The organism is Collinsella sp. AF15-51 (genome assembly GCF_003462845.1).
Classification (GTDB): Bacteria; Actinomycetota; Coriobacteriia; order Coriobacteriales; family Coriobacteriaceae; genus Collinsella.
Genome location: NZ_QRYG01000003.1, coordinates 57,672 through 115,342, shown reverse-complemented (window position 1 = coordinate 115,342; position 57,671 = coordinate 57,672). Strand labels below are relative to the sequence as shown.

Sequence of the window (57,671 nt, the reverse complement as noted above, 5' to 3'; positions counted from 1 at the left end):
GTTTGTGCGAATATAGAGCTGTCAGAAAGCAAGGCGTTCTATGACACAGGAGGCACATAATGGCAGATTCCAAGCAGGCTCCGATCGACGCCGCGGCAGCCGCCAAAGCAGCGTTCGCTTCGGTCCAGGACAAGCCGTTCCCCGACGATATTTTTACGGCTCCCGAGCTCCATTGGGCCGTCATCGGTTGCGGCGTTATCGCCAACCAGATGGCTCAGTCCCTTGCTCTTGCCGGTCGCAAGCTTGCGGGCGTCGCCAACCGTACGCTGTCCAAGGCTCAGGCTTTTGCCGAGCAGTATGGCATCGAGAAGGTCTACGACACGGTTGAGGACCTCTACGCCGATCCTGGCATCGACGCCGTCTACATCACTACCCCGCACAACACTCATATCACCTATCTGCGCGCTGCCCTGGCAGCCGGCAAGCACGTGCTCTGCGAGAAGGCCATTACCCTCAATTCCGCTGAACTCGATGAGGCCCGTGCCATTGCCGCCGAGCACAACGTGGTCCTTATGGACGCTACCACGGTGCTCCACATGCCCTTGTATCAAGAGCTGCGTCGCCGCATGGATGCCGGCGAGTTCGGCCGCATGAACCTCGCTCAGCTCAACTTTGGTAGCTACAAGGAGTACGGCGACCTGACCAACCGTTTCTACAATCGCAACCTTGCCGGCGGTGCCATGCTCGATATTGGTGTGTATGCCCTGTCCGTCATGCGCCTGTTTATGGCGAGCCAGCCCGCCGAGGTCGTGTCTCTAGGCAACACCTGCGAGACTGGAGTCGATGTTGCGGGCGGCATCGTCTGCCGCAATGCCGAGCAGCAGCTGGGCGTCGTGAGCCTTACGCTTCACTCCAAGCAGCCCAAGCGCTCGGTCATCAGCTTTGACAAGTGCTACATCGAGGTCAACGAATATCCGCGTGCCGATCACGCGACCATCGTGTGGACTGCGGACGGCCACCGCGAGGAGGTCCACGCAGGCACCGAGGCTTACGCCCTGTGTTATGAGATGGCCGATCTTGAGAAGGCCGTTGCCGGCGACGACTCCAAGCGCGAGCTTCTGGATTATACTTCTGATGTTATGGAGCTTATGACCAAGCTTCGCGCCGATTGGGGAGTCGTGTACCCCGAGGAGGAGTAAGCGATGCTTGCGGAAGATAGGCTCAACGCAATCGTGTCGATGGTGCAGCAGACGGGCTCGGTTACCGTACCGGAGCTTGCTGAGGCCCTGGGCGTGACGGCGTCTACCATTCGGCGCGACCTGCAGACGCTCAATCGCGCACACCGTATCGCCAAGGTGCACGGTGGGGCGACGAGCCTTGAGCGCGCGCACGTGACGCGCGACCTAACGCTTAATGAGCGCAGCGATCTCCATAACGACGACAAGGAACGTATCTGCGCCCGTGCGGCGGCGCTGGTGGAGCCCGAGAGCTTTGTGTACATCGACTCGGGCTCGACGACGCTCAGGCTCATCGAGCATCTTCCACACCTTGAAGGTGTCACCTATGTGACTGATTCCGTGCTCCATGTTCAGCATCTCGCTTTGCGCGGCATGCGTACCGTGGTGCTGGGCGGCGAGCTCAAACCCGAGACCGAGGCGCTCGTTGGCCCCGATGCCTTGGCAACCTTAGACCGTTACAACTTCAACTGCGGCTTTTGGGGCTCTAACGGCATTGCCGCCGAGCAGGGCTTCACGGCGCCCGATATCGAGGAGGCGCAAGTAAAGCGTATCTCGATGCGCCATACGGCCAAGCGCTTCGTAATCTCGGACGCCAGTAAATTTGGCATGGTGGCGCCCGTCAAGTTCGCGGACTTCCGCGATGCAACGATTATTACCGCAGGCGAGGTCCCCGCCAAGTACCGGGCAATGGACAACGTCATCACGGTCTAGCGACGGGGCAAGGCCAAAACCACCGCGAAGGGGCAGGAACCTTTGTGGTGGTTTTGACGTTTGTCCGGATAAAACCTGCCAAAATAAACCTGTCCCTTTTTGGCAGGTTTTAGGGCTCCCAGGGGCAGGGGGCTTCGATGTGGATGTGCTCGCCGGTTACGGGATGCGTAAAGGACACGCTGTGGGCGTGGAGCATGAGGCCACAAGGACGCGGCGTCCCGTACAGGTCGTCGCCCACCAGGGGATGGCGCTCGCTCGCCAGGTGCACGCGAATCTGGTGTTTGCGGCCGGTGAGCAGCTCGACATCGATATACGAGCGCGTGGGCAGGCCGCGGCGGCTCTTAAGACGCTTGAGCACCTTCACGCGCGTTTGAGACGGCTTGCCGCTGGCGCCGACGCGCATCTTTCGGCTGTCGTGACGGTCGCGGGCGATGGGCTTGTCGATGAGCTTTTCGTTCCAGTCGATCTTGCCCTCGGCGAGCGCCAGGTAGTGCTTTTCGAACGCGTGGTCGATGATCATCTGGTCAAAGGCGGGCTGCGTCTGCTTGTCGAGTGAGAACAGCACCACGCCGGTGGTGTCACGGTCCAGGCGATTGAGCGGCTGCATGTCGGTCGCGGCAAAGCCGTCGCCCATCGCCAGCAGCAGGTCGCTGGCGTAGTCGGTAAGTGTGCGCTCGCCGGTGCCGTCACCGTGGACGATCATGCCGGCGGGCTTGTCGATGGCCATGAGCCAGGCGTCGCAGTAGAGGACTTGAGGTTCTTCGTTCACGTGTAAGCCTTTCGGTTAGCTAATTCCCACAAACATGCAGCCCGAGGTGGCGCCGCGCAGGCGGGCGGCCGGCTTGCGGCCGGCTTGAGCCGCCTCGACAGCGCGACGGACGCGAGCGACGGCACGGCCAATCTCATCGGCCTCGAGCAAGGTTCCGTCGACCATAAGACGGCGCACGCCGGCATCGAGCAGCTGCGGAACTTGCGGCGTGAGGTCGATGGGGTAGGCGTCGTACAGGCGTGAGCGGCCGTGGATGTCGGTACGCACCGGCATGACCTTGGCGTCGATATTCTTGAGCGAGAGCTTGCGGGCACGCAGGCGGCAGTTGGCACAATCGTGGATGCAGCCGTTGGCAACCTGCAGAATGCAATGCTCGCTTGTCATGACGCGCGGGCGGCCAAAGACGGTGATGCCCAGAGCCGCGGGCGCGGCGGTGCCGAGCGAGATAATCTCGTCGAGCGTGATCTCGGGCGAGAGCCAAAACGCACCGGCTCCGCGCTCGGCAAGCGCCTCCATGCAGGGCGTGTTGTGCACCGGCAGGCAAGAGCGAATCTCGGCCGTGGCGCCAACCTGGGCGGCCAGGGCAAGCTCAGAGATGTTGCCAATAGCGACCGTGGCGCCGGCAACAACCCATGGGTCAACGCGGACGTGGTCAACGGCGCGGCAGACCTCATCGAGCACGGGTACGATGCCCTGCTCAAACGTATCGGCGGGGGAGAGCTTGGCCGCATCGAGCGCGTCGGTGGTCATGTAGATGCGCGTTGCACCCTCCGCCCGCGCTGCCTCGGCGGCCTCGAGCGAGGTGACGGTGGCGCAGATCTGCGGCTCGTCGCGGTAGTGCTCGGGCGCGGGGCGGGAATCACTGGTGACAATCGCCGGCAGCTCGAGCGTTTTCGCGCGCTCCGCGTACGGCGCCAGAATGGCCTCTTCCAGCGCCTTGCAAGCGGCGGCGCGCACCTTATGTACGGCGGAGAAACCCATGCCACAGCCCTCATCGAGCGCCACCTCAAAGCTCGCAGCCTCAAAGGGAGAGGAACCCATGCGGCCGACGTGCTCAACCAGATCGGACGCCTCGACCGCACGGGTCTTGGCGGCTTCGACGGTAAAGCCCGTGGCCGTGGCCGTAAGCGAAGGGTCGTCGCAGCAGGTGAGCGTAACGGTAAACGGCTCGCCCAGACGCGCCACGACGGACACATCAACAGCTCGGCGGCGCAGCACATCGCGCTTGAGCGCGGCGCCGGCGGCGTCGATGGCACGCTGACTACGAATCACGCGGACGCGGCAGCCCTCGGGCATGCTGCGGGGTACGCGACATTCGATGACTTCACCGGCTGCGGCATCATCGGCGGCAATGGTGGTCAGGAACTGGTCAAACTCGTTATCGTGGCGAAGCTCCAGCAGGTCGCCCTTGCCCACGGGCTCAAACAGCTCAATGCGGGCGATGGCGGCGCGGCGACGGCGGTCGTCGGGCTTGAGGCCGCGCACATCGCGGTTGGCCGGGCGGCTGCCCAGCACCGTGCCCACGATCTGGCCGCGGTTGTTGGAACGCTCATAGCTCATCATCTCGTCGCCCGAGGTGCCGTCCTGATAGGCGTGCGTAAAGTCGCGGTTAAAGCAGCGCTTGAGCTGGCGCTGGCGGGCGGCTTTCTCGTCCTTGGCAACGGTGGTTCCGGCCAGCATGTCATCAATCTGATGACGATACACGTCGACGATGGAATACACGTAATCGGGCGCCTTCATGCGGCCCTCGAGCTTGAGCGACGCAGCGCCGGCGTCATACAGGCGGCGAACAAGTTGTGAGGTGTTGGTGTCACGTGGGCACAGCGCGCGCTCGCGACCGGCAGGGGAGAGCGAGCGACCGTTCTCGTCGATCAGCTCGTAGGGCAAGCGGCAGGGCTGGGCGCACATGCCACGGTTGGCCGATCGTCCCGCCATGGCAAAGCTCGAAAGCAGACACAGGCCAGAGTAGCAAAAGCAGATGGCGCCATGGCTAAAGACCTCAAGGTCCACATCGGGCGCGGCATCGTGGATGGCGGCAATCTCGTCGATGGAAAGCTCGCGCGAGAGGGTCACGCGGTCGGCGCCCTGCTCGCGGCACCAAAGGGTTCCGCGGTCGTCGTGGATGTTCGCCTGGGTCGAGATATGCGTCTCGATGCCGGGCATGGTGCGCTTGACCTCAAAGAACAGGCCCCAGTCCTGGATGATGAAGGCGTCGGCGCCCAGCGTGGAGCAGCGATGGATGAGCTGCAACGCATCGCTCATCTCGGATTCCTTGATGACGATGTTGACCGTGACGTAGACGCGCGAGCCGGCCAGGTGCGCGGCGCGGCAGGCCTGCTCAAAGGCCTCGTCGGTAAAGTTGGTGGCCTTGCGGCGTGCGTTGAAGCTGCCCATGCCGCAGTAGATGGCGTCTGCCCCGGCGGCGAGTGCGGCGGCAAAGGGCTCGGGCCCTCCGGCGGGCGCCAAAAGCTCGGGTCTGCGGTTGGTGGTTCGACTGGCGGTTGCGGTCATATCCTGCCTTTCAAAATGCTCAGATACTCAAAAGTATAGTGGTGCCGTCGCGGCAGGCGATGCCCGCGTTCCAAGCGGGATAAAGTCTTCAGCAGCTTGGACTGGCTGCTCCACATGAGAACCGTTCAGCGGTCCGGGGAAACCGTTGGGCGATAAAATATTCTCGCAACGTGATAATAATCTTGCATCGCGCGGAAACCTTGAGTACTATCCCAATCAAGCGCGGTGTTCAGACCGAACTGTGCCTCCCGGTGTGAACGCCGCGCTCCCGTTCCCTTTTACTTGTAAGGAGAAAAACATGAGCAAGACCGTCGTGTCTTCCGATAACGCACCCGCAGCCATCGGCCCGTATTCCCCTGGTATCCAGACCGGCAACATGGTGTTCCTGTCCGGCCAGCTGGGCATCGATCCCGCAACTGGCAAGATGCCCGAGGGCGTCGAGGCCCAGGCCAAGCAGTCCCTTGCTAACGTCGAGGCCCTGCTGACCGCTGCCGGCGCCACCTTTGCCGATGTCGTCAAGACCACAGTCTACCTGGCTGACATTGCCGACTTCGCCGCCGTGAACGAGATCTACGCCTCCAAGTTCGAGGCCCCGTTCCCCGCGCGCAGCGCTTTCCAGGTTGCCGCTCTTCCGGCTGGCGGTCTGGTCGAGATCGAGGTCGTCGCCGCTCTCTAAGGCGTTGACCACAACTAAACATGACATGCAAAAAGACCCTGCAGCGCGTGCGAGCTGCAGGGTCTTTTGTCAGGTGACGAATCGCTTGTGGAGCCGCGCTCCATTTTGCTCGTTAGCCCTCCTTGCGGACTTTTTGCAGGTAGCGGTACACGCTGGGCTCCGAGATGCCCAGCGCGGTGGCGGCGCAGGCCACGGCGCCCTTGAGCATGAACACCCCGTTGCCGTTGAGGTGGCGAATGACGTCCACGCGGTCGCTCTGACCAAGCGACGCTACATCCAGCCCGCGCGCGCTCAGCAACTCGGCAATGCTGCGGTCGATGAGCTCCTGGGTGGACTCCGAAAGGCTTTCGACCTCGATAGGGGCGGGCTCCGTGCGCGTCGGCGCTGCGTCGAAGCACGCCATGAGCTGCTGCGCCATGGCGTTGATGGAGCGTACGGTCGAGAGGTCGGTGTTGACGCAGAGCATACCGACGATCTCGTCATTTTCGCGGATAAAGAACGTCGCGGACTCCAACGTCTTGCCACCGGCACCGCGCCCCTCGTAGCCCGTAATAAACGGCAGGTCGCGATACTTGGGGTCGTGCATGATCTTGAGCGCCAGATCGGTGGCGGGACCGCCGACCTTGCGGCCGCTCACGATGCCGTTGCGAATATCGACGATGGCGTGGTCGGGATCCGAGAAATCGTGCAGGACGATCTCGCTGTTCTTACCGAGTATCTGCTCCAGGAAATCGACCATCGGCAAAAAGCGACGTACGGTCTCGTTCACGGGCAACTCCTTTGGGTGAAATCGGAAGGTTCATAACAATTTTTTCTCATGGTAACACGCTACTCTTCATCTCGTATATCCGCAGGTACATTGCGTAATACAGACGAACGGTAGGAATTTGGCGGTAAACGGTTGACCAAAAGAAAAGTTAGATGTTATTTTGACCAGACACTTTCCTGACCTGCGGAAATGCATTATCTCAGCTGAAGAATAGTCTGATAACAAAAAATTATTATTGAGAATGAGAATCATCTTTAATACGATATGCAACGAAGGCACAACCTCAACCCCGCACTGCGTCACAATAGAGCGTTAGATGCGAAACAACTATTTCGAGGATTGGTGGTCAAATGACCCAGGAGACGGTTACGAACGGCACTGAAGCCCTGTTCACTCGTGAAGGCATGCCTCCCGTTAAGGAAATGATCCCGTGTGCCCTTCAGCACGTACTGGCTTCGTTTGCCGGTATCATCACCCCGGCTGTCATCATGGCCGGCGTCTACGGCTTTAATAGCCAGCAGAGCACCGACATCATTCAGGTTGCGCTCATTCTTTCGGCAATCGACACGGCCCTTCAGGCCTTCGCTCCCTTCCGCCGCATCGGCGGCGGCCTGCCCATCGTCATGGGCGTCTCGTTCGCGTTCCTGCCGGCCCTGCAGGCCATGGGTGCCTCGGGCTTTAGCTTTGGTGCGCTGCTGGGCGGCGAGATTGTCGGTGGTGCCGTCGCGGTCCTCTTTGGTCTGGCCTACAGCAAGATTAAGTGGCTGTTCCCGCCCGTCGTGACCGGTACGGTCATCTTCTCCATCGGCGTTTCGCTGTATCCCACGGCCGTCAAGTACATGGCCGGCGGCATGGGCACGCCGCTGTGGGGCACCCCGCAGGCCTGGTGCGTCGCTCTTATCACCTTCGCAGTGGTCTTTGCGCTCGCCAACTTTGGCAAGGGCACGCTCAAGCTGGGCTCCGTGTTCTTTGGCATGATCGTTGGCATGATCGTCTCCATCCCCTTCGGCATGATCGACTTCTCCAGCGTCGCCACCGCTCAGGTCTTCGCCCTTCCCAAGCTCATGCCCTACGCGCTCGAGTTTGATCCCGAGGTCTGCATTACCCTCGCCGTCGTGTTCCCCATGGTTGCCATCCAGGTTATCGGTGACGTCTCCGCCGCCTGCCTGGGCTCCATCGACCGTATGCCCACCGAGCGCGAGCTCTCCGGCGCCATCGTGTCCCAGGGCCTCACTTCTATGGTCGGCGGCCTGCTGGGCGGTCTTCCCACCAGCGCCCTTGGTCAGAACGTGGGCATCATCTGCTCCAACAAGGTCGTCAACAAGTGGGTCTTTGTGATCATCGCGGCCGTCTTTGCCATTGCCGGTCTGTTCCCGCAGCTCTCTGCCGTCCTTTCCGCTATCCCGCAGCCCGTCATCGGCGGCGCGACCGTCGGCGTCTTTGGCACCATCACCATGAATGGCGTGCGCATGTTCACCCGCGAGGGCCTCACGCAGCGCACTACCACCATCGTCGGCACCTCCGTCGTCTTTGGCCTGGGTATCTGGATGGCCAGCGGTTGCCTTGCCGGCGAGGGTATGCCCGCCTGGGTGTCCACCGTCATCGGCTCCAATGCCGTAACCCCCACCGCAATCATGGCCATTGTCCTTAATCTGATCCTTCCGCAGACGCCGGTCGTGGCTCAGCACATCGATGCCGCCAAGGACGCTGCCGTGGATCTGGTCTTGCCCGAGAGCAAGAAGTAACCAATTCGGTGCTATTCGTCGGCGGACGTATCGCCTCGTCCGCCGACGCCATGCGGCGATAGGCCGCACTTCAAAGGGCTTGCCCCTTTGGTGAAGCGTTGACGGGAGAGGGCCCGTTTCCGGTGTAGGCCGGCGCTTCGCACTTCCGCTATGTCAGAGGTGTCAAACCCCGCCTCTGATGTTGAAGGGAGCATTCATGCTTCTGGTCGCTAACGGTTCTGTCTTTACCCGCAATTCTCAGACCCCGTTCATTCCCAACGGTGCGGTCGCCATTGACGGAGATACGATCGTCGAAGTAGGCCCCGAGCGCGAGCTCAAGGCCAAGTACCCGGATGCCGAGTACGTCGACGCCCAGGGCAACCTCATCATGCCCGGACTCATCAACTGCCACACCCACATCTACTCGGGTCTGGCCCGCGGCCTTGCCATTAAGGGCTGCAACCCCACCAACTTCCTGGAGAATCTTGAGCAGCAGTGGTGGAAGATCGATGACAACCTGACGCTCGACGGCACCAAGGCCAGCGCCTATGCCACGATTCTTGACTCCATCCGCGATGGCGTCACAACGATCTTCGATCACCACGCGAGCTTCTGCGAGATCCCAGGCAGCCTCTTTACCATTAAGGATGCAGCTCAGGAGCTGGGCATGCGTTCGTGCCTGTGCTACGAGGTCTCCGACCGCCGCGGTCAGGAAAAATGCGACCAGGCCATTGCCGAGAACGCCGAGTTTGCCCAGTGGGCCGCCAAGGAGCGTCGCGATAACGACAACCACATGATCGCCGCCATGTTTGGCGGTCACGCCACCTTTACGCTTTCGGACGAGACCATGGACAAGATGGCCGAGGCCAACAACGGTCTGACCGGCTTCCACATCCATGTGTGCGAGGGCATGAATGACGTGTGGGACTCCCGCCTCAACCGCGGTGGCATCAGCCCCGTCGAGCGCCTGCTGCAGCACAACCTGCTGGGTCCCGACACCATGCTCGGCCACTGCATCCACGTGACGCCTGCCGAGATGGATATCGTCAAGGAGTCCGGTACCTGGCTCGTCAACAACCCCGAATCCAATATGGGCAACGCCGTGGGCTGCGCCCCCGTGCTCGAGTTCTTCCGCCGCGGCATCCCCGTGTGCATGGGCACCGACGCCTACACTCACGATATGCTCGAGAGCCTCAAGGTCTTCCTGATCATTCAGCGCCACAACGCCGCCATGCCCAACGTGGGCTGGTGCGAGGCCATGACCATGCTGTTCGAGAACAACGCCAAGATGGCGAGCAAGTACTTCGACCGCAAGCTCGGTGTGCTCGAGGCCGGCGCTGCCGCCGACGTCATCGTTATGGACTACAAGCCCTTTACGCCGCTGAGCGAGGAGAACATCGACGGCCACATGCTCTTTGGCATGATGGGCAAAAACTGCCGCACCACCATCATCAACGGCCGCGTCCTGTACAAGGATCGCGAGTTCGTTGGCATTGATGAGGACAAGATCAACGCGTGGACCATGGCTGAGTCCAAGAAGCTCTGGAGCACGCTCAACGATCGCGCCTACTAATTCACAAGTAGTTTCGCGCGCGTCGGATGTTTCGCCGCATCCGACGCGCGTATAGGCGGCCTCCGCGGGGTCGCCGGCGCTGTGCTAGCGCTACACCGTATTTGCGCCCGCCGCGCGGTCTCGCCGGGCGTTACAGAGAGGAACTCACTATGAGCGACATCATGAGGCCGATCCCGTTTTCGCAGCTGATGAACTGGATCATCGAGGAGCATAAGACCCAGGACGCCATCTTTGGCGTGCGCAAGATGGTCACGACCAACCAGGAGGGTGCGCTTCCCATTTTTGACGAGCGCATCGAGACTCCGTTTGGCCCGGCCGCCGGTCCCAATACGCAGCTGGCCCAGAACATCGTGGCATCCTATGTGGCTGGTTCCCGCTTCTTTGAGCTCAAGACCGTCCAGGTTATGGACGGCGAGGAGCTCTCCAAGTGTGTGAACAAGCCCTGCATCGTGGCGCAGGACGAGTGCTACAACTGCGAATGGTCGACCGAGCTCGAGGTTCCGCAGGCCTTTGCCGAGTACGTGAAGGCATGGTTCGCCTGCCACCTGATCGCTCGCGAGTACGGCCTGGGTAGCCCGGACGGCTTTGTCTTCAACATGTCCGTGGGCTATGACCTCGAGGGCATCAAGAGCCCCAAGGTCGACGCCTACATCGAGGGCATGAAGGACGCCAGCGGCTCCGACGTCTGGAACGAGTGCCGCGCATGGGCACTCGCCAACCTGGACAAGTTTGAGCATGTCGACGCTGCGTTTGTCGAGTCCATCCCGGCGCGCGTCTCCAACTCCATCACCGAGTCTACCCTGCACGGCTGCCCGCCTGCCGAGATCGAGCGCATCGCGACCTACCTCATCACCGAGAAGGGCCTTAACACCTACATCAAGTGTAACCCCACGCTGTTGGGCTATGAGTTTGCCCGCCAGCGCCTCAACGAGCTGGGCTTTGATTACATCGTCTTTGATGACACGCACTTCCGCGAGGATCTGCAGTGGGCCGATGCCGTGCCCATGTTCGAGCGCCTGATTGCCCTGTGCGCCGAGCGCGGTCTGGAGTTCGGCGTCAAGCTGACCAACACGTTCCCCGTCGACGTGACGAGGAACGAGCTGCCTTCCACCGAGATGTACATGTCCGGCCGTTCGCTGTTCTCACTGACCATCGAGGCCGCCCGCCGCATTACCGAGCAGTTTGACGGCAAGCTGCGCATCAGCTACTCCGGTGGTGCCACGGTCTACAACATCCGTGCCCTGTATGACGCCGGCATTTGGCCCGTCACCCTGGCGACCGACGTGCTCAAGCCCGGTGGCTACGAGCGCTTTAGCCAGATGGCCGGCGAGTTTACCGATCTGGACGGCAAGCCGTTCGCGGGCGTCTCTCTCGAGGCCGTGACCGCGATCCAGACCGACTCACTCACCAACCCGCTCTACAAGAAGCCGCTGCGCCCGCTGCCCGACCGCAAGGTCGCTGGCAAGAGCCCGCTTTCCGACTGCTTTACCACGCCGTGCCGTACGAGCTGCCCCATCCAGCAGGATATCCCTGCCTATCTGGCGGCTGTTGACGAGGGCCGCTACGAGGACGCGCTCAACATCATCATCGAGCGCAACGCCCTGCCGTTCATTACCGGTACCATCTGCCCGCATCCCTGCGGCCGTGCCTGCGAGCGTGCATTCTACGAGCCCGAGGGCGCCCAGATTCGCGCCAGCAAGCTCAAGGCCGCCCGCGAGGCCATGACCGCCGTGCTGCCCAAGCTGCGCGCCCAGGCCATTGCCAACGACGCCGAGCGCAATGTTGCCGTTATCGGCGGCGGCCCGGCCGGTCTGGCGACGGCGTTCTTCCTGACGCGCGCCGGCGTGCCCGTCACTATCTTCGAGGCCCGCGACTCTCTCGGCGGCGTGGTCCGTCACGTGATCCCCGAGTTCCGTATCGCGAGCGACGATATCTCCCACGATGCCGAGCTCTGTCTGGCCTTTGGCGCCAAGGTGCAGCTCAACGCCCGCGTGGAGTCCATTGACGAGCTCAAGGCCCAGGGCTTTACCGATGTAGTCGTGGCCACTGGTGCCTGGATGCCCGGCTCTGCGGGCCTGGGCGAGGGTGCCGAGCTCGACGTGCTGGAGTTCCTCGAGGCCGCCAAGAAGGGCGAGAAGCTCGAGCTGGGCGAGGACGTCGTGGTCATCGGCGCCGGCAACACCGCCATGGACGCGGCCCGCGTGGCCAAGCGCCTTGCTGGCGTGAAGAACGTGCGCCTGGTGTATCGCCGCACCAAGAAGCAGATGCCCGCCGACGAGGAAGAGCTCGATCTTGCTCTTGCCGACGGCGTTGAGTTCTGCGAGCTGCTGGCGCCCAAGGCGCTCAACGGCGCCGTGCTGACCTGCGACGTCATGGAACTTGGCGAGCCGGATGCAAGCGGCCGTCGCAGCCCCGTCGCCACGGGCGAGACCGTCGAGCTTTCCGCCACCACGGTGATCTGCGCCGTGGGCGAGGGCATCGATGCCAGCCTGTACGACGCCGCGGGCGTCGAGCACGACCGTCGCGGCCGCCTTGCCGCCACCTCCACCGGCGTCGAGGGCGTCTGGGCTGCCGGTGACTGCCGCCGCGGTCCCGCTACCGTGGTCGAGGCTATCGCCGACGCCGCCGAGGTCGCCCGTGCCATTGCCGGCGTGGACTTTAACAAGTACGCCGACTGCAACGAGCAGGCCGGCCGCGAGGACACCTGCTACGAGCGCAAGGGATCGCTGTGCCGCGACAAGCGCAACTGCACCAAGACCCGCTGCCTGGGCTGCGGCTCGGTGTGCGAGGTCTGCTGCGATGTGTGCCCCAACCGCGCCAACGTGGCAATTAAGGTGCCGGGCCTGGCCAAGCATCAGGTCGTCCACATCGACGGCATGTGCAACGAGTGCGGCAACTGCGCCGTGTTCTGCCCCTACCAGGAGGGTCGTCCCTACAAGGACAAGCTCACCCTGTTCTGGAGCGATCAGGACATGGAGAACTCCGAGAACGAGGGCTTCCTGGCAGTGGACGAGGACCACTTTAAGGTCCGCGTCGCCGGCACGGTCCGCACCGTCTCGGTCGATGCCGTCAACACCGGTCTGCCCGAGGCCGTCCGCCTGACCATCAAGGCCGTGCGCGACAGCTATCCGTATCTCCTTAAGAAATAGGCGAGTCTCTTATGGCCAAATCCATTCAACATAACGTGGCCTACGTTGCCTGCGGAAGCGGTTGCGCCTCCGCAGGCGGCGACGCCCGCTGCAGCGAAGGCTGCATTGGCTGTGGCGCCTGTGTCACGGCCTGTCCCCACGGCGCCATTGCACTGATTGATGGCATCGCCCGCGTGGACCGCTCCAAGTGCACGGGCTGTGGCCTGTGCGGCATGGCGTGCCCGCAGCGCGTGATTGCCTTTGTTCCCGGCTACCAGAACATCCTGGTGCGCTGCAACAACACCGATAAGGGCGCCATCGCCCGCAAGATTTGCGACACGAGCTGCATCGGTTGCGGCATGTGCGCCAAAAAATGCCCTGCCGGCGCTATCCGCATCGAGGACAACTGTGCCCACATCGACGGTGCGGACTGCCTGTCGTGCGGCATGTGCGCCGTCGTTTGCCCGCATGGCGCCATCCACGACCGCACCGGCATCGCCGCCGGCGTGTAGAAGGGAATCACCATGGCACAGGAATTCACTTTTACCGTTAACGGCGTCGAGCACACGACGACCCAAAACAAACCGCTGCTGCGCTACCTGCGCGACGACCTGCACATCCATTCCGCCAAGGACGGCTGCTCCGAGGGTGCTTGCGGCACCTGCACCATTCATGTGGACGGTGCGGCCGTCAAGGCCTGCGTGCTGACCACCGCCCTTGCCGCCGGCCGCAACATCGTGACTGTCGAGGGCCTGCCCGAGGACGTGCGCGAGGCCTTTGTGTACGCCTTTGGCGCCGTGGGCGCCGTGCAGTGCGGTTTTTGCATCCCCGGTATGGTCATGGCAGGCGCGGCGCTGATCGCCGAGGACCCCGAGCCCACCGAGGAGCAGATCAAGTACGCCATCCGCGGCAACGTCTGCCGCTGCACCGGCTACAAGAAGATTATTGAGGGCATTTCGCTGGCCGCTGCGGTGCTCCGCGGCGAAAAGCAGATCGACGAGGACCTGGAGCGCGGCGACGACTACGGCGTGGGCAAGCGCGCCTTCCGTATCGACGTGCGCAAGAAGGTGCTCGGCGAGGGCAAGTACCCCGATGACATCGACGAGCTCGATCAGCCGGGCCTGACCTATGCCAGCGCCGTGCGCTCCAAGTATCCGCGCGCCCGTGTGCTTTCCATCGACACCTCCAAGGCCGAGGCCCTGCCCGGTGTGGTGGGCATCCTGCGCGCCGAGGATGTGCCGGTCAACCAGGTCGGCCACCTTATCCAGGATTGGGACGTCATGATCGCCCAGGGCGATATCACCCGCTGCGTGGGCGATGCCATTGTGCTGGTGGTTGCCGAGGACGAGGCGACGCTCGAGAAGGCCAAGAAGCTCGTAAAGATCGATTACGAGCCGCTGGAGCCCGTGCGTAACATTGTCGAGGCCAGGGCTGCCGACGCCCCGCGCCTGCACGACAGTTTCTTTGCCTTTGGCAACACGGTGGAGCTCAAGGACAACGTGTGCCAGAGCCGTCACGTGACGCGCGGCGACGCCGCCAAGGCGCTGGCAGAGAGCGCGTTCACCGTGACGCAGCGCTTTACCACGCCCTTTAGCGAGCATGCCTTCTTGGAGCCCGAGTGCGCCGTCGCCTTCCCGTACAAGAACGGCGTCAAGGTGCAGTCGACCGACCAGGGTGCCTACGATACGCGCAAAGAGTGCGCCCACATGTTTGGCTGGGATAGCGAACCCGAGCGTGTGGTCGTCGAGACCATGCTCGTGGGTGGCGGCTTTGGCGGTAAGGAGGACGTTTCGGTCCAGCACCTGGCCGCGCTCGCCGCATATAAGTTCCAGCGTCCTGTGAAGTGCAAGCTCACGCGTGCCGAGTCGCTCGCTTTCCATCCCAAGCGCCATGCCATGGACGGTACCTTTACGCTGGGTTGCGACGCCGAGGGCAACTTTACCGGCCTGGATTGCGAGATCAACTTTGACACCGGCGCCTACGCGTCGCTGTGCGGCCCGGTGCTCGAGCGCGCCTGTACGCATGCCGTCGGCCCCTACAAGTACCAGAACACCGACATTCGCGGCTTTGGCTACTACACCAACAACCCGCCCGCCGGCGCGTACCGAGGCTTTGGCGTTTGCCAGTCCGAGTTTGCGCTCGAGAGCCTGATCGACCTGCTGGCAGAGAAGGTTGGCCTGGATCCGTGGGAGATTCGCTACCGAAACGCCATCGAGCCGGGCGAGGTTCTGCCCAACGGTCAGATTGCCGACTGCTCCACGGCGCTTAAGGAGACGCTGCTCGAGGTCGAGGATGCCTACTACGCGCATCCCGGACACGCCGGTATCGCCTGCGCTATGAAGAACGCCGGCGTGGGCGTGGGCCTGCCCGATGCCGGCCGCTGCAAGATTCGCATCGAGGACGGCGTGGCTGTGGTCTATGCCGCCACGTCCGACATCGGCCAGGGCTGCAACACCGTCTTTTTGCAGGATGTTGCCGAGGCATGCGGTCTGCCGCTGAGCTGCATCGCTAACGGTGAGTGCTCCACCGAGAACGCTCCCGACTCCGGCACCACGTCTGGTTCGCGTCAGACGGTCGTGACCGGCGAGGCCGTGCGCGGTGCCGCCTTCCTGCTGCGCGATGCCATGGTTGGCATCGAGGCTGGCAAGCCCGCGCCCGATGCTCCCGTGAGCGCGCATGGCGACGGCGTCAAGATCGAGTACGACGACGGTCGCGCCTACCAGCTGCGCACGCAGGAACTCGTCGCCGGCCAGGGTATGCATCCTCAGGACCCCGTGACTGCCATCAAGGCGCTCGAGGGCTGTGAGTTTGGCTACGTGTACCTGGAGCCGACCGACAAGCTGGGTGCGGATGTTCCCAACCCCAAGAGCCACATCTGCTACGGCTTTGCCACACATGTGGTCATTCTGGGCGACGACGGCCGCGTGAGCGAGGTCTATGCCGCGCACGATTCCGGCAAGGTGGTCAACCCCATCTCCATCCAGGGTCAGATCGAAGGCGGCGTGCTTATGGGTATGGGCTATGCGCTTACCGAGGACTGGCCGCTCAAGGACTGCGTGCCCCAGGCAAGGTACGGTACGCTCGGGCTGTTCCGTGCGCCCGAGATTCCGGATATCCACGCCATTTACGTGGAGAAGGACGAGCTGCTGCCCGTGGCATACGGCGGCAAGGGCATCGGCGAGATCGCAACGATCCCCACGGCGCCCGCCGTGCAGAACGCCTACCGCGCGTTTGACGGCAAACTGCGTCCGGATCTGCCCATGGTGGATACGCCGTACAGCCGCGCCCGTCACCGCGGGTAGGGTAGAGCGCGGACAGCCATTGCTGACGGGCTGTCCATGCTCAGCATCAACTGCATACGCTGCGCCTTTGGCCCCGGCTCCATCGCGAGCCGGGGTCTTTTGTTTGGAGCGCCTCCGCATGCGGAAACTGTGTCCCAGATTTCGGCTCCAGAATGAGACGTACTTTCCGGACGGGGCTTCAAACGGAAACCGTATCCCGGATTCGACGCTCAGAATGGGACACACTTTCCTGGACAGCCCTCAACCGGAAACTGCGTCCCAGAATTTCGCTTCAGAGTGGGATGCCGTTTCCGGCTGAACCCTCTGCGGAAAGTTCATCCCAGAATTGACGCTCGGAGTGGGACACGGGTTCCGGATCGGCCCTCAGCGGAAAATGTATCCCAGTTTGAGCGTCTATTCCGGGATGTAGTTTCCGCTGGGCGTTCAACCGGAAAGCGTATCCCGGTTTGGTAGGCAGGCGGGCATAAACTCAGCGGCCCCTACGGCTCCACGTCGTTAAGCCATGCCGGCAGAGCGGTCTGCCGGATGCCTGCCGTCTGCAGCTTTTTCGCGAGCAGTCCTGCCGAGCGGACTTCGCTCATGGTAAAGCGCAGCAGAGGGTGACCGTAGAGCGATAGGTGCGCCTCGCGCTGTCGTTCGGCAACGAGCGCCTCGGCGGTGGTGCGTCCGGCCAGCATGGTCTGGTCGGTATATTTGATGAGCCCGTCGAGCTCGCCCAGCGTGAGTTCCCGCGCCTGGCGCTCCCAGGCAAAGTCCGTTCGTATGGGCTTGGCCGAATCGAAGGGGTCCGTCAGCTCGTATTGAAGCCAGTCGGGCGCAAAGCCTGTCTCGATCATGACGGCTCGGGCGACCGATTCCCCGCCGCTCTCGGCGCGGGCGTCGGCATATCGAAGCGTTGTGAGGGCGGTGCGAATCGCGCGACCATTGCGCGCAGTCGCTCGTTGCTCAACGGCCTCCATCAGCTGTTCCGGCGCAAGGCCGAGCTTTGAGATCGCCGAATCGGCAATGGACATGCCGTCGGCAAAACCAGTTTGCAGCAGGCAATCTGTGGCCGTTTGGATGGGCGGTGTTACCGATACGCCGGCTCTGCGTATTGCTCCGGCCGGCTCAATCTGGTGCCGCTGAATATGTGCGCCCGGGCGAGCCGACGGCTTGGTGGCGCTGCAGACATGCACGACGTTCAGGTGTCGCCACGAGACCTCGAGCCCCAGCAGGCAAGCTGCCGAAAACGAGCAGAACGTCCAATCAGGGTGGATGATCGCAAGGGCGCGAATAATCTCGCAATGACGCTGCGCCCGGTTGAGTCCATCCCAGCGCGTTTTTCGCGCAAACAGCCCCGGCATGGGCGAGACAACCGTGCCGCCGGTGCGCCGAAGGAGCGCTTTGCGGATTGCCGTGCTCGGGGGAATCAGACAGCGCCCCTCTTGTTCGGCTTGAGTGAGCAGTTGGTCGATGAGTTGGTCATTGCAATGGGTCATGAGCTACCGCCTCCTTTTGGGTAGCAAAAACGTATCAGCCGCAACTTGCCGCTCAGCTGACCAAAAGCTGACCAAAATCTAACCATGCAGGTAGATGGCCTGTTTTCGGCGACTTTTTTACATCCGAATCGGTGGGCGGTAATCGGCGACCGTGAACGGTAGCGAGTTATGAAGACTGGGTAAGTTTCAGGTCGTGTACTTTTTAGAAAAATGGTTGTTTATCTGCTATTTTGCAGCTCTGGATTGCGCGTTTGAGGACGTGTGATGTGAGCGGTTGATCGGATTTCAACCGGAAACTGCGTCCCAGAATTCGGATCCAGAGTGGGAGGCCGTTTCCGAATCGGCCCTCAAATGGAAATTGCATCCCGGAACGAGCTCTCAGAGTGGGATGAACTTTCCCCAGCGGGACTGCAGACGGAAAATGCGTCCCGGATTCGACGCTCAGAATGGGATTCGTTTTCCGGTAGAAGTTTCAGTGGAAACCGCATCCCAGAATTTAGGCTCAGAACGGGACGCGCTTTCCTGATGGCATGCTTGGCGGAAACTACGACCCAGTATTTGGCTCCAGAACGGGATACATTTTCCGGAACGGTCCCCAAACGGAAACTGCGTCCCGGATTCGACGCTCAGAACGGGATGCCGTTTCCGGCTGAGTCTTCGAGTGAAAAGCGCGCCTCAGAATTCGGGGCCTGCGATATCGGTATAGTCCATTTACCGATGCTTGTCTCAGTTTAATTGGGCGGGTAGAATAAAGTCGACGGCAGCCCAAGTAGTGAAGAGCTGGGCAGCGCCGTTGCTTGGTCAAGAGGTCAGTGCCTTAATGGCAGCGACTTGTTAGGCTTCGAATGCTGCTTGAGTGCCTCGGAAAGTTCGATAAGCGCCGTGAAGAGCAAGACCAAAGCAACCAAGAGCTCTACGAGCTCTGATGGGCCCGGGATGACCGCTGATTCAAGTCACCGGGCCTAAATCTTTTTCATGCATTTGAATAGAGCGGGCGACTCCCTTGGTGCCGTCTGTGTGGCGAGTGCCTGGCGCATGGCATTGCGTCCCGCTTTCATGTCCGCGCGAGCGCCTATCCTTACGGCAATGTAGCCGCCTATGTAGCAAGCGGCAGGCAACGGAGAAAGGCCCTAACCGTGTCAGCTGAAAAGACGCCGGGTATCTTGGCTATCGATACGACGAACTTTGCGCGCCAGATTGTGCTGGACTTTGAGTTTGCGCCGGTGCCAAAGCAGCGCCAGCGCCGTGGACTGCGCAACGAGATTATCGAGGTCGGCGCCGTCAAGCTCGATTACCACGGCAACGTTATGGGCGAGTTCTCGCAGTTTGTGCAGACGGAATTTACCGAAGGCGTTGCGTTTCCCGTCCGCGAGCTTACGGGGATATCGGCTGTGGACACCGCGATGGCCGATCCGCTCTACGTGGTGATCAAAAGGCTCAGCGATTGGATCGGTCGCTACTCCGCCCAGGTGGTTTGTTGGAGTGGGACGGATCGTCGACAGCTTTTGACCGAGCGCCAGGCAAAGCACATCGATCTTTTTGCATTTCCTACGGACTGGGCCGACCTGCAGGCGTTTTACACCTCGATCATGGACGTGGGAAGCCACGGGCGCGTCTCGTTGGGCGACGCGGCAACGTGGTTTGGCATCGAGTTCGACGAGTCGACGGGCCACGCCCACAGCGCCCTGGCCGATGCGCGCGTAACCGCCAAGCTGCTCAAGCGGATGATGGAGGGGGACTATCACGTGAGTCCACACGCCCAGGAGATCCGCCAGCGGTGGGGGATAGGCGAGCGAGCCCAGACGCGCCTTTCCAGCAAGTGCCCCGAGCTGGGCGATCTGCTACTGAAGCTGAAAGCGGAGGGGAGGTAGGGGTGCTTATTTGGCGACAAGCAGAATGAATGGTTGCGCGAGGGATTCCGGAATCAGCATCAGAGGGCTGTGCTTGAGATGCTATTCAAGGACACGCTGACATCCGCCGAGACCAAGCAGGTCAAGAGTATGGACATCGAGATGGCATCCATTGTTGAAGAACGGCTTGCAAACATGATTCGCTGGATGGACAGGCATAGACCCGTGACGCTGCGCGCGTTATCGTGCACAATGAGGCATACGGGCTGCCAGAGGCGAGCTATCCCGACGAGGTTATGAACAACTGTATCATCGAGATTATCGAGTACTTCTACGAGAGGGATTTGGCGGCGTAGAGCAACCTGATTTTACGCGTTTGCAGGAGGAAACCGGTATGGCAGACGAACTTGTTTTTAGTGGCGGCGAGATAGTTTACGCCATGCCTCAACTGCCCAAAGTTACATCTGTGCCGCTGAACGGTAGCGCCGTGCTGGTTGGTTTTAAGGACGCTCCCGATGGGGAGGAGGTCCTCTTTGATTTTGACCCTCGGGCTGAAAAGGCTACGAAGCTCGACTATGAACTTGCAGCCGTTAGCGGGCTCCTCACGGGTGCGTTGAATATCCTTTGGCAGAAAGACTTCAACCTAGAGGGTGCCAAAGAGTGGGGCGACGAGAAGGTTGGCAAATTCGTTCTTACGATTGCCAAGTCTGCGGGTATGACAAAGGCGGATGCAACTCTAGAAGACGCTATTCGCTTTCTAGAGAAAGAGTTTTCTCTTGCCGCGGACAAGCTGACTGCCGAGTTTGGCGGCGGGCTCCAACACCATCTGCGGGATTTCTCGCACCACCCGAGCTTGGTTGGCCTTGCGTGTTCGATTCTCTCGCAATTCACGTGCAAAGGCTATGGTACCGATACGGCCGGCCGGTTTGTCGCCTTTGACCTGCCTGCCGCCGCCTTCGATCCCGACTGCCCTCTTGTAGGCAGGAACGTTCCAGAGAAGATCGCGTTTGGCACTCTGTTCTGGGCGATGCATCTCGTGAGCGACATGGCGGGGTCTAGTTCAAACCCCGGTAAGGGGACGGGCATTCCCGGCGTCGTGCTGTCCCTGCTAAAGGAGCTCTCCTCCCTGCCTGTTTTTCAAGACATGCAGATTGCTTATAAGGGCGAGGATATTCGCATTCAGCAATGGATCTCAAAGCTGTTTAACGGAACGGCGTTCAAAACCGAGGACGGCAAGCCCATTCGCTTCGACCTTCGGACGGAAGTCGGCCTGCTCGATCAAGCTTTAAGCCAGGTGCCAGCAGTCGTGGCCAACGAGGTTATCGTTCGTTGTCTCTACATGCTTTCAAGGCTCAAGGCCGAGCTGGAACGTTGCGAAGTGAGCAAGGTTTCCGGCTTGCACAAGCTCAAGGCTTCGCATTTTATGCCCTATAACAGCAGGGTTCTCACTCGCATGGTCACGGTTTCGAGCACTTCGTTCGTTTTGGTGAATCTAGCGACGGCGGCGGTCAGGGCGGGTATCGAATGCGAGGGGAACAAGGTCGTGTTCGCTCAGAAGTTCTTCTTGCGAATAAACTACGTTGGAGTTGGACGCCTTGCGTTTGCCCTCCATGCCGACTGGGGCTATATGGCGGAGGAAATGTCCGAGGCTTGGACTGAGCGCGCCAGGCGCCGCCAGGATATCTTCGATGGATTTCACTTTTATAGCCTAGATAGAGAAACGACGAGGATTGCCTTCTCGCTGAAGCTTGCCGCCATCAACTACGACTGCGGGAACGAGAAGAACGAAGCGCGCAAAGGGCAAAAGAGGAGCTGGGCCCGCGCGTGGCAGGATTCGGTCGCGGATGGCCTAGGCATTGATGCAGACGGCTACTTTTTGAGCGAGGAAGATGCGTACGGAGCCCTTGAGACAGTTTCGCGGCGGCGAGGCGGTAAAGTGCGTGCCTTGCTTGTTGCACAGGAGTTGGTTGAGTTTTGCCCCTATTCGCAGTTAGGAGATGAAGAGAAGAAGGAATACAAAGGTTTGAAGGAGAGTGGATCTTGGGTTAAACACGAATTTCCCAGGAGACAAGACGCGGTTGATTTGGACGCCGTACGTTCCCTCGAGAAACGTTGCGGGACACGCTTCCGCGAGCTTTCAGGTGCATTGCCAAAGCTTTTGGTGGGCGGTGCCATTGTCGTGGTGGCGGCCGTAGGCACAGGAGGAGTGGCCGCGGCATTGGCTCCGGATATTGCTGTCGGTATCTTTGGAGGCTCGTTTGTCGGTCTCCACGGAGCAGCGCTTGTTAATGCGAGCCTTGCTGTGGCTGGCGGCGGTGCCTTGGCCGCTGGCGGCATGGGCATGGCCGGTGGCACTGCTTTGATTACGGGCGGCGGCGCCGCGCTTGGTCTATTGGGTTCCGGCGGCGTTGCCTTGGCGGCATCGATGGGGGAGAACTACGCGCAGTTCGTGCTCGTCGAATGTTCGAGGCTCCTTGCTTTTCTTGATGTGGCAACTGACCGCTGCCCGCATGAGGGGGCCATTTTGGTGCGGAAGGCGGCCGAGGCCGTGCGGCGCAGCATCGCTGGTGTTGAGGAAGATATCGGGAAGGAGAATGGAAAGGGGGACCGCAGGGATAGCAGGTTGCTTAAGCAGTTGAAGAAGGGGCTTGGGTATTTGGTTTCATCCCTTAAGCTGATCGAGAAGATGCAGAAGCGCCTTGGTGCCGTCGGTGAGAGCGAACCGCTCAACAGCTTGCCGGCATCAAGTGATGAATAGGTTCGGGCGGTCTGGCTGCAATTCTATGCCATCAGCGCCCTCGCTCAAGCTGGCGTCATGCTTACCCATCTCTTTGTGGAATGTGATAAGTGCGTCAGCGGCTTGCTCAGTTTCTTTTTGAGTTGCCGACTAGTTCTCGTCGAGCTCTTTCAGGCGGGGGAGACGACGGTTCAGAATGTTATTCCTCCTTCTTATTGGCGTTAATTACTTGTCTATCCATCTGTGCTAGACGGTAATTAGTTTTCAGTCCTTTGCTAGAATCATAGGCACATTTGTATTGCATCATGCAATCGCGGAGGTTGCCAATGAAATACGCCGAGCTTGTCGACGGAGAGGCCAAGACAAGCGAGCTCAAGAGCTTTCTTGTGGACGGCGAGAACGTTGCCGTGACCATTCGCATACCTAAAAACATGCGTGATGCGGCGAAGGACGCCGCTGCGCTTTCTGGCATCAGCTTTACCTCGCTGGTAAAGATGAGCCTCATTGAATACCTGACCAAGAAGGAGAAATAGCAGTGGCGGATAGCGACGATCTCATCAAGGCCGTTGGCGCCAATATTCAAGAGAAGGCATCTCTCATTTGGAGTGCCGCCGATACCCTGCGTGGCCCCTACAAGCCTCATGAGTACGGCCTGGTCATCCTTCCTATGACCGTTATCAAACGCTTCCACGACTGCCTTGAGCCCACGCACGATGCCGTTCTCGCCGCAGCTGAGAAATACAAAGCCTTTTCCGTGAAGGACGGCTTTTTGCGCGATGCCTCCGGCTACCCCTTCTACAACACCTCTAAGTTCACCTTCGAGACGCTCAAGGCCGACCCGGAGAACATCGAGGACAACTTCAAGGACTACATCAACGGGTTCTCGGACAATGTGCAGGACATCCTGGCGCGCATGAAGTTCGCCGACCAGATCGAACGCCTCTCCGACCCAGACGCCCCGCTGCTCTACCAGGTCGTCTGCGACTTCTGCAAGCCGCAGGCTGACATGTCTCCCGACAAGATAAGGGCGGTGGACATGGGCTACATCTTCGAGAACCTCATTCAGCGCTTCTCCGAGTCCTACGACGAGGACGCCGGCGCCCACTTCACGAGCCGCGACATCGTGTACCTCATGACCGACCTGCTCATTCAGGCGGACCCGCACGTCTTCGACGGCGACCGCATCACCAAGACGGTCTACGACCAGACCATGGGCACCTCGCAGATGCTCGGCTGCACCGAGGAGCGCCTGCGCCAGCTCGACGCCGAGGCCCGTGTAACCTGCTACGGCCAGGAGTTCAATCCCTTCACTTTCGGCATCGCGAAGGCGAGTGCGCTAATTCGTGGCGAGGACGACGCCAACATGCGCTTCGGAGATACCCTCTCCGCCGACAAGTTCGATGGCTTCAAGTTCGACTACTGCATTTCCAATCCGCCCTTCGGTGACCCGTGGAACCCGCAGGCAGCCGCGGTGGAGAAGGAGTTCAAGACTGCCGGCGGCGGACGCTTCCCGGTCGAGAAGCTCCCGGCAAAGGGCGACGGGCAGATGCTCTTCGTGCTCAACGGCCTGTCGAAGCTCAAGGACGACGGCGTGATGGCGATCATCCAGGACGCCAGCCCGCTCTACAAGGGCAAGCCCGGCAGCGGTGAGGACAGCATCCGACGCTACATGCTGGAGAACGACTGGCTCGACGCCATCGTACAGCTGCCCTGCGACTCGTTCTACAACACCGGCATCGCCACCTACGTTTGGCTCTTCAGCAAGGCGAAGGCACCGGAGCATCGCGACCACGTGCTGCTCATCGACGCCTCCCGGTGCTTCGAGAAGCGCCGCAAGGGCATCGGTGACAAGAAGAACGACATCACCAAGTCCTGCCGCGACCTTATCGTCCAGGCGTACTCCGAGTATCGCAACGGCACTTGGACGGGCGCCGGGTCCAACGGACTGGAGGTCTCCGTTGAGGCGCGCCTGATGGAGACGGTCGAGTTCGGCTTCAACCGCGTTGCCGTGGAGAGCCCCGTCGTCGACGAGGATGGAGATCCCGTCCTTAACAAGCGCGGGAAAATGCAGGCGGACAAGGCCAAGGAGGACACCGAGGACATCCCGCTCACTCAGGACATTGACGCCTATATCGAGCGCGAGGTACGCCCGTATAACAAGTACGCCTGGGTGGACAAGAAGAAGACCAAGGTAGGCTACACCATCCCGTTCACGCGCGTGTTCTACAAGTACGCCGAGCTCGAACCGGCCGATGAGATCGCCAAGCGCATCCTCGAGCACGAGAAGACGCTCGAGAAGAGCCTCGAAGCGCTCTTCGGAGAGGTGCGTTAGCGATGCGGGAGATGAAGGACAGCGGATGCAATTACCTTGGGATGATTCCGTCATCCTGGTCGACAAGTCGCCTGAAAGGCTATTTCAAAGTATCGAGAACAACGGGCAGGCCTGACGCGACGGTCCTGTCACTGTACCGTGATTACGGAATAGTGCCAAAGGACAGTCGAAGCGATAACCATAATGTGACGTCGCTCGATACGAGCAAGTACAAATTCGTTGAGGTTGGAGACTTTGTCGTTAACAAGATGAAAGGTTGGCAAGGCTCTATGGCCTTGTCTGCCTACGAAGGCATAGTCAGTCCCGCTTACCATGTGTTTAAGTTCACCAGCCCTCTGTTGCTGCCGAAGTATGCGCACTATCTGCTGCGCTGTCGTTCTTACGCTGACGAGTGGCACAAACTGTCAACTGGCCTCAGGGTGGGCCAGTGGGATCTTCATGTTGAGGATTTTCTCAACACGCGGATTCCGATTCCTTCGCTCGACGAGCAGCGCCGCATCGCGGACTGTCTGGACGAGGAGTGCGCCGAGATCGGCCGCGCCGTCTTTGCCGCCGAGCGATCCGTTGAGGAGTACAAGGCATATCGCCTATCGGTCATTTCGACAAAGATGCCCACAGGATGCATTACTATCCCCATCAAGTACCTCTGTGACTTGCTCCCTGGATACGCCTTTGAAAGCGGGAAATTCGTTCAAGGGAATGGCGTGCGCCTCCTTCGTGGCATCAATGTCGGCGTTGGAGAGACTCGGTGGGCGGATGCTGCCCATTATCCTGAGGAAGACCTTGACGGTCTTGAAGCCTATGCTCTTGAACCTGGGGACTTGGTTATCGGCCTGGATAGACCTTGGATTAAGGACGGGCTCAGGGCGTCGTTTATCACTGAGTCCGACTTGCCTTGTTATCTTGTGCAGCGCGTTGTTCGCGTTAGGGTGCCGGATAACTTGGAGCCTCGTTATCTTAAATATGGGCTCGATTCCGGAATTCTCGAGCGCTATGTGGCGTCTGGCACTACGGGAATCAGCGTTCCTCATATTAGCCATTTACAGATTGCGAACTGCAAAGTTCCTCTTCCATCTCTCGACGAGCAGCGCCGCATCGCGGACTATCTGGACGAGAAGTGCGGCGAGGTCGATGCCGCCATCGTCACCAAGCAAGCCATCATCGCCGATCTCAAGGCGTACAAGCAGTCGCTCATCTACGAGACCGTCACCGGAAAGCGGGAGGTGTAGCCAATGGGTGATTCCTATCGTCTTCCGGGCATCGTGCTTGAGGCGTCGTCGTCGAAAACGTGGGATGCGGCCGTCTCCGAACGGCACGTGGTGGGATGCCATGACAATGGGGATGCTTCCGGAGATTGCCTTTGTGGACACGAGGGCATTAGGTATGAGTTCACTATCAAGAACTCCGTCAACGGGAACGAGCTTTCGCCAATAGGCTCAACCTGCATCCTGAAGTTCGAAAACGATGAGCTCAAGAACGAGGTTGAGGGCTGGAAGGCAGCGATCAAGCTGCTGGAAGCCCTTGAGGCGAGGAAGCCGGGCACGCAGCTCGACGGCATTAACAGAGAACTGTTCTCCCGACGACTCTATGCCTTCCTTTATGAGAGGGGTGCTTTTCCGCCTAACAGATACAACGGTTACGACGGTTGGAATGACTACGAGTTCATGGTGGATATGTTCAACAAGAGAACGGCACCGACAGAAAGACAGCGCGCGAAGATGTACATGGTGCTAAACAAGAGCATCTTTCCCTGGCTCGTTCTCTTTGGTCGCGAGTTGAGAGAGATGAGGTTGTAGCATGCCTGCGCAGACCAAGGAAAAGAACCTCGAAGAGGATATCGAAGCGTTTCTCTGCTCGCCTGCTGGCGGCTTCCTCAAGTGCGCCGATAAGCATTCGCTCCTCTACGTCGAGGACGGTACCTATCAGATGGTCGGCGGCGGCTACATGGAGCACCGCGACCGCGCGCTCGATGCTGCGACTCTGGTCAACTTTATTCAGACGACGCAGCCCAAGGCTTGGGAGCGCTTCGAGCGCATGTGCAACTCCGATTCCACGGCGAAGTTCGCCAAGGTATTCAACGACGCCGTCGACCGCCTGGGTATGGTCGCGGTGCTCAAACACGGCTTCAAGCACCGAGGAATTCCGTTCAAGGTTGTATTCTTCAAGCCGGAGAGCGGGCTTAACGAAAGCGCCGCCGACCGCTATTCCAAGAACGTCTGCCGCTGCATCCGCCAGTTCCACTTTGCCGAGACAGGTAACCAGACCATCGATATGGTCCTGGACGTGAACGGCATCCCCCTGGTGGGCATAGAGCTCAAGGACCAGTTCACCGGACAGGACGTCGAGAACGCCATGCGCCAGTGGCGCGAGGACCGAGACCCGCGGTGCCGCTGTCTCAAGTTCATCACGCGCATGGTGGCGTTTTTCGCCGTCGACCTCGAGAGCGTCTACATGACTACCAAGCTGGAGGGCGCGAAGACCTTCTTCCTGCCCTTCAACCAGGGTTCCGCCGGGGCGGGAAACGACGGCGGCGCCGGCAACCCCGCAAACCCCGACGGCTATGCCACGAGTCACCTGTGGGAGGTCGCTCTACAGAAGGACAGCCTGCTCGACATCGTCAACAAGTTCCTCCACCTGGAGGTCAAGGAAGAGACAGAGATCGATGCGCGCGGCAACGAGGTGAAGCGCAAGAAGGAGCGCATCATCTTCCCCCGTTACCACCAGCTCGACTCCGTGCGTAAGGTCATCGCTGACGTGCGCGCGAACGGGACGGGCAAGAACTACCTTGTGCAGCATTCGGCGGGGTCGGGCAAGTCGAACAGCATCGCCTGGACGGCCTATCGCCTGGCATCCCTCTTCGTGGATGACACCCCGCTGTTCGACTCCGTGGTCGTCGTCACCGACCGCCGAGTGCTCGACAGCCAGCTGCAGGAGACCATCTCGGGCTTCGACCACGCCATAGGCTCGGTCGTGACCATCGGCAAGGACAAGACCTCGGCCGACCTGCGGGACGCCATCAACGGCGGCGCTCGTCTCATCGTCTCGACCCTGCAGAAGTTCCCCGTGATCTACGAGCAGGTCGAGAGCGAGGGCAAGCGCTTCGCCATCATCGTCGACGAGGCGCACTCATCCCAGACGGGAACGAGCGCGCTCAAGCTCAAGAGCGCCCTTGCCGACAAGCGTGACGCGCTCGAGGAGTACGCCGAGATCGAGGCGGAAGCCGAGGAGGCCGCAGCCGATTGGGAGGACCAGCTCGCCGACGAGCTCGCGAGCCACGGCCGTCACAAGAACCTGACCTTCGTTGCCTTTACCGCCACGCCGAAGGAGCAGACGCTCGAGATGTTCGGCGATGAGTGGCCTGACGGGTCCTTCCACCCGTTCCACGTCTACTCGATGCGCCAGGCGATAGAGGAGGGCTTCATTATGGACCCCCTCGCCAACTACGTGAGCTATTCGGAGGCCGTCGAGCTCGCGCGCACGGTCCCCGACAACCCCGACGTACCGAGCAGCCCCACGCTCAAGCTGCTCCGCAAGTATAAGGAGCTGCATCCCTACGCCCTCGGCCAGAAAGCCGAGATCATCGTGGAGACGTTCCGCAATGTGACACACACCAAAATCCGCGGCAAGGGCAAGATGATGGTGGTCACTGCCTCGCGCCTCGCGACGGTTCGCTACTACCACGAGATCAAGCGCTACATGCAGAAGAAGGGCTACGATGATATCGAGGTGCTGGTGGCGTTCTCGGGTGCCATTAGCGACCCGGCTGACGGTCCCGACGGTCCCGAGTACACCGAGCCGGCCATCAACGTCGGCCACGATGGGCAACGCGTCGCAGAGAGCCAAACGAAGGCCGAGTTCCACAACTATGGGGACGTGCTTGTTGTTGCCGAGAAGTACCAGACGGGCTTCGACGAGCCGCTGCTGCACACGCTGGTGGTGGACAAGAAGCTCAAGGACGTGAAGGCCGTCCAGACGCTCTGCCGCGTCAACCGCATCCACCCGGACAAGGAGGACACCTACATCCTCGACTTCGTGAACAAGCCCGAGGACATCCAGAAGGCTTTCGAACGCTTCTACACCGAGACGTCGCTTTCCGAGCAGATTAACACCGACCTCCTCTATCAGGTGCAGACCGATATTCGCGGCTACGGGCTCTATGACGAGTCTGACATCGAGGCCGCTGCCGAGATAATCTTCACCGATGGCAAGGGTAAATCGCAGAGCAACGTGCAGGGTAAGCTCGCGGCCGTCTTGAAGCCGGCGGTCGCGCGTTATAACGAGTTGGACGACGATGAACGCTATCAGGTTCGTCGCAAGGTGCGTAGCTTCTGCAAGTGGTACACCTACATCACCCAGATCGTGCGCATGTTTGACCGAGACCTGCATAAGGAGTACGTGTATTTAAGCTATCTGCGTCACCTCCTCAAGGTCGAGAAGATCCCCGTCGAGGCTGTGGACGACAAGGTCGAGATGCGCTTCTACAAGCTCAAGCAGGAGTTCGAGGGCAGCATTTCGCTTGAGCCTGGCGGCGGCGTGCTCGATCCCGGTGGCGCGGCCAAGACCGTGACGCCCGACAAGAAGCGCGACCCACTGCAGGTGCTCGTGGATAAGTTCAACGAGCAGTGGGCTGGCAACTTCACCGAGGGAGATCGTGTGGTTATCGACACGCTGTGGAAGCGTATCGCCGAAAACCCGCAGGTCGCCGACACCATCCGTCGCGACGGCAGACAAGTCTTCGAATCAAGCCTGCTGCCCAAGGTGTTCGATGAGGAGGCTCGCCGCGCCTATGTGGAGAACACGGACTCCTTTACCAGCCTCTTTGAGGACAGTGAGAAGTATCGCGCCATGATGAGCGCCATCGGGCAGCTGCTGGTGGAGAAGTTCAAGTAGACGATGAGGACTAAGAGCAAGGTGGGCTTAGCATGGCAAAAAATCAGTCAGATTACTTTCAGGCAAAACATCCGTGGTCTGAGACTAAGGATGATCTTCTGGCATGCTATCTAACGCCTTTTTTCACTAAAGTGTATCGACCTTCACGGAACGGCATTCTTTATATCGATGCTTTTGCTGGTGCGGGTTTATTTGCCGATGGCAGTAAAGGATCTCCCTTGATTGCCCTTTCTAAGTATTTTGCAATTGCAAAGAAAAATCGTTCAAAGACGCCCATCCAGTTCATTCTTAGTGAATCCAACGCGGAATCTAGAAAGCATCTCGAATCGACATTTAACGAAGCAAAGGGAGCTAGCGGCTATATCAAGCCGCCAATTATCGTTTCCAGTTGCGAGGATGCTATAAGACGGGCACAACAAACTAGCGTTTGTGGGGGCGGTAAGCCCTCAACAGTCTTCTATTACATCGATCCATTCGGGGTTAAAGACCTACGACTCGATCTTCTAACTAATTCGCCGAATATGGCTCACACGGAGGCCCTGGTCAACTTCAATAGTTTTGGCTTATTCCGCGTTGCCTGCGCTGCCATGAAAGTGCCACTGTCACTTCCAAATGAAGTTGAACTGCCGGAAGACGACTTTAATGAGCTCACGAAAGCCAGCGTTTGGGTTGAACGTCTGAATGCCTGCATCGGAAGTGGTGACTGGAAAGAAGTGGTCGTTCGTTATAAGGCTGGAAAGATCGACGCTTGGCAGGCCGAACATGCGCTCTCGGAACTCTTTTGCAACAACGCGCGTTCTTACTATAAGTATGTAACGAATATGCCTATCAAAGATATGAGTAAACGCGTTAATGTCGGTGGGCTCGTCAAATATAGAATGATCCATATGACCAATAGCCCAGACGGTTGCGTTCTGATGAACGATAACATGATTAAGCGCAACCTCGACCGGCAATGCAAGCAGTTGGGATTGTTTGCGGTGGATGTTGATGGTCGCAATGTTGAGACTGCCGTAATTGCGGCCAAGGCCAGTGATTTTGTCCAGCATATGCCCGTTCACCAAAACATGAAAATGGGCGATATTGCTGCCACGTTGATTTCCGAGTGCGGAGTCTTTGACAGAAGCAATACTATTTTGAAGACCTATGTGGGCCCAATGATTGAGGAAGGTGTTCTTGAGCGTGCGGTCAAGTTCACTTTGAAAGGAAAGCCAAAAAAGAGCTTTGCGCTCAAAGACGAGGTTTATCGAGCAAGATGAGTGCTTAGGTCGGTCGTATCTTTGGTGTGAGGAAGTTTAGCGAGAAGAGAATTAAAGAACAATGGAACAACTTGGGCACATATATCGAAAAAGTATGCTCTACCGTACAAAAGTTGAATATGGCGATTGGGCGATGAATCATGTGCAAGGCTGTTCGCATGGATGCAATTTTCCATGCTATGCATATTTAATGGCAAAACGTTTTGGGCGTGTCAAAACATACGAGGAATGGCGGCGGCCGAGCCTTGTCGACAACACTTTGGATCTGCTGCGCAAAGAGTTGCCGCGTTATTGTGATGAGATAAAACAGGTTCAACTGTGCTTTACAACCGATCCTTTTATGCTCGGATATCCAGAAGTTGGCAGTATGAGCTTGGGTGCAATTGAGCTCATTAACGAGTACGGTAAGCCGTGCAGCATTCTAACGAAAGGAGAGCTTCCCGTTGAACTTGCGGCGTTGCCTAATGCGGCGTTGAACACCTATGGAATTACCTTGGTGTCACTTGATGAGGACAATCGGAAAAGGATGGAACCCGGTGCAGCGGCATACTCAGTCAGGCTTGCCGCTCTCGAGTCTCTCCATAAGGCTGGCTGTAAGACTTGGGTTAGCATGGAGCCATATCCGACTCCAAATATCTGTGAGCAAGATTTGGATGCGCTGCTGCGCAAAATCTCTTTTGTCGATAAAATTGTTTTTGGTAGGACGCACTATGACAGGCTAACAAGCTCCTACGGCGACTGCGCCCGCTTCTATCGTGATAGTGCAAGGGAAGTTCGTGATTTTTGTTTTGATCACGGCATCGAGTGTCACATTAAAAAGGGGACTGTCAACTAGTGCTGAGCCTGCTGCGGTTTGGTAGTCATGGTATCGGGTTTCACTATGGTCCTGACTGCATTCGTGCAGCTATGTTTTTCAATGCGTCCTTAAGCTAGTTGCAATTTGGGACCATTGAGAGCTGCTATCCACGACCTTATTTGCGCACCTCTGTCATCGCTATTTCTCGCATAACATCTTGTACGCCCATTGCTCTGCTTGCCAAGAAGCCGACGCACACGCTTGATCCCACCTTATTTGGGATGCAGGCTTTTACGTCCTCACACGTCAAGCGTTTAGTCACTTTTTATCAACACTCCCTGACCGTACATCGATTGCAATGTCGATGCGGGCAATCATTAATGTGGAGCTTTTGGCAACCAGATTGCGGAAAGCGGGCTCATCGGGATCGGTGAGCCCGCAGACGTTGTGCATGCCGTTGTGGTTGCCTAGTTTGAAGGCTGAGGCTGAATCTGCCGAGGGATGGGTGCGAGGTATTTGATGGCGAGCTAAAGCCTGATGCTGATGATGCCAATGGTGCTGGCGAGAAGAATGAGGGCTATCAACGCAATCACAACTGCCAAAACTGCATACAACCGCTTCATGTTTGCCTCCTGCCGAACTGGAAGAAATGAGTTCAATAACTGCTGGTAGAATTCTACCAGCAGATTACTACTCAATGGTATGAGTGAGGCTTGTTTTGAAACATAGCAAACATGAGAGGGGCATTCAGCCCGAATGTACCTCCGGGCATGATGAGCGTGTGGAAGTGATCCAAAAAGAAGCGGTCGAGGTGAATGACAAGCGGGGCAAGAAGGTTGTCGAGTTTTTCGGAAAGCTATCATTTAAGGTAAAGATTGTTTTTCTCGTGGTTGTGGCGGCTGTCCTCTTTGTCTTTTTTCTCGGCGTCCTTCCTTGGATAACCGATAACCATGAAACTCAGTATCTCACGACATCGGATCTTAAGTCTGCTGTAGATATCGACAGTCTTTCTACGGTTGATTACATCTACCACGGCATCGTCGAGAAGCACGGCAGGTTCCTCTGGATGGATCGCGTGGACTATCGCGTTAAATACGAGGCTCATATTCGTGCATCGTATACGATGAGCGACATCCAGTTTGGCATTGACAAAGAGAATAAGGTCGTTACCGCCTATCTCCCCAAAGCGCAGGTTGGCGAGCCTCAGCTAGACAATAGTAAGTTTGGCTACCTTCCCGAAAACGCAACTGCAGATATGAAAGATGTTCTGTCACTTTGTCGCAAAGATGCCGCAGATGAAGTCGATAAAAAGGAGATTAAAAAACAGGCGGACACGAGCTTGCGGGATACCGTGAAGGCGCTGACGCTCCCGCTTATTGACGGTGAGTACGAGCTCAAATTCAAGCCGTTGGCTGAGTACAAAGAGGGGGCTGATTCTAATGCGTAGGCCGTGGCTGGTTTGTTTTGTCCTCGTGGCGACGCTGTCGTTTACCGGGCTTTCGGGTTGCGCAAAAAAAGACGAGGAGCCCGATTTCTCTGGCTATACGAAGATTGCCGAGCTTGCTACCGTTGAGTGCAGATTTCATAATGTCGCGGAAATCTACAACGACGGCACCAATATGCTCTTTGGGATAAACGTGGGATATAAAAAGGCGTGGTTCGAGTATGACGGGACGGTGCAGCTGGGCGTTGATGTCGCTAAGGTAAATGTCAGTAATCCGGATGAGAACAACGTCGTGACCATCACAGTTCCTGACGCAGAGGTTCTCGGCCAGCCCCAAGCCGACGAGAGCACCTTTTCTGATATCTACAGCGATACCGGGTTGCTAACTCCTATTACGACAGTTGACCAGTCTGCTGCGCTTGAAGAAGCCCAAAACGAAATGATAAAAAGTGCCGAGGGCAATTCAGCATTGATGAGCAGCGCCCGTGAAAGAGCTAAAACTCTCTTGAGCCAGTACGTCACAAAGATTGGTGATCGGACGGGCAAAAAGTACGAAGTTCAGTTTAAGGATGCTGAATAGACCGACTTACAATTGCCTTGCTTGAGAGCGGCTTCGGATATGAAGGGCCTCCCATTTCTGGTTGTGTTAGAGATGGGAGGCCTCTTTTTGTATTCAACATCTCTTTACTGCTGCGTATCTAGCCGCGGCATCAATGAACTTCGCTAGCGCTTTCGGACTGTCAAAGGCATATACAAGTGCCAGTCTTTTGACATCGTGTGATTTGAGGCGCGGCATGCAACGAGTGCACGCCGCTATGGCACCGCCTGCGTTCGTCTACGCCCCCCGCAATCCCTCGCGCTGCACTCAGCAGCTCGTACTCCCTCTCGCTCCACTGGCGCAGCCCGGCAGCCTCGACGGCGTCGCGGCACAGGTCCAGGAATACCTCGGCTCTCTCGTAGAAGCACTCGCGGGCAAAGGCGCCGGATCCGTCCGCAACGCACGTGCCGTCGGCAAAGAGCTTCCAGCCAGACGGCTCGCGAGAGTCGTCTCCAAGCAGCTTGATCTGCAGCACGTGCGGATTGCCGGCAGCGCAGAGCTCTTCCTCGAGCTTCTGTACTGTGAAGCGCATCTGGTGGGAGAGGCTGCTCTTGACCATGGCCGAGGCGTAGCCATTTGGCTTATCCAGAAGATGCATTTGTTTTGGCTTGACGATCAGGTTGTGGAAATTGCGCTCGCTGCGCACGGAGAAATTGTCCATACGGACTCCTTTCATCGATGTTGGCAGGGCCACCGTGCCTCTTGGCCGGTTGGCGTCGGGATCGTGGAGCCAACTCTCTACCCCGACTCTGGATAAAACGCGCCCGCTCTTTGCGGGCACGATGGAGTCTATCAGCGAGCGCGGACACAAATCAAGCGCGCTTGCGAAATGACGCGCGGATGGCGTTGGTTTCCCAAGTGATTATTCGGCTTTCATCCGAAAAAGTGTCGAAATCAGTCGTGTAAAAGTACGGAAAAGTGTCGAAATCGGCACCTCAAAATTAAGGAAAAGTGTCAAATTCGATAGGCAAATTATCCGGAAAAGTGTAGCTGGATGACAAAACAGCACTTAGAAGCCGGTGCTGGATGCGGAATCCTGTGGCCGCCTTAACCCCCGCTACTCGTCCCCGTCGTTGGGGTCGCCCTTGAGGGTGTTGATGTCCAGGTGCTGATTGTCGTTCTCTTTTTGCTGCGTTGCCGATTCGGACGCGGTGGGGCCGCGGAACAGCTGGAATCCCTCAAACGCAATGACGCCGAGCAGGGCAATGACAATGGCGATAAAGGCAACCTTGACTGCCTGCGGAAATTCCGAGAAACGCAGCGCCTTTTCCTCGGCGTAATAATCGGCAAAGCGCTCTTCGCCCGTGCTCTTGGTATACGCCGGCGCGGACGCGGCCTCCGGGTCATATTCCGGTGCAGGCGTGGCAGCGTACGGATCGTTGAGATAATCGCTCGATGCAGTGCCATAATCCTCGGTCTCGATGCGACCGGTGCCAGTATAGCTATCGGAATAATCGGAATATGCCGCACTGCCCTCATAGTCCGCGGCGCTCGTGTTGGCGGCAAAAAGCGGGTTAACTGGAACATCGAGCGCCGGCATGCCGGTAGAGGTTTCATCCAGATCGGCTGCAGCCCAGGAATCGTGGACAACCTGACGGACAACGGGCTCATCGAGCCTTGTGACCGGAGGCTTGCGTGCCGCAGGAACGGGCAACTGCTGGGCGTTGTACATAACGGTGCTGTCGGCCGATTTGCCCTGCGTCGCTGCAGCGAGAAATGCCGCCGTCTCGGACGGGTCGCTTGCGGGGCGGGGAGCGGTCGTGGGCGCCGAAGTGGGTGCGGGTGTAGGCGCGGGCGTCGAAACAGGCGACTGCGCAGGAGTCGGCGCAGATGCGGGCTTGGGCGCAAGTGCGGGATTGGGGCTTGACGGGCGAGCCCCGCCACCCATGAGTTCGTCGGCGGTCCACGGGCGATCATCCATCACGTCGTCAAGGCTCAGCGAAAACAGGTCGTCTTCGCCCTCATCGAACATGCGGTGCACATGTCCACCAATTGCCGGAATCAATCCGCGACCGGTGCATGATGCCTTGCTCAACGCCATTCTGTTCCACCCTTTCGAAATGCTAATGACATCGATTATATGGAACTTCCCAAGCGGCTCGGTCTTGGATTCGAGCTTTCCAGAACTCGCGCCCAAAAGGGGAGGGGCAATCTAGGCGAGTGCCTACTTGTCGTCGGCCGCCGCCTTGGCCTCATTGAGGTAGCTATAGAAGCTGTACTTGGAGATGCCAAAGAACTCGCAGGCGCGCTCGCTCGACTTGGAAATGAGGAAGGCGCCGCGACGGTCGAGGTAGCCAATGGCGCGAATGCGCTCATCTTTGGTCATGAGCGCCGCGGGCTTGCCCACAAACTGCTCGCACTCGTGCAGCAGGTCCTCGAGCAGGTCGCCGATGTTCTTGGTAATGGGCTCGGGCTCGGTGTAGCCCGTGCCGCCGGTGCCGGTAAAGGCGTCGAGCGAACGCTCAAAAGCCTTCATAAGCGTAATGTCAAAGTTGATGCCCAAAATGCCGACGGGCTTGCCCTCGTCGTTGCGGATAAAGATCGTCGACGATTTGAGCAGCTTGCCATCGGCGGTTTTGGTGAGGTACGGCTCGCGGTCGTGCACGTCGGCGGTGCCCTCGTGCATAGATTCAAGCACAATATGGCTGGGGCCGTCACCCAGTTTGCGCCCGCTGACGTGGCCGTTTTCGATCACTACGATGGAGCGGTCCACGTCCTCGGTCTCCAGGTCGTGGACGACGACTTCGCAGTTGGGGCCAAATTGGAGCGCCAGGCCGTGTGCAAGGCGCTTGTAGAACTCAATCTGTGCGGGGGTCATGGGTGCCTTCCTAAAAATTAGTTTGGGCTCACTGTGCCATAAACCCCACTTGTTCGCAAATAACGAAAGCGTCGCCGTGTTATGTGACCGTTCGGCGGCGAAAAGGTACCGATTACGGCAACAAACAATTTGTTAGGTTTTCCAATCAAAAAGTGTGATAGAACAGTGCTAACAAACTTATTGTTTGGCATCCACATAAAAGTTCAGCCGTGTGAATGGGATCAGGCTGAAACGCGTATGCGGGGGCCGGCAAGAGAGAACTTAAGGAGTTCGCCGTATGGCCGATAAGATCCAGTGGGCGGGCAACACGATGCCCAAGAGCGATGACAAGCACTTGGGAATCATGAGCCTCGACCACGTGAAGAAGGCCCGCGCCTTCCACCAGTCGTTCCCCCAGTACACCGTCACTCCGCTTGCCCGCCTGGATGGCCAGGCCGCGCGCCTGGGCCTGTCCAACCTGTGCGTTAAGGACGAGAGCTATCGCTTTGGCCTCAACGCCTTTAAGGTCCTGGGCGGTTCGTTTGCCATGGCCAACTACATTGCCGACGAGACCGGCAAGGACGTTGCCGAGTGCACCTTCGATTACCTGACCTCCGATCAGCTTGCCAAGGACTTTGGCCAGGCCACCTTCTTTACCGCCACCGACGGCAACCATGGCCGCGGCGTGGCATGGGCTGCCAACAAGCTGGGCCAGAAGGCCGTCGTGCACATGCCCAAGGGTTCCACCAAGCCCCGCTTCGATAACATCGCCGCCGAGGGCGCCACGGTGACCATCGAAGAGGTCAACTACGACGAGTGCGTGCGCATGGCCGCCGCCGAGGCTGACGCCTGCGAGCGCGGCGTCATCGTTCAGGACACCGCCTGGGAGGGCTACGAGAAGATCCCGTCTTGGATCATGGAGGGCTACGGCACCATGGCTTCCGAGGCTGCCGAGCAGCTGCGCGAGATGGCCATCAACCGCCCGACGCACGTGTTTGTCCAGGCTGGCGTGGGTTCGCTCGCTGGCGCCGTGGTGGGCTACTTCACCAACCTGTATCCCGATAACCCGCCCACCTTTGTCGTGGTCGAGTGCGCTCCTGCCGCCTGCCTGTACAAGGGCGCTGCCGCCGGCGACGGAGATCCGCGCATCGTAGACGGTGACATGCCCTCCATCATGGCCGGCCTGTGCTGCGGCGAGCCCAACATCTTGGGCTGGGATATCCTGCGCAACCACACCACCGCCTTCGTGTCCTGCCCCGACTGGGTCACCGCTCGCGGCATGCGCACCCTGGGCGCTCCCGAGAAGGGCGACCCGCGCGTCATCTCCGGCGAGTCCGGCGCAGTGACCACCGGTCTGGTCGAGACCCTCATGCTCGACCCCGAGTACGCCGAGCTCAAGGAGCTCATCGGCCTGGACAAGACGAGCTCCGTGCTCTGCTTCTCCACCGAGGGCGACACCGATCCGGATCAGTACCGTCGCATCGTCTGGGAGGGCGAGTACCCGACTTGCTAGCAGACTGACCTGTCCGGAGGCAGCCGGAGGACTTTACTCCCTGCTCGGACAGTCCTGCTCGCACGGAGAGCACATTAAGTGCTCTCCGGCTCGTGCGGAACTCGCGACGGAGCAAAGTCCTCCGTCCGCCTCCTATGGTTACTTGCTTGTGGGGTACTCGACCTCACGCTGCTTGGCACAAGTGATCTATCTGAAATATCTACCTGTAGGTAAACCCTTGTAGAAAGGTTGACTGTTATGACTAAAGAACTCGATTTTGATGCCATCAAGGCTGCGGCTGAGTCCCATCGTGCTGATATGACGCGTTTTCTTCGCGCAATGATTAGCCACCCCTCTGAGTCTTGCGAGGAGGGTGAGGTTGTCGCTTGCATCAAGGCCGAGATGGAGAGCCTTGGCTATGACGAGGTCAAGGTCGACGGCCTGGGCAACGTCATGGGCTTTATGGGCGAGGGCGACAAGATCATCGCCATCGACTCCCACATCGACACCGTCGGTATCGGCAACATCGAGAACTGGGACGCCGATCCCTATGAGGGCTACGAGACCGACGAGATCATCTACGGCCGCGGCGGCTCCGACCAGGAGGGTGGCATGGCTTCTGCTACCTACGCTGCCAAGATGATGAAGGACATGGGCCTCATCCCCGAGGGCTACAAGATCATGGTCGTCGGCACCGTCCAGGAAGAGGACTGCGACGGCATGTGCTGGCAGTACATCTACAACAAGGACGGCATTAAGCCCGAGTTCGTCATTTCCACCGAGCCCACCGACGGCGGCATCTATCGCGGTCACCGCGGCCGCATGGAGATCCGCGTCGACGTTCACGGCACCTCCTGCCACGGCTCCGCTCCCGACCGCGGCGACAACGCCATCTACAAGATGGCCGACATCATCGCCGACGTCCGCGCCCTCAACAACAACGGCTGTGACGAGTCGACCGACATCAAGGGCCTCGTCAAGATGCTCGACCCCAAGTACAACCCCGAGCACTTCGAGGATGCCCGCTTCCTGGGCCGCGGCACCTGCACCGTCAGCCAGATCTTCTACACCAGCCCCAGCCGCTGCGCTGTCGCTGACTCCTGCGCCATCTCCATCGACCGTCGCATGACCGCCGGTGAGACCTGGGAGTCCTGCCTGGACGAGATCCGTAACCTGCCGGCCGCCAAGAAGTACGGCGACGACGTGAAGGTCTCCATGTACATGTACGACCGTCCGTCCTGGACCGGCGAGGTCTACGAGACCGAGGCTTACTTCCCCACGTGGATCAACAAGGAGACCGCTCCGCACGTCAAGGCCCTCGTCGACGCCCACAAGGCCATGTTCGGTGACGAGCGCATCGGCTGCGAGCCCAGCATGGACAAGCGCACCGGTCGCCCGCTGTGCGACAAGTGGACCTTCTCCACGAACTGCGTTTCCATCCAGGGCCGCTATGGCATCCCCTGCGTCGGCTTCGGCCCGGGTGCCGAGTCTCAGGCTCACGCTCCCAACGAGGTCACCTACAAGGACGACCTGGTCACCGCTGCCGCCATGTATGTGGCTGCCCTGAACCTCTACGATCCGAGCCAGGCCGATGGCGACGCCACCGTGTTCCGCGCCGGTCTGACCAACAACAAGATCGATTAGTCCCATTCCTCGATCTTGTTGAGCCGGGGACAGCTCGTGTCCCCGGCACCCCCTGTTGACTTGGGGCCCGCGGTCGTTATCTCCCATGCTTCCTCAACGGTAGCGGATCCTCGTCATAGTGCTCTGCATGTTCTAGCCGCACGCGCATGCCGGAGCACATCTACTCATTGCAATCGTTTCATCGTTGGAAAGGATATTTACATGGACGCCAAGTTTACCGAGCTCGTCGAGCAGCTGAACGGCCTCGATTTTAAGGGCATGTACGGCAGCGACTTCCTGCACACCTGGGATAAGACCACCGATGAGCTCAAGGCGCTCTACATCGTCGCCGACGCCCTGCGCGAGCTGCGCGAGAACAACGTTTCGTCCAAGATCTTCGATTCGGGTCTGGCCGTCTCCCTGTTCCGTGACAACTCCACCCGTACGCGCTTCTCCTTCTCTAAGGCAGCCAACCTGCTCGGTCTTGAGCTGCAGGACCTGGACGAGAAGAAGTCCCAGATTGCTCACGGCGAGACCGTCCGCGAGACCGCTACCATGATCTCCTTCATGGCCGACGTCATCGGCATCCGCGACGACATGTACATCGGCAAGGGCGACGCCTACATGGCCGAGGTCTCCGAGTCTGTCCAGCAGGCCTACGAGGACGGCGTTCTGGATCACCGTCCCACGCTCATCTCCCTGCAGTCCGACTCCGATCACCCCACGCAGTCCTCTGCCGACATGCTCTACCTCATCAACGAGTTTGGCGGTCTTGAGAACCTCAAGGGCAAAAAGGTTGCCGTCACCTGGGCCTACTCGCCCTCTTACGGCAAGCCGCTGTCCTGCCCGCAGTCGCTGATCAGCCTGCTGCCCCGTTTTGGCATGGACGTCACCTTGGCCCACCCCGAGGGCTACGACCTCATGCCCGAGGTCGTCGAGCGCGCCAAGGGTTATGCCGCCGAGTCCGGCACCACCTTTAAGCAGGTCAACACCATGGCCGAGGCCTTCGAGGGCGCCGACATCGTGATCCCGAAGAGCTGGGCTCCGTTTGCCGCCATGGAGAAGCGCACCAACCTGTACGCCGAGGGCGACGACGCCGGCATCGCTGCACTCGAGAAGGAGCTGCTCGCTCAGAACGCCACGCATCAGGATTGGTGCTCCACGACCGAGCTCATGGAGAAGACCGCCAACGGCCAGGACACCATCTTTATGCATCCGCTGCCCGCCGACATCTCCGGTGTCTCTTGCGAGCACGGCGAGGTCAACGCCGACGTCTTCGACATGCACCGCGTGGGCATGTACAAGGAGGCCAGCTACAAGCCGTACGCCATCGCAGCCATGATGTTCCTGCAGAAGGTTGCCGATCCCGCCGCTACCCTCAAGGCCCTCGACGAGCGCAACACCGCCCGTTGGTTCCAGGCCTAAAGCTGGGTTGAGGTAAGCCATGTAAAGGGGGCGCTCTGCCAACCGGCGGGGTGCCCCTTTTTGCATCGTGGGCGTGCGGGATAAGCGCTTTCGATGTAGATGCCCCGCGACGCGAGTTATGGGTACGATGGTTTCAGGGGAGGTATCGCCATGAAACTTGGTTGCGTCATTATGGCTTCGGGCGAGGGCAAGCGATTTGGCTCTAACAAGATGCTCGCCGATATCTATGGCGAGCCGCTGATTGCCCGGACCATTGATTCGGTTCCCCGGGGCTTTGACGTTGTGGTTTCGACGCGTTGGCCCGAGGTCGCCCAGATTTGCGAGGACAAGCATTGCCCGTGTGTGCAGCACGATGGCAAGCTGCGCAGCGAAAGCGTCCGTGCGGGCCTTTCGTGGGGAGTCGAACGCAACTGGAAAGGTTGCCTCTTTTTGCCGGGCGACCAGCCGCTCGTGAGTTCAGATTCTTTTGAGGCTATGGTTCGTGCATTTGACGAGCGTGGCCGCAAGCATCCGGTGCGTCTTGCGTGCAACGGTGAGCCTTCGAGCCCGGTGCTCTTTCCGGCGGAACTGTTCGATGCACTTATGTGTCTTGAGGGTAAGGACGGCGGCGGTTCGATCCTCAAGGACCGTACCGACGTGGTGCTGGTCGAGGCGCGTGCCTACGAGCTGTGGGACGTCGATACCGTCAAGGGACAGCGACGCATAACGGAGCATATCGCCGCCTGCTCGTATTTTGATCGCGTGGCCAACTGCATCAATCAATAAGGAGCAATTATGATCATCATCAAAAACGGCGCACTCGTGACGCCCCAGGGGCTTCGCCGCGCCGATCTTGCCATGGATGGCGATAAGATCGTGCGGATCGCCGCGGCGATTGAGCCGGCCGAGGGCGATACCGTCGAGGATGCCGCGGGCTGCTGGGTGTTTCCCGGCTTTATCGACGGCCACACGCACATGCAGTGCTGGACCGGCATGGATTGGACAGCCGATAGCTTTGAGACCGGTACGCGTGCGGCTGCCTGCGGCGGCACGACGACTATTGTGGACTACGCGACAGCCGATCGCGGCGTGACCATGCCCGATGCCTTGGCCGAGTGGCATCGCCGCGCCGACGGAACCTGCACGGCTAACTACGCTTTTCATATGGCACTCGCCGAGTGGAACGAGCGCAATCGCGCCGATCTTTCGGCCATTCGCGAGGCGGGCGTGTCGTCGTTTAAGACCTACTTTGCCTACGATCATCTGCGCCTGGACGATGCCGAGACGCTCGAGGTGCTCGAGGAGCTCAAGCGCCTGGGCGGTATCCTGTGCGTGCATTGCGAGAACGGTACGCTGGTGAATGAACTGCAGAAGCGCGTGTTTGAGCAGGGTATCCACGGGCCCGAGGGCCATGCGCTCAGCCGTCCGGACGTGTGCGAGGCCGAGGCAGTGAGCCGGCTGCTGTATCTGGCGCACTTGGCCGGGGATGCTCCGGTCAACGTGGTGCACCTTTCGACCAAGCTGGGGCTCGAGGCCATTCGCGCTGCCAAGGCGCGCGGGCAGAAGAATATTTATGTCGAGACCTGCCCTCAATATCTGATGCTCGACGACACCTGCTATCTGGAGCAGGGAGAGGACGGCTTCGCGGGTGCCAAGTATGTGATGAGTCCGCCGCTGCGCCATGCCGGCGACCGTGCGGCCCTGCGCGAGGCGCTTGTGGCCGGCGAGATCGATACCATCGCCACCGACCACTGCAGCTTTAATCTGCACGGGCAAAAGGACCGCGGGCGCGACGACTTCCGCGCGATTCCCAACGGCGGGCCCGGCGTGGAGCATCGTCCCGTCGCGATTGCCACGAGCTTTGAGGGACAGCTGGGCCCCGAGGACCTCTGCCGCCTGATGAGCGAGAACCCGGCGCGCGTGTTTGGCATGTACCCGCGCAAGGGCTGTCTTGCCGAGGGCTCCGATGCCGACGTGTGCGTGTGGGATCCCAAGGCGCGCTGGACGATCAGTGCCGCGACGCAGCATCAGGCTGTGGACTACACGCCGCTCGAGGGTTTTGAGGCACATGGCCGCGTCAAGGCCGTGTTTGTGAACGGCGTGCTGGCCGCGCGCGACGGCGAGCCCACCGGAGCCCAACCCGGCCGCTACGTCCCCCGCTAACAGGAAGGCCGCCGGGGTAGCTAATTTGGGACGGGGCTCTTTTAGCTACCCCTTGAGGCTGGTGGCGACGATGGAGCGGCCGAGGGCTGCCTCGAAGCGATCTGCCATCGTTGGATCAGCAAGCGTGTCGACTTGGTTGAGCATGATACGGGCATTGTTGAGGTTCAGCATCTGCAGCTCGGCATTGAGCACCTGGGCGACGCGCTCTGGGGTGGCAGCGTCGGTGGGCTCGCAGCCGCAGCGCTCGCAGAAGAGCTCGGGGCGGTGGACAACCTCGGCGACGGGCTTGCCCAGCCCCGAGGCGCCGACGACCCAGACAAAGTTTGCCGTGGCGGCGGGAATTACCGGCTCCCAGGCGGCATGCGCCTTGAGCGGGAGTCGCTTGCTGCCATCTGCCTCGGTCAACACATAGTCAAAGCGCTGTGCCAGCTGGTCGAGCGGCTCGGCAGGGGAGGAGAGCTTGCCTGTCTCCGGGTTCAAAACACCCGCCTGGCAGATACTTCCGCGGACAAGTCCCGCGCATGCCTCGCAGGTGCAGCCGGGAACATGTAGGGTCCCCGGCTTCCAAGGCGCGGCGTCCAGGCGACGGCTCGACCCGTCCCATGGCACGCCGGCGACGGGAAACATGTGCGTGGTGGTACAGAGGAGCACGCGGCCGACAGTGCGCATGAGCTCGAGACCCAGCGTCTTCAGCAGCGTCGACTTGCCGCCACTGCCGATAATCGCGGTAATGCCCGGCTCGATCCTGAGCGCAGAGGCAAGATTGCCGCTAACCGTTTCCATCTGTTCACCGCCGTATAATACTGTGATAATAAATAATCATCAGAGTAGCGGTCGGACCGCTTTTTCTCTGCTCAAACCGTAGCACAGGGAGGTGCCCCGGGAATGCTCGTTTATGTTCGCGGCGCCGGTGATATCGCCACGGGTGTCGCTGCCCGTTTGGTGCGCGCCGGCGTGTCGGTCGTTATGGCAGATATCGCGGTTCCCACGTGCATCCGTCGCACAATCAGTTTTTGCGAGGCCATTCGCTTGGGCGAGGTCGAGGTCGAAGGCATTCGCGCTCGCTTGGCGCAGACGCCGGCTGAGGCGCTTGAGATTACCGAGGCTGGAGACGTCGCCGTTGTGGTGGACCCTCAGGCCAAGATGCTCGATGAGCTTAAACCCGCGGCTGTGGTCGACGCGATTTTGGCTAAGCGCAACTTGGGCACCACGCGCGACATGGCGCCTGCCGTCATCGCTGTGGGGCCGGGCTTTACCGCGCCGGTCGATTGCGACGCCGTGGTCGAGACCATGCGCGGGCATTTTCTCGGCCGTGTCATTACCCAAGGTTCGCCCCAGCCCAACACGGGCGTGCCGGGCATTATCGCCGGCTATGGCAAGGAACGTGTTATCCACAGCCCCGCCGCCGGCGTGTTTCGGTCCGACCGCGCAATCGGCGACATCGTGAGTGCCGGAGACGTGATTGGCTACGCGGGCGATACGCCCATGTGCACGCAGATCGATGGCTGTCTGCGCGGGCTTTTGGCGAACGGCGTGCGGGTGACTGAGGGCTTTAAATGCGCCGATGTCGATCCGCGCGGCGACGCCAACTATATCAACTATATTTCGGACAAGGCGACATCGGTCGGCGGCGGCGTGCTCGAGGCGCTTGCTATGCTCACCGATGTCTTTAGAGGATAGAAGGCGGCAATGGAAAAGCTCGATGTGGTGAATGCGGCGCTTGCCGCCCTGCGTGCTGACGAGACGTGCGAGCTGGTGGTAGTGGCCGGTACGGCGGGGTCGTCCCCGCGCGGTGTGGGCGCATGGATGACTGTCTTTGCCGATGGCAGCCAGGCGGGCACTATCGGCGGCGGCAAGATTGAGCTCTTTGCGCTGGACGAGGCGCGCGAGCTGCTGGCCGGGGGTAAATCGCGTCTGGTCCGCTACACCATGGGCGGCGAGAACTCCGATACCGGCATGATTTGCGGCGGAGCCATCTGCCTGTGCTATCTGCACCTGGATGCGACCAAGGCGCCGTTGTTCCAGTCGGTTGCCGACATCTTGGCCTATCGGCGCATCGGCGACTTCGTCATCGACTTTGAGCCGTTTATCGCGGGCGTGCTCGAGGGCGATGTGGCCGAGTACCATGGCGAGGAATCGCGCCGCACCATTGCGGGCTGCCCCGGGCTTTCGCTGGTGGAGGAGGGGAGTAAGGTCACCTACACCAACGCGGCCTCCGAGATTCCCCCGGCGCACATCGAGACGCTCTGCCCCGAGGGCCTGGCCTATATCTTTGGCTGCGGCCACGTGGGTGCTGCGACGGCGCGGGTGCTCACGGCGGCGGGCTTTGCCGTCGTGGCTTGCGACGACCGCCCCGGCACGCTGACCCCCGAATGGGTGCCAGGTGTCTACGACCGTCGTCTGGTCGACTACAAGAACCTGAGCAAGCAGTGCCCCATCGGCCCGCGCGACCTGGTGGTCGTCGCCACGGCGGGTCACAAGTCCGATATCGACGTGGTGATTCAGGCCATGCGCGCCAAACCCGCCTATCTGGGCTGCTTGGGTTCGCGCCGCAAGACGGCCTTTGTGCGCGCCCGCCTGGAGCAGGAGGGCTTTACGCAGGAGCAGATCGACGAGCTGCACCTGCCGATCGGCGTTTCCATCGAGGCCGAGGACCCAGAGGAGATCGCTATCTCCATCGCCGCCGAGATGATCCACCTGCGCCGCACCAAACTCGTCCCCCGCAAGCGATAGTCTCATCCCCATATATGAGTTGCGGTGAAATACGGACTGTTTATGCCTGTTAAGCCATCAAACAGTCCGTATTTCACCGCAACTGCTGTTTGTCCCCGGGGGATGCAGGATAGCGGGTCAAAATGCTACCTGTGTCATATGCCCTATAATGTCCGACCGTTGAGCGGCATGGGGCCGCTGCTTAGGGTATGGGAGGCGCAAATGGCAGAGTCGGCAGCAGGGGATGCCCTGTTCGAGCGTACGGGAAAAGTTTCGTTTGTGCAGGTATTACCCCATGCACTGCAGCATGTGCTGGCGGCATTCGCGGGTATCGTCACGCCCGCCATCATTATCGCGTCGGTCTGTGGCTTTACCCCTCAAGAGGAAGCCGCTGTCATCCAGGCGTCGCTCGTCCTCTCGGCGCTCGACATTTTCCTTCAACAGTTCCCCATAAAAGGTGTCGTCGGTTCGGGCCTGCCCATCGTGATGGGCGCGAGCTTCACCTTCGTGCCGGCGCTCAAGGCGGTCGGTCTCGAGCTCGGCTTTGAGGCCGTGCTGGGCGCCCAGGCAATCGGTGGCGCGCTCGTCGTGCTCTTCGGCCTGCTGTTTAGGCGCGTGAGCTTTCTGTTCCCGGCCCCGGTGCTCGGCACCGTCATCTTTGTCATTGGCCTGTCACTATGCCCAGTGGCGGTTGCCTCCATGGCGGGCGGGGAGGGCGCGGCCGATTTTGGCAGTGTCACCAACTGGGCCGTCGCGCTCGTGACGTTTGTCGTTACCTTTATGGCCGGCAACTACGGCAAGGGCGCGCTTAGACTGGGCAGCATCCTGGCCGGTATCTGCGCGGGCTTTGTTTTGGCTGCGGTGTTGGGCATGGTCGATTTCTCGGCCATCGCGACTGCCAGCTGGTTCGCCCCGCCGGCTCTGGGCGCCCATCGCCTGGTGTTCGACCCGGCCGCGTGCGCCGTCGTGGGCGTTGTCGCCATTGTCAACGCCGTGCAGGTCATGGGCGAGTTTGCCGCCGTGTCGTCCGCTGCGCTCGATATCCCTGCGACCGATAGCCAGATCTCGGGTGGCCTGATCGCCAACGGCCTGGTCGGTATGCTGTCAGGCTTTTTGGGCGGCGTCCCCACGGCAACCTTTGGCCAGAATGTGGGCATTATCGCCGAGAACAAGGTCGTCAACCGCATGGTCTTTACGCTTGCCGCCGCCATCTTGCTCATCGCGGGCCTGCTGCCCAAGTGTGCGGCGGTACTCACGTCCATTCCGCAGCCGGTAATCGGCGGCGCCACGATCGGCGTGTTCGCGACCATCGGTATGAACGGTGTGGTCATGTTTGCCCGCCACGGCCTGCCTCAGCGCGATACCACGCTCATGGGTCTCTCTATCGCCTTTGGCACGGGCATTGAGCGCACGGCCGGCGCGCTTGCCGGCGCTGGATTCCCCGCATGGGTTGGCACCGTCTTTGGCGGATCCTCCATTGCCGTCGCCGCGCTCGTTGCTGTGATCCTCAACCTGGTCCTCCCGCGCCAAAAATAACGCCCCATATATGAGTTGCGGTGGAATAGGGACTGTTTAAGCCTTTTAAGCCATCAAACAGTCCCTATCTCACCGCAACTGCTGTTTTCCTCCGTGCCCTAGGGATCAATTTGTGCGGGGGAGTTGTGGAGTTGTGCAGGCAGACGAGGTTTTTCTGGAAATACGCTCCCGATGCGCGTATAGTACCGATTGTTTTGTCGGCTCCTGCTGCGTCGAGTCCAAACCGCGAAATGCCATGAGCGGCGCGGATGCAGCCAGGAGGCACGAGGACAACCCATCGTGGCCACGCCCCGTGCTTAAAACCCCAAGAAGGAGTGAACAATGGCAGAAGAGAAGTATGTGCCGCGTCTGAAGACCAAGTACAACAACGAGGTCAAGCAGCAGCTTCAGGACAAGTTCCAGTACGAGAACGTCATGATGATCCCCAAGTTTGAGAAGATCGTCGTGAACATGGGCGTCGGCGAGGCCGCTACCGATTCCAAGGCCATCGACGGTGCCGTGCGCGACCTGCGCGCCATCACCGGCCAGCAGCCGATGATCACCCGTGCCCGCAAGTCCATCGCTACCTTCCGCCTGCGCGCTGGTATGCCGATCGGCTGCAAGGTTACCCTGCGTGGCGACCGTATGTGGGAGTTCTTCGATCGTCTGACCTCCGTCGCGATTCCCCGTATCCGCGACTTCCGCGGCATCTCCGCCAAGAGCTTCGACGGCCGTGGTAACTTCTCCATGGGCGTCACCGAGCAGCTCATCTTCCCCGAGATCGACTTCGACTCCGTCGATCACCAGCGTGGTATGGACATCACTTTCGTGACCACCGCCAATACCGATGAGGAGGCCAAGGCCCTTCTGGATGCCTTCGGTTTCCCGTTCAAGAAATAGGTTCACCTGCCCTATGAGCGCCGTTCCCAGAAGGGGGCGGCGCTTGGGGCGAACAATACTCTATGTGAGGAGGATATAAGTGGCTAAGACATCGATGATCGTCAAGTGCAATCGCAAGCAGAAGTTCTCTACTCGTGAGTACACGCGCTGCCAGCGCTGCGGCCGTCCGCACTCTGTGTACCGCAAGTTCGGCCTGTGCCGTGTCTGCTTCCGCGAGCTTGCACTCAAGGGCGAGCTTCCCGGCGTTAAGAAGGCCAGCTGGTAAGTCACTACCAGCGTTTCAAGCATCCGTTTGGAACAGGGAAAACGCGCTAGTTAGGCTTTGCCGTTAAGGGCGGCGAAGAACCAAGAGCACGTGTTCATCAAGAACGAAGGAGAATCTGTATGAACCTTACAGACCCGATCGCAGATATGCTTACGCGCATCCGTAACGCTAACTCTGTGAACAAGGCCACGGTCTCCATGCCGAGCAGCAAGAAGCTCGTCGAGATCGCTCGTGTTCTGCACGAGGAAGGCTACATCGAGGGCTACGATGTCGAGGACACCGTTCCCCAGAAGACTCTGCACATCACGCTTAAGTATGGACCCAAGAAGGCTAAGGTCATCAACGGCATCCGCCGCATTTCCAAGCCGGGCCTGCGTAAGTACACCGGCGTTGCCGACATGCCCCGCGTCCGCGGTGGCCTTGGTACCGCCATTATTTCCACCAGCCATGGCGTCATGACCGACCGCGATGCTCGCAAGCACAACGTCGGCGGCGAGATCATCGCTTACGTCTGGTAATTCGCTCGGTAGGTAGAAGGAAAGGAGATCACCGTGTCTCGTATCGGTAATAAGCCTGTCCAGATTCCCGCCGGAGTCGAAGTGGCAGTCAACGGCAACAACGTTGTCGTCAAGGGCCCCAAGGGCCAGCTCGAGCTCGATGTCTTTGAGAAGCTCGCTATCAACGTCGAGGACAACGTCCTCACCGTTTCCCGTCCCGACGACGAGCGTGAGACCCGTGCCCGCCACGGCCTCACCCGCGCCCTCATCCACAACATGGTGGTTGGCGTTTCCGAGGGCTTCGAGAAGAAGCTCGAGCTCGCCGGCGTCGGTTACCGCGTGCAGCAGAAGGGCAAGAACCTCGAGTTCTCCCTGGGCTTCTCGCACCCCGTGATCGTCGAGGCTCCCGAGGGCATCACCTTCGAGGTTCCCGACAACACCCACGTGAACGTCAAGGGTATCAACAAGCAGCAGGTCGGTCAGATCGCCGCTGAGATCCGCGGCCATCGTCCTCCCGAGCCTTACAAGGGCAAGGGTATCCACTACGTTGGCGAGCACATCCGCCGCAAGCTGGGTAAGGCCGCCAAGTAGTCGTAACCGACTCACTCGCATAAGACCAGCACCCCGTCAGGTGCTGGCAAGATCAACCTTTTTAGGAGTTTACGTATGAACAAGCATAAGGCGAAGCTGGAAGGCCTCAAGCGTCGTCAGCGTCGTGTTCGCGGCAAGGTCTCGGGTACCTCCGAGCGTCCGCGTCTTCGCGTGACCCGTACTAACGCCAACATCTATGCCCAGATCATCGACGACAGCAAGGGCTCCAGCCTGACGCTCGTCTCTGCCTCGACCCTCGAGGCCGAGTTCAAGGGCACCCACACCTCGAACAAGGAGGCTGCGGAGAAGGTCGGTCAGCTCGTTGGCAAGCGTGCCATCGAGGCCGGCATCACCAAGGTCGCCTTCGATCGCGGTGGCCGTATCTACCATGGCCGCGTCAAGGCCCTCGCCGACGGTGCTCGTGCCGCCGGTCTCGAGTTCTAGGAGGTATGTAGCACATGGCTCGTAATCAGAAGCAGCAGCGCGAGGCCTCCGAGTTCGAGGAGCGCGTCGTTTACATCAACCGCGTGTCGAAGACCGTCAAGGGTGGTCGTCGCATGAGCCTCGTCGCTCTCGTCGTCGTTGGCGACGGCAAGGGCAACGTCGGCGTTGGCATGGGCAAGTCCGCTGAGGTGCCCCTGGCCATCTCCAAGGCGTCTCTCGATGCCAAGAAGAACATGTTCCACGTGCCGGTGACCGAGCAGGGCACCATCCCGCACGAGGTTCTCGGCCACTTTGGTGCCGGCCGCATCATCATCAAGCCCGCTGTCGAGGGTACCGGCGTTATCGCCGGCGGCGCTGTGCGTCCCCTCTTCGAGCTTGCTGGCATCAAGAACGTCCTGTCCAAGTCCCTCGGTACCGACAACGGCCTCAACATCATCAAGGCTGCCGTCGAGGGCCTCAAGGAGCTCTCCAGCCCTGAGGACGTCGCGGCTCGCCGTGGCCTGACGGTCTCCGAGATGTTCGTCGGTAAGGAGAACTAAGCATGGCTGACACCATCAAGATCAAGCAGGTCCGCAGCACCAACGGTTGCAAGCAGGACCAGGTCCGTACTGTCCGTGCCCTCGGTCTCCACAGGATCCGCGAGGTTCGCGAGATTGCTGACAACGAGTCCGTCCGCGGCATGATCTTCAAGGTCAAGCACCTTGTCGAGATTGTAGAGGAGTAGCAAATGCAGCTTCACGATCTTACTCCCGCGCCCGGTTCCACCAAGAACCGTAAGCGCGTCGGCCGTGGCAATTCTTCGGGTCACGGCACCACTTCTGGCCGCGGCCAGAAGGGCCAGGGTTCCCGCTCTGGCGGCACCAAGGGTGCCGGCTTCGAGGGTGGCCAGACTCCGCTGGCTATGCGCCTGCCCAAGCTTCCGGGCTTCCGCAACCCCCGTCGTATCGAGTACACCGCTGTTAACGTTGAGCGTCTCGAGCGTAAGTTCGAGGATGGCGCTGTGATCGACGGTGCCGCTCTTAAGGCCGCTCGCATCACCAAGAGCGAGTTCGAGCCCGTCAAGGTGCTCGGCAATGGTGAGCTCACCAAGAAGTTCACGGTCAAGGTCGACAAGGTCAGCGCTTCTGCGCAGGCCAAGATCGAGGCCGCCGGCGGAAAGGTCGAGCTGCCGTGCTAAATGGTCTTAAGAATGCTTTCCGCATCAAAGAATTGCGCGAAAAGATTCTTTTTACCATAGCTATGCTCGTCGTGTACCGCATTGGTGCGCACGTTCCTGTGCCCGGCATTCCCTTCCAGGGGATGCTGGGCCTTTTCTCGACCGATAACAATTCGGTCGCCGCAGGTGCTATGGCCCTCCTGAATCTTTTCTCTGGCGGCGCGTTGAGCTATGTGTCGGTGTTTTCGCTGGGCATCATGCCTTACATCACCAGCTCGATCATCCTCCAGATGCTCCAGGCCGTCGTGCCTTCCCTGCATGAGCTTGCCCGCGAGGGCGAGGTCGGTCAGACCAAGATTACGCAGTATTCGCGTTACCTCACCTTGGCTCTGGCAATCCTCAACTCCGTGGGTTACCTCTTCCTCTTTAAGAGCTTCGGCATCAGCTTTAATGGCGCCGGCGCTCCCGAGATCATCTTCGACCTCATGGTCGTCGGCACGCTCACTGCGGGCGCCATGCTGATCATGTGGATTGGTGAGCTCATCACCCAGCGCGGTATCGGCAATGGCATGTCGCTGATCATCTTTGCGAACATCATGGCCGGTCTGCCGCAGGCTATCTTCTCCAGCACCGAGGGCAATGCCGGTGGCATCATCACCATGGTGATCATCTGCGCCATCATCCTGCTGGTTATCCCGCTGATCGTTTTCCTTGAGCGCGGCCAGCGCCGCATTCCGGTCTCCTACGCCAAGCGCGTCGTGGGCCGTCGCATGATGGGTGGACAGACCACCTACCTGCCCATCAAGGTCAACACCGCGGGCGTCGTGCCGATCATCTTCGCTTCGGCGCTGCTGTACTTCCCGGCTCAGATTGCCGTGTTCTTCCCCGGCATCGGCTGGATTCAGGCAGTTGCCTCCGCGCTTTCGACCGGTTGGCTCAACTGGGTGCTTAACGTTGTCCTCATCGTGTTCTTCGCGTACTTCTACACCTCCATGGTGTTCAATCCCGATGACACGGCCGACAACCTTAAGAAGCAGGGCGGCTTTATTCCGGGCGTGCGTCCGGGTAGGGCTACCGCGGCCTACATCAAGAACGCGCTCAACAAGATTACGCTTCCCAGCGCTGTCTTTTTGGCGCTCATCGCCATCGTGCCTTCGATCATCTTCTCCTTCACGGGTAACCATCTGATCCAGGCTTTTGGCGGAACGTCCATCCTCATCATGGTCGGCGTCGTGCTCGACACGGTCGATAAGCTCGAAGGCCAGATCAAGATGTATGATTACGATGGATTCTTTAAATAGGCTAGAGGAGGATTGCTCATGAACCTCGTATTGCTCGGAGCTCCGGGTGCCGGTAAGGGCACCGTCGCACAGGAGCTCGTCGCCGAGTTTGGCGTCGCTCACATTTCCACGGGCGACCTGCTGCGTGCTGCCGTCAAGGGTGGCACCGAGCTTGGTATTCAGGCTAAGAAGTACATGGACGCTGGCGAGCTCGTTCCCGACCAGCTCGTGATCGACCTTGTCAAGGAGCGCCTTGCCGCCGATGACGCCCAGCAGGGCTTCATCCTCGACGGCTTCCCGCGCAACACCGCCCAGGCTGTGACGCTCGATTCCGAGCTCTCCGCCATGGGTCGCGAGATCGACTGCGCCCTTCTGGTCGACGTTGCCCCCGAGGTCATCATCGATCGTCTGTCTTCGCGTCGCACCTGCCGCGCCTGCGGTTACACCGGCACCGCTGCCGATGCTACCTGCCCCAAGTGCGCCGGCGAGATGTATCAGCGCGACGACGACAAGCCCGAGACCATCAAGAACCGTCTCGACGTCTACGAGAAGTCCACGAGCCCGCTCGTCGACTACTATCGTGGCCAGGGTCTGCTCCAGTCGGTCAACGGTGACCAGGCTCGCGAGACCGTGTACGGGGATGTCAAAGAGGCTCTCGGTCTATGATCAAGATTAAGTCTGCAACGCAAATCGAGCAGATGAAGAAGGCAGGAGCGCTATCTAAGATGGCGCTCCGCCACGTTGGAGCCATGGTGCGCCCCGGCGTTTCGACTTTTGAGCTCGATCAGCTCGCGGAGCAGATTATCCGCATGCATGGCGGCACCCCGGCCTTTAAGGGTTACGGCGGGTTCCCGGGAACCATTTGCGCATCGATCAACGATGCCGTGGTCCACGGTATTCCCAACCCCGACATGATCCTGCGCGATGGCGATATCATTTCCATCGATACGGGAGCCGTTGTCGACGGTTGGGTCGGCGATAACGCTTGGACGTTTTTCGTTGGCACCCCAACGCCCGAGGCCAAGGCCCTGTGCGAGGTTACGCGCGATTGCCTTAAGGCTGCCATCGAGCAGGCTGTCCCCGGTAACCATATCGGGGATGTTGGTTATGCCGTTCAGTCTCTCGCCGAGTCTCACGGCTATGGCGTTCTTCGTGACTATGTTGGCCATGGCATTGGCCGCGTGATGCACGAGGACCCCAACGTTCCTAACTATGGAAAGAAGGGGAGGGGCGTTCGCCTCCAGGCCGGCATGGTCATTGCCATCGAGCCGATGGTTACGATGGGTTCCAACCATGTGAGCACGGGCTCCGACGGTTGGATTGTTACGACCAACGACCACCTGCCCGCCGCGCACTACGAGAACACCGTCGCCATTACCAATGACGGTCCGGTGATTCTCACCACGGATGCCCAAGGTGCTTGGTGTTCGCTCCAAGGCGGAGAAATGTAACAAGTTCCACTTAGTTGTGGAGCCATTACGAAGTTATTACGATACGTGCATACGTGTTGTAGAATACTCAATCGCTGTCGTTTTCTAGAGAAAGATGATTGCTTGTGAAGAAGGAAGACGCAATTGAGCTCGAGGGTACGGTAAAGGAACCGCTGCCCAACGCCATGTTTAAGGTCGAGCTCGAGAACGGTCATTCGGTTCTATGCAACATTTCTGGCAAGATCCGAATGAATTACATCCGTATTCTCCCCGGTGACAGGGTTGTCGTGGAGCTTTCCCCGTACGACCTGACCCGCGGCCGCATCACCTATCGCTACAAATAGCGGCACGCATACACGCACTCCATTTCCGGCTGCAGGCTTAGCTCAACCTACGGTCGGATTGTGTGTGAAGACCAGCCATAGTTTTAAACGCCTGCGGCTGGGCGAGTAGATAGTAGGGAAGTAGTTTGAGCGCTACCGAAAGGAAGAACGATGAAGGTACGTCCTTCGGTCAAGAAGATGTGCGATAAGTGCAAAATCATTAGGCGCCATGGCAAGGTCCTCGTCATTTGCGAGAACCCCCGTCATAAGCAGCGTCAGGGTTAAGAGAGGAGACTACGTTGGCCCGTATTAATGGTGTCGACCTCCCGCGTGAGAAGCGCGTTGAGATCGGTCTGACCTACATTTACGGCATCGGCCGCACCACTGCGACGAAGATCTGCGTCGAGTGCAACGTTAACGTGGATACGCGCGTTAAGGACCTCACCGAGGATGAGGTTAACGCCATCCGCGATTATATCGATAAGAACCAGATCATGGTTGAGGGCGACCTCCGCCGTGAGCGCAACCAGAACGTCAAGCGCCTTATGGACATCGGCTGCAACCGCGGCCTTCGTCACCGCAAGGGCCTCCCGGTCCGCGGCCAGCGCACCCACACTAACGCTCGTACCCGCAAGGGCCCGAAGCGTCAGATCGGTGCTAAGAAGAAGAAATAAGGAGCGCTAGATAGATGGCTACTGCTAAGAAGAACGTTCGCGCTGCCCGTCTGAAGCGCGCGGACCGTAAGAACATTTCCGTGGGCCAGGCTCACATTCGTTCTACGTTCAACAACACGATCGTTTCGATCACCGATCCCCAGGGCAATGTCATTTCCTGGAAGTCGGCTGGCCAGGTGGGCTTCAAGGGCTCCCGTAAGTCCACGCCGTTCGCTGCCCAGATGGCTGCCGAGGCTGCTGCCAAGCAGGCCATGGAGCACGGTATGAAGAAGGTTTCCGTCTTCGTCAAGGGCCCCGGCTCCGGTCGTGAGACCGCCATCCGCTCCCTCCAGGCTGCTGGCCTCGAGGTCTCGAGCATCCAGGACAAGACCCCCATTCCGCACAACGGCTGCCGCCCCAAGAAGCGTCGCCGCGTGTAACTGAAAGGATCGTATCAATATGGCAATCGACAGGACTCCTGTTCTTAAGCGCTGCCGTCAGCTCGGGATCGATCCCGCTGAGCTCGGTTACAGCAGCAAGAAGGAATCTATCCGTCAGCCCAAGCGCCGTCGCAAGGAATCTGAGTACGGCATGCAGCTGCGCGAGAAGCAGAAGGTCAAGTTCATCTATGGCGTTCTGGAGAAGCAGTTCCACGGCTACTTCAACAAGGCCCGTAAGATGAACGGCGTCACCGGTGAGAACCTCATGATCATCCTTGAGTCTCGCCTCGACAACGTCGTCTTCCGTCTTGGCTTCGCCCGCACCCGCAAAGAGGCTCGTCAGTCCGTCCGTCACGGTCACTTCACCGTGAACGGCAAGCGCGTGGACATCCCGTCCTACCGCGTCAAGGCCGGCGACGTCGTCGCTGTCGGCGAGAAGTTCCGTGACCTCCTCCCCATCAAGGAGGCCCTGATTTCCTCCGAGCGCTTTGAGGTCCCTGGCTGGCTCGAGGTCGATATCGAGAAGCTGTCTGGTAACGTGCTCGCTCTGCCGACGCGTGAGCAGATCAGCGGTGATATCAACGAGCAGCTCATCGTCGAGCTCTACTCTAAGTAGTCCATCCGGGCTGCTGAGGCTGGAGGTAATACATGTCAGAATTCATTAGGCCTCAGGTTCAGGTCGAAGAGATCAACGAGACGTCTGCTCGTGTCTCCGTCGAGCCGCTCGAGCGTGGCTACGGCGATACGCTGGGTAACTCCCTTCGTCGCGTACTTCTGTCCTCGCTCGAGGGTGCCGCCGTCGAGGCTATTCAGATCGATGGTGCACAGCACGAGTTCATGACCATCCCTAACATGGTCGAGGATGTCACCGACATCGTCCTGAATGTCAAGGGTCTTGTCTTCAGGGCTCTCGGCACGACCGACGAGGCGACCGCCACCATTTCTGTTGACGGCCCCTGCGAGGTCACCGGTGCGGACTTCTTTATTCCGTCCGAGTTTGAGCTGGTCAACCCCGAGCAGCACATCGCTACGCTTACCGAGGGTGGCCATCTCACCATGAGCATGCGCATCGGCTATGGCCGCGGCTATGTCTCTGGCGAGGCTAACAAGCGCGACAACGATCCCATCGGTGTGATCCACGTCGACTCGCTGTACTCGCCGGTGTCCCGTTGCGCCAAGCTCGTTGAGGCTTGCCGTGTCGGTCAGCACACCGACTACGACCGCCTTGTCCTCGAGATCGAGACCAACGGCTCCATCGCTCCGCGCGACGCCGTGGTCCAGGCTGCCAATATCATCAACCAGCATATGGCTGCCTTTATGAACCTTGCCGAGACCCCCGAGGTCGAGGAGGAGGCTTCGATCTTCGCTCCCGAGGTCACCAACGACAACGCCGAGCTGGACAAGCAGATCGAGGATCTGGACCTTTCCGTCCGTTCCTACAACTGCCTTAAGCGCGCCAGCATTCACTCGGTCCGTCAGCTCGTTGAGTTCTCGGAGAACGATCTGCTCAACATCCGTAACTTCGGTGTTAAGTCGATCGAGGAAGTGAAGGACAAGCTTGAGTCCATGGGCCTGAGCCTGAAGGCTTAATGCTTCGCATATTTGAGGAGAAACTAGACCATGCGTCACAACGTTAAGAAGGGCCTGAAGCTCGGCACCGATGCGAGCCACACCAAGGCCATGAAGAAGAGCCTGGCCAAGGCCCTCTTCGAGAACGACCGCATCAAGACCACCGAGACCCGCGCTAAGGCGCTGCGTTCGGTCGTCGATCCGATCATCACCTGGGCCAAGAAGGGCGACCTGCACTCTCGTCGTCTGGCCATCGCCAAGCTCGGCGATAAGCAGCTCGTTGCCGAGATCTTCGACAAGGCTGCCCAGGGCATGTGGCAGGACCGCAACGGCGGTTACACCCGCATCATGAAGCTCGGCAACCGTAAGGGCGACAACGCTCCTATCGTTATCATGGAGCTCGTCACCGAGCCTTGCACGCCTAAGGCCAAGAAGGCTGCTCCGGCCCCCAAGAAGGCCGCTGCTCCCAAGAAGGTCGAGGCCGTCGAGGAGGCTCCTGCTGAGGAGACCGCTGAGTAGACAATCCGTCTGCATAGGCTATATTCGAGGGGTACGTTCGCGTACCCCTCTTTTTTTTGTCGCGATACCGTTGATTGTTTGTTGGGAGCGCCCATGACCGCGCCGTCTGATTTCAATTCGATTCCTGAGCTCGATGCCACGCTTGTATTCCGTGTTGCCTATGATGGCTCGTC

Annotated in this window: 54 protein-coding genes and 1 riboswitch (1 of these 55 only partly in view); of the genes, 46 read left to right on the top strand and 8 right to left on the bottom strand. The window is 59.6% G+C overall.

Translation table 11 applies throughout. The annotated features are described in order from the left end of the window. Window positions 1-59 precede the first annotated feature (59 nt). Both DWW51_RS02640 and DWW51_RS02635 read left to right on the top strand, forming a co-directional pair. Window positions 60-1,139: a Gfo/Idh/MocA family protein gene (locus tag DWW51_RS02640; protein ID WP_117773428.1), complete on the top strand. Its 1,080-nt coding sequence runs from the start codon at window positions 60-62 to the stop codon at window positions 1,137-1,139. Window positions 1,140-1,142: 3 nt separating this feature from the next. Further along, window positions 1,143-1,889, top strand: coding sequence for a DeoR/GlpR family DNA-binding transcription regulator (locus DWW51_RS02635; protein ID WP_117773426.1), 747 nt, complete (start codon window positions 1,143-1,145; stop codon window positions 1,887-1,889). Between the two features lie 109 nt (window positions 1,890-1,998). Here DWW51_RS02635 and DWW51_RS02630 read toward each other — a convergent pair whose 3' ends face one another. Further along, on the bottom strand, window positions 1,999-2,658 hold the full coding sequence (locus tag DWW51_RS02630; protein ID WP_231501551.1) for an RluA family pseudouridine synthase: 660 nt from the start codon (window positions 2,656-2,658) through the stop codon (window positions 1,999-2,001). A gap of 15 nt (window positions 2,659-2,673) precedes the next feature. After that, window positions 2,674-5,169 (bottom strand): U32 family peptidase, encoded by a 2,496-nt coding sequence (locus DWW51_RS02625; protein ID WP_117773424.1) that lies wholly within the window; start codon window positions 5,167-5,169, stop codon window positions 2,674-2,676. A 298-nt stretch (window positions 5,170-5,467) separates the two neighbouring features. On the opposite strand from DWW51_RS02625, the gene DWW51_RS02620 reads away from it, so the two are divergent. After that, window positions 5,468-5,845 (top strand): RidA family protein, encoded by a 378-nt coding sequence (locus DWW51_RS02620; RefSeq protein WP_035137477.1) that lies wholly within the window; start codon window positions 5,468-5,470, stop codon window positions 5,843-5,845. Window positions 5,846-5,957: 112 nt separating this feature from the next. On the opposite strand, the gene DWW51_RS02615 is transcribed toward DWW51_RS02620, so the two are convergent. Beyond that, on the bottom strand, window positions 5,958-6,614 hold the full coding sequence (locus DWW51_RS02615) for a transcriptional regulator (protein WP_231501550.1): 657 nt from the start codon (window positions 6,612-6,614) through the stop codon (window positions 5,958-5,960). Between the two features lie 350 nt (window positions 6,615-6,964). On the opposite strand from DWW51_RS02615, the gene DWW51_RS02610 reads away from it, so the two are divergent. The 5 genes from DWW51_RS02610 (at window position 6,965) to xdh (ending at window position 16,341) form a co-directional block, all read left to right on the top strand. Continuing rightward, a complete protein-coding gene (locus DWW51_RS02610) occupies window positions 6,965-8,359 on the top strand; it encodes a uracil-xanthine permease family protein (RefSeq protein WP_055285183.1) in 1,395 nt (464 codons plus the stop codon). Between the two features lie 196 nt (window positions 8,360-8,555). After that, on the top strand, window positions 8,556-9,911 hold the full coding sequence (gene ssnA, locus DWW51_RS02605; protein WP_117773422.1) for a putative aminohydrolase SsnA: 1,356 nt from the start codon (window positions 8,556-8,558) through the stop codon (window positions 9,909-9,911). A gap of 149 nt (window positions 9,912-10,060) precedes the next feature. Then, window positions 10,061-13,060: a putative selenate reductase subunit YgfK gene (gene ygfK / locus DWW51_RS02600; RefSeq protein WP_117773420.1), complete on the top strand. Its 3,000-nt coding sequence runs from the start codon at window positions 10,061-10,063 to the stop codon at window positions 13,058-13,060. A gap of 11 nt (window positions 13,061-13,071) precedes the next feature. Further along, window positions 13,072-13,551 (top strand): 4Fe-4S binding protein, encoded by a 480-nt coding sequence (locus tag DWW51_RS02595; RefSeq protein ID WP_117773418.1) that lies wholly within the window; start codon window positions 13,072-13,074, stop codon window positions 13,549-13,551. Between the two features lie 12 nt (window positions 13,552-13,563). Beyond that, complete coding sequence (xdh, locus tag DWW51_RS02590; protein WP_117773416.1) at window positions 13,564-16,341, top strand: selenium-dependent xanthine dehydrogenase; 2,778 nt, start codon at window positions 13,564-13,566, stop codon at window positions 16,339-16,341. Window positions 16,342-16,820: 479 nt separating this feature from the next. Here xdh and DWW51_RS02585 read toward each other — a convergent pair whose 3' ends face one another. After that, window positions 16,821-17,819, bottom strand: a complete 999-nt coding sequence (locus tag DWW51_RS02585) for a hypothetical protein (protein ID WP_117773414.1) — start codon at window positions 17,817-17,819, stop codon at window positions 16,821-16,823. A gap of 1,136 nt (window positions 17,820-18,955) precedes the next feature. Between DWW51_RS02585 and DWW51_RS02580 the strand changes: the two genes are divergently transcribed. The 11 genes from DWW51_RS02580 to DWW51_RS02525 all read left to right on the top strand — a co-directional run bounded on the left by DWW51_RS02580 (window position 18,956) and on the right by DWW51_RS02525 (window position 33,707). Further along, window positions 18,956-19,690: a 3'-5' exonuclease gene (locus DWW51_RS02580; RefSeq protein WP_197032143.1), complete on the top strand. Its 735-nt coding sequence runs from the start codon at window positions 18,956-18,958 to the stop codon at window positions 19,688-19,690. Window positions 19,691-20,063: 373 nt separating this feature from the next. Beyond that, entirely contained in the window at window positions 20,064-22,427 is a 2,364-nt protein-coding gene (locus tag DWW51_RS02570) for a hypothetical protein (RefSeq protein ID WP_117773408.1), read from the top strand. 305 nt (window positions 22,428-22,732) lie between these two features. Beyond that, a complete protein-coding gene (locus tag DWW51_RS02565; protein ID WP_117773406.1) occupies window positions 22,733-22,939 on the top strand; it encodes a hypothetical protein in 207 nt (68 codons plus the stop codon). A gap of 2 nt (window positions 22,940-22,941) precedes the next feature. After that, window positions 22,942-24,738 (top strand): class I SAM-dependent DNA methyltransferase, encoded by a 1,797-nt coding sequence (locus tag DWW51_RS02560; protein WP_117773404.1) that lies wholly within the window; start codon window positions 22,942-22,944, stop codon window positions 24,736-24,738. Window positions 24,739-24,740: 2 nt separating this feature from the next. Next, window positions 24,741-25,967, top strand: a complete 1,227-nt coding sequence (locus DWW51_RS02555) for a restriction endonuclease subunit S (RefSeq protein WP_117773402.1) — start codon at window positions 24,741-24,743, stop codon at window positions 25,965-25,967. A 3-nt stretch (window positions 25,968-25,970) separates the two neighbouring features. After that, on the top strand, window positions 25,971-26,534 hold the full coding sequence (locus DWW51_RS02550; protein ID WP_117773400.1) for a hypothetical protein: 564 nt from the start codon (window positions 25,971-25,973) through the stop codon (window positions 26,532-26,534). Between the two features lies 1 nt (window position 26,535). Beyond that, a complete protein-coding gene (locus DWW51_RS02545) occupies window positions 26,536-29,628 on the top strand; it encodes a type I restriction endonuclease subunit R (RefSeq protein ID WP_117773399.1) in 3,093 nt (1,030 codons plus the stop codon). Window positions 29,629-29,660: 32 nt separating this feature from the next. After that, entirely contained in the window at window positions 29,661-30,887 is a 1,227-nt protein-coding gene (tcmP, locus tag DWW51_RS02540) for a three-Cys-motif partner protein TcmP (protein ID WP_117773397.1), read from the top strand. A 61-nt stretch (window positions 30,888-30,948) separates the two neighbouring features. Further along, a complete protein-coding gene (locus DWW51_RS02535) occupies window positions 30,949-31,722 on the top strand; it encodes a radical SAM protein (RefSeq protein ID WP_117773395.1) in 774 nt (257 codons plus the stop codon). Window positions 31,723-32,464: 742 nt separating this feature from the next. Then, on the top strand, window positions 32,465-33,130 hold the full coding sequence (locus DWW51_RS02530) for a DUF4230 domain-containing protein (RefSeq protein ID WP_231501549.1): 666 nt from the start codon (window positions 32,465-32,467) through the stop codon (window positions 33,128-33,130). Then, window positions 33,123-33,707: a DUF4230 domain-containing protein gene (locus DWW51_RS02525; RefSeq protein ID WP_117773393.1), complete on the top strand. Its 585-nt coding sequence runs from the start codon at window positions 33,123-33,125 to the stop codon at window positions 33,705-33,707. Before DWW51_RS02530 ends, DWW51_RS02525 begins: the two co-directional genes overlap by 8 nt. Before the next feature lie 160 nt (window positions 33,708-33,867). Here the strand turns inward: DWW51_RS02525 and DWW51_RS02520 are convergent, their stop codons facing one another. From DWW51_RS02520 to DWW51_RS02510, 3 genes are all read right to left on the bottom strand, one after another. After that, window positions 33,868-34,386 carry a hypothetical protein gene (locus DWW51_RS02520; RefSeq protein WP_117773391.1) on the bottom strand — a complete coding sequence of 173 codons (519 nt, stop codon included), beginning with the start codon at window positions 34,384-34,386 and terminating at the stop codon, window positions 33,868-33,870. An 8-nt stretch (window positions 34,387-34,394) separates the two neighbouring features. After that, a riboswitch (SAM riboswitch) is annotated at window positions 34,395-34,485 on the bottom strand. A gap of 297 nt (window positions 34,486-34,782) precedes the next feature. Then, window positions 34,783-35,766 carry a hypothetical protein gene (locus tag DWW51_RS02515; RefSeq protein ID WP_117773389.1) on the bottom strand — a complete coding sequence of 328 codons (984 nt, stop codon included), beginning with the start codon at window positions 35,764-35,766 and terminating at the stop codon, window positions 34,783-34,785. Between the two features lie 123 nt (window positions 35,767-35,889). Then, window positions 35,890-36,543: a transcriptional regulator gene (locus DWW51_RS02510; RefSeq protein WP_117647522.1), complete on the bottom strand. Its 654-nt coding sequence runs from the start codon at window positions 36,541-36,543 to the stop codon at window positions 35,890-35,892. Window positions 36,544-36,820: 277 nt separating this feature from the next. Here DWW51_RS02510 and dpaL point away from each other — a divergent pair, with 277 nt between their 5' ends. The 5 genes from dpaL to hydA all read left to right on the top strand — a co-directional run bounded on the left by dpaL (window position 36,821) and on the right by hydA (window position 43,204). Then, on the top strand, window positions 36,821-38,035 hold the full coding sequence (dpaL, locus tag DWW51_RS02505; RefSeq protein ID WP_055252227.1) for a diaminopropionate ammonia-lyase: 1,215 nt from the start codon (window positions 36,821-36,823) through the stop codon (window positions 38,033-38,035). 237 nt (window positions 38,036-38,272) lie between these two features. Beyond that, window positions 38,273-39,658, top strand: a complete 1,386-nt coding sequence (locus DWW51_RS02500) for a YgeY family selenium metabolism-linked hydrolase (RefSeq protein ID WP_099432046.1) — start codon at window positions 38,273-38,275, stop codon at window positions 39,656-39,658. A 201-nt stretch (window positions 39,659-39,859) separates the two neighbouring features. Beyond that, complete coding sequence (gene ygeW / locus DWW51_RS02495; RefSeq protein WP_055252229.1) at window positions 39,860-41,062, top strand: knotted carbamoyltransferase YgeW; 1,203 nt, start codon at window positions 39,860-39,862, stop codon at window positions 41,060-41,062. A 150-nt stretch (window positions 41,063-41,212) separates the two neighbouring features. Beyond that, window positions 41,213-41,827 (top strand): nucleotidyltransferase family protein, encoded by a 615-nt coding sequence (locus DWW51_RS02490; RefSeq protein WP_161194465.1) that lies wholly within the window; start codon window positions 41,213-41,215, stop codon window positions 41,825-41,827. 9 nt (window positions 41,828-41,836) lie between these two features. Continuing rightward, the gene (hydA, locus tag DWW51_RS02485; protein ID WP_117773385.1) at window positions 41,837-43,204 is read left to right on the top strand and encodes a dihydropyrimidinase; all 1,368 of its coding nucleotides are present in this window, start codon (window positions 41,837-41,839) and stop codon (window positions 43,202-43,204) included. A 45-nt stretch (window positions 43,205-43,249) separates the two neighbouring features. Here hydA and yqeC read toward each other — a convergent pair whose 3' ends face one another. After that, window positions 43,250-43,987: a selenium cofactor biosynthesis protein YqeC gene (gene yqeC / locus DWW51_RS02480; RefSeq protein ID WP_117773383.1), complete on the bottom strand. Its 738-nt coding sequence runs from the start codon at window positions 43,985-43,987 to the stop codon at window positions 43,250-43,252. A gap of 102 nt (window positions 43,988-44,089) precedes the next feature. Here yqeC and yqeB point away from each other — a divergent pair, with 102 nt between their 5' ends. The 22 genes from yqeB to truA form a co-directional block, all read left to right on the top strand. After that, entirely contained in the window at window positions 44,090-44,884 is a 795-nt protein-coding gene (gene yqeB, locus DWW51_RS02475; RefSeq protein ID WP_117773381.1) for a selenium-dependent molybdenum cofactor biosynthesis protein YqeB, read from the top strand. A gap of 9 nt (window positions 44,885-44,893) precedes the next feature. Then, window positions 44,894-45,937 (top strand): XdhC family protein, encoded by a 1,044-nt coding sequence (locus DWW51_RS02470; RefSeq protein ID WP_117773379.1) that lies wholly within the window; start codon window positions 44,894-44,896, stop codon window positions 45,935-45,937. 201 nt (window positions 45,938-46,138) lie between these two features. Beyond that, window positions 46,139-47,452, top strand: coding sequence for a uracil-xanthine permease family protein (locus DWW51_RS02465; protein WP_161194466.1), 1,314 nt, complete (start codon window positions 46,139-46,141; stop codon window positions 47,450-47,452). Window positions 47,453-47,773: 321 nt separating this feature from the next. After that, window positions 47,774-48,331, top strand: a complete 558-nt coding sequence (gene rplE / locus DWW51_RS02460) for a 50S ribosomal protein L5 (protein ID WP_006235260.1) — start codon at window positions 47,774-47,776, stop codon at window positions 48,329-48,331. 79 nt (window positions 48,332-48,410) lie between these two features. Further along, window positions 48,411-48,596, top strand: a complete 186-nt coding sequence (locus tag DWW51_RS02455; protein ID WP_022094280.1) for a type Z 30S ribosomal protein S14 — start codon at window positions 48,411-48,413, stop codon at window positions 48,594-48,596. 119 nt (window positions 48,597-48,715) lie between these two features. Then, on the top strand, window positions 48,716-49,114 hold the full coding sequence (rpsH, locus tag DWW51_RS02450) for a 30S ribosomal protein S8 (protein WP_006235262.1): 399 nt from the start codon (window positions 48,716-48,718) through the stop codon (window positions 49,112-49,114). Window positions 49,115-49,147: 33 nt separating this feature from the next. Beyond that, window positions 49,148-49,684 (top strand): 50S ribosomal protein L6, encoded by a 537-nt coding sequence (gene rplF, locus DWW51_RS02445; protein WP_006235263.1) that lies wholly within the window; start codon window positions 49,148-49,150, stop codon window positions 49,682-49,684. Window positions 49,685-49,759: 75 nt separating this feature from the next. Continuing rightward, complete coding sequence (gene rplR / locus DWW51_RS02440) at window positions 49,760-50,128, top strand: 50S ribosomal protein L18 (RefSeq protein ID WP_006235264.1); 369 nt, start codon at window positions 49,760-49,762, stop codon at window positions 50,126-50,128. 14 nt (window positions 50,129-50,142) lie between these two features. Further along, window positions 50,143-50,667, top strand: a complete 525-nt coding sequence (rpsE, locus tag DWW51_RS02435) for a 30S ribosomal protein S5 (RefSeq protein WP_055252236.1) — start codon at window positions 50,143-50,145, stop codon at window positions 50,665-50,667. Between the two features lie 2 nt (window positions 50,668-50,669). Next, window positions 50,670-50,852 (top strand): 50S ribosomal protein L30, encoded by a 183-nt coding sequence (gene rpmD / locus DWW51_RS02430; RefSeq protein WP_006235266.1) that lies wholly within the window; start codon window positions 50,670-50,672, stop codon window positions 50,850-50,852. Window positions 50,853-50,855: 3 nt separating this feature from the next. Further along, window positions 50,856-51,305: a 50S ribosomal protein L15 gene (gene rplO, locus DWW51_RS02425; protein ID WP_006235267.1), complete on the top strand. Its 450-nt coding sequence runs from the start codon at window positions 50,856-50,858 to the stop codon at window positions 51,303-51,305. Next, window positions 51,299-52,585: a preprotein translocase subunit SecY gene (secY, locus tag DWW51_RS02420; protein WP_089573561.1), complete on the top strand. Its 1,287-nt coding sequence runs from the start codon at window positions 51,299-51,301 to the stop codon at window positions 52,583-52,585. Before rplO ends, secY begins: the two co-directional genes overlap by 7 nt. A gap of 18 nt (window positions 52,586-52,603) precedes the next feature. Further along, window positions 52,604-53,230, top strand: coding sequence for an adenylate kinase (locus tag DWW51_RS02415; RefSeq protein WP_117773375.1), 627 nt, complete (start codon window positions 52,604-52,606; stop codon window positions 53,228-53,230). Next, window positions 53,227-54,015, top strand: coding sequence for a type I methionyl aminopeptidase (gene map, locus DWW51_RS02410; protein WP_006235270.1), 789 nt, complete (start codon window positions 53,227-53,229; stop codon window positions 54,013-54,015). The genes DWW51_RS02415 and map overlap by 4 nt, the downstream gene beginning before the upstream one ends. 104 nt (window positions 54,016-54,119) lie before the next feature. Then, a complete protein-coding gene (infA, locus tag DWW51_RS02405) occupies window positions 54,120-54,338 on the top strand; it encodes a translation initiation factor IF-1 (RefSeq protein ID WP_035137443.1) in 219 nt (72 codons plus the stop codon). 150 nt (window positions 54,339-54,488) lie between these two features. Further along, window positions 54,489-54,602: a 50S ribosomal protein L36 gene (gene rpmJ / locus DWW51_RS02400; protein WP_006363204.1), complete on the top strand. Its 114-nt coding sequence runs from the start codon at window positions 54,489-54,491 to the stop codon at window positions 54,600-54,602. Window positions 54,603-54,616: 14 nt separating this feature from the next. Continuing rightward, entirely contained in the window at window positions 54,617-54,991 is a 375-nt protein-coding gene (rpsM, locus tag DWW51_RS02395; protein ID WP_022094275.1) for a 30S ribosomal protein S13, read from the top strand. A gap of 14 nt (window positions 54,992-55,005) precedes the next feature. Next, a complete protein-coding gene (gene rpsK, locus DWW51_RS02390; RefSeq protein WP_006235274.1) occupies window positions 55,006-55,410 on the top strand; it encodes a 30S ribosomal protein S11 in 405 nt (134 codons plus the stop codon). Between the two features lie 19 nt (window positions 55,411-55,429). Then, window positions 55,430-56,026, top strand: a complete 597-nt coding sequence (gene rpsD, locus DWW51_RS02385) for a 30S ribosomal protein S4 (protein WP_006235275.1) — start codon at window positions 55,430-55,432, stop codon at window positions 56,024-56,026. A gap of 32 nt (window positions 56,027-56,058) precedes the next feature. Next, on the top strand, window positions 56,059-57,000 hold the full coding sequence (locus DWW51_RS02380) for a DNA-directed RNA polymerase subunit alpha (RefSeq protein WP_006235276.1): 942 nt from the start codon (window positions 56,059-56,061) through the stop codon (window positions 56,998-57,000). Between the two features lie 30 nt (window positions 57,001-57,030). Further along, window positions 57,031-57,498 (top strand): 50S ribosomal protein L17, encoded by a 468-nt coding sequence (gene rplQ, locus DWW51_RS02375; RefSeq protein ID WP_006235277.1) that lies wholly within the window; start codon window positions 57,031-57,033, stop codon window positions 57,496-57,498. Window positions 57,499-57,591: 93 nt separating this feature from the next. Beyond that, a protein-coding gene (gene truA, locus DWW51_RS02370; protein ID WP_117773373.1) for a tRNA pseudouridine(38-40) synthase TruA crosses the window boundary here: on the top strand, window positions 57,592-57,671 show its beginning. 745 nt of this gene lie beyond the right edge of the window; only the first 80 of its 825 coding nucleotides appear in the window; it begins with the start codon at window positions 57,592-57,594; its stop codon lies beyond the right edge, outside the window.

Excerpts from the sequence above, each read along its gene's own strand:
- DWW51_RS02620 (WP_035137477.1), top strand. The coding sequence starts at position 5,468 with ATGAGCAAGACCGTCGTGTCTTCCGATAACGCACCCGCAGCCATCGGC.
- rplO (WP_006235267.1), top strand. The coding sequence starts at position 50,856 with ATGCAGCTTCACGATCTTACTCCCGCGCCCGGTTCCACCAAGAACCGT.
- DWW51_RS02640 (WP_117773428.1), top strand. The coding sequence starts at position 60 with ATGGCAGATTCCAAGCAGGCTCCGATCGACGCCGCGGCAGCCGCCAAA.
- DWW51_RS02520 (WP_117773391.1), bottom strand. The coding sequence starts at position 34,386 with ATGGACAATTTCTCCGTGCGCAGCGAGCGCAATTTCCACAACCTGATC.
- ygfK (WP_117773420.1), top strand. The coding sequence starts at position 10,061 with ATGAGCGACATCATGAGGCCGATCCCGTTTTCGCAGCTGATGAACTGG.
- DWW51_RS02545 (WP_117773399.1), top strand. The coding sequence starts at position 26,536 with ATGCCTGCGCAGACCAAGGAAAAGAACCTCGAAGAGGATATCGAAGCG.
- DWW51_RS02465 (WP_161194466.1), top strand. The coding sequence starts at position 46,139 with ATGGCAGAGTCGGCAGCAGGGGATGCCCTGTTCGAGCGTACGGGAAAA.
- DWW51_RS02625 (WP_117773424.1), bottom strand. The coding sequence starts at position 5,169 with ATGACCGCAACCGCCAGTCGAACCACCAACCGCAGACCCGAGCTTTTG.
- DWW51_RS02490 (WP_161194465.1), top strand. The coding sequence starts at position 41,213 with ATGAAACTTGGTTGCGTCATTATGGCTTCGGGCGAGGGCAAGCGATTT.
- rpmJ (WP_006363204.1), top strand. The coding sequence starts at position 54,489 with ATGAAGGTACGTCCTTCGGTCAAGAAGATGTGCGATAAGTGCAAAATC.
- rplE (WP_006235260.1), top strand. The coding sequence starts at position 47,774 with ATGGCAGAAGAGAAGTATGTGCCGCGTCTGAAGACCAAGTACAACAAC.
- DWW51_RS02510 (WP_117647522.1), bottom strand. The coding sequence starts at position 36,543 with ATGACCCCCGCACAGATTGAGTTCTACAAGCGCCTTGCACACGGCCTG.
- DWW51_RS02535 (WP_117773395.1), top strand. The coding sequence starts at position 30,949 with ATGGAACAACTTGGGCACATATATCGAAAAAGTATGCTCTACCGTACA.
- yqeC (WP_117773383.1), bottom strand. The coding sequence starts at position 43,987 with ATGGAAACGGTTAGCGGCAATCTTGCCTCTGCGCTCAGGATCGAGCCG.
- rpsE (WP_055252236.1), top strand. The coding sequence starts at position 50,143 with ATGGCTCGTAATCAGAAGCAGCAGCGCGAGGCCTCCGAGTTCGAGGAG.
- DWW51_RS02415 (WP_117773375.1), top strand. The coding sequence starts at position 52,604 with ATGAACCTCGTATTGCTCGGAGCTCCGGGTGCCGGTAAGGGCACCGTC.
- DWW51_RS02500 (WP_099432046.1), top strand. The coding sequence starts at position 38,273 with ATGACTAAAGAACTCGATTTTGATGCCATCAAGGCTGCGGCTGAGTCC.
- yqeB (WP_117773381.1), top strand. The coding sequence starts at position 44,090 with ATGCTCGTTTATGTTCGCGGCGCCGGTGATATCGCCACGGGTGTCGCT.
- DWW51_RS02515 (WP_117773389.1), bottom strand. The coding sequence starts at position 35,766 with ATGGCGTTGAGCAAGGCATCATGCACCGGTCGCGGATTGATTCCGGCA.
- hydA (WP_117773385.1), top strand. The coding sequence starts at position 41,837 with ATGATCATCATCAAAAACGGCGCACTCGTGACGCCCCAGGGGCTTCGC.
- DWW51_RS02595 (WP_117773418.1), top strand. The coding sequence starts at position 13,072 with ATGGCCAAATCCATTCAACATAACGTGGCCTACGTTGCCTGCGGAAGC.
- DWW51_RS02550 (WP_117773400.1), top strand. The coding sequence starts at position 25,971 with ATGGGTGATTCCTATCGTCTTCCGGGCATCGTGCTTGAGGCGTCGTCG.
- rpsD (WP_006235275.1), top strand. The coding sequence starts at position 55,430 with ATGGCAATCGACAGGACTCCTGTTCTTAAGCGCTGCCGTCAGCTCGGG.
- DWW51_RS02610 (WP_055285183.1), top strand. The coding sequence starts at position 6,965 with ATGACCCAGGAGACGGTTACGAACGGCACTGAAGCCCTGTTCACTCGT.
- rplQ (WP_006235277.1), top strand. The coding sequence starts at position 57,031 with ATGCGTCACAACGTTAAGAAGGGCCTGAAGCTCGGCACCGATGCGAGC.
- DWW51_RS02565 (WP_117773406.1), top strand. The coding sequence starts at position 22,733 with ATGAAATACGCCGAGCTTGTCGACGGAGAGGCCAAGACAAGCGAGCTC.
- rplR (WP_006235264.1), top strand. The coding sequence starts at position 49,760 with ATGAACAAGCATAAGGCGAAGCTGGAAGGCCTCAAGCGTCGTCAGCGT.
- DWW51_RS02380 (WP_006235276.1), top strand. The coding sequence starts at position 56,059 with ATGTCAGAATTCATTAGGCCTCAGGTTCAGGTCGAAGAGATCAACGAG.
- DWW51_RS02635 (WP_117773426.1), top strand. The coding sequence starts at position 1,143 with ATGCTTGCGGAAGATAGGCTCAACGCAATCGTGTCGATGGTGCAGCAG.
- rpmD (WP_006235266.1), top strand. The coding sequence starts at position 50,670 with ATGGCTGACACCATCAAGATCAAGCAGGTCCGCAGCACCAACGGTTGC.
- map (WP_006235270.1), top strand. The coding sequence starts at position 53,227 with ATGATCAAGATTAAGTCTGCAACGCAAATCGAGCAGATGAAGAAGGCA.
- dpaL (WP_055252227.1), top strand. The coding sequence starts at position 36,821 with ATGGCCGATAAGATCCAGTGGGCGGGCAACACGATGCCCAAGAGCGAT.
- DWW51_RS02570 (WP_117773408.1), top strand. The coding sequence starts at position 20,064 with ATGGCAGACGAACTTGTTTTTAGTGGCGGCGAGATAGTTTACGCCATG.
- ssnA (WP_117773422.1), top strand. The coding sequence starts at position 8,556 with ATGCTTCTGGTCGCTAACGGTTCTGTCTTTACCCGCAATTCTCAGACC.
- rpsH (WP_006235262.1), top strand. The coding sequence starts at position 48,716 with ATGAACCTTACAGACCCGATCGCAGATATGCTTACGCGCATCCGTAAC.
- DWW51_RS02585 (WP_117773414.1), bottom strand. The coding sequence starts at position 17,819 with ATGACCCATTGCAATGACCAACTCATCGACCAACTGCTCACTCAAGCC.
- xdh (WP_117773416.1), top strand. The coding sequence starts at position 13,564 with ATGGCACAGGAATTCACTTTTACCGTTAACGGCGTCGAGCACACGACG.
- DWW51_RS02555 (WP_117773402.1), top strand. The coding sequence starts at position 24,741 with ATGCGGGAGATGAAGGACAGCGGATGCAATTACCTTGGGATGATTCCG.
- DWW51_RS02525 (WP_117773393.1), top strand. The coding sequence starts at position 33,123 with ATGCGTAGGCCGTGGCTGGTTTGTTTTGTCCTCGTGGCGACGCTGTCG.
- rpsK (WP_006235274.1), top strand. The coding sequence starts at position 55,006 with ATGGCTACTGCTAAGAAGAACGTTCGCGCTGCCCGTCTGAAGCGCGCG.
- DWW51_RS02470 (WP_117773379.1), top strand. The coding sequence starts at position 44,894 with ATGGAAAAGCTCGATGTGGTGAATGCGGCGCTTGCCGCCCTGCGTGCT.
- tcmP (WP_117773397.1), top strand. The coding sequence starts at position 29,661 with ATGGCAAAAAATCAGTCAGATTACTTTCAGGCAAAACATCCGTGGTCT.
- ygeW (WP_055252229.1), top strand. The coding sequence starts at position 39,860 with ATGGACGCCAAGTTTACCGAGCTCGTCGAGCAGCTGAACGGCCTCGAT.